Origin of the sequence: Enterovirga sp. CN4-39 (genome assembly GCF_049446235.1) — a bacterium.
GTDB lineage: Bacteria > Pseudomonadota > Alphaproteobacteria > Rhizobiales > Beijerinckiaceae > Enterovirga.
Genome location: NZ_JBMSEF010000013.1, coordinates 113,048 through 156,415, shown reverse-complemented (window position 1 = coordinate 156,415; position 43,368 = coordinate 113,048). Strand labels below are relative to the sequence as shown.

At 69.3% G+C, this 43,368-nt stretch carries 45 protein-coding genes (1 of these 45 running past the window's edge); 18 read left to right on the top strand and 27 right to left on the bottom strand.

Going from position 1 to position 43,368, the window contains the following annotated elements; all coding sequences use genetic code 11:
- The 5 genes from ACO2SS_RS20170 to ACO2SS_RS20150 all read right to left on the bottom strand — a co-directional run.
- Positions 1-1,635 (bottom strand): autotransporter-associated beta strand repeat-containing protein (locus ACO2SS_RS20170; RefSeq protein WP_423279569.1); only part of this gene is annotated, 1,635 nt, incomplete at its 3' end.
- 945 nt (positions 1,636-2,580) lie between these two features.
- Positions 2,581-3,096, bottom strand: a complete 516-nt coding sequence (gene ldtR / locus ACO2SS_RS20165) for a transcriptional regulator LdtR (RefSeq protein WP_423279568.1) — start codon at positions 3,094-3,096, stop codon at positions 2,581-2,583.
- Positions 3,097-3,285: 189 nt separating this feature from the next.
- Positions 3,286-3,732: a DUF6163 family protein gene (locus tag ACO2SS_RS20160; RefSeq protein ID WP_423279567.1), complete on the bottom strand. Its 447-nt coding sequence runs from the start codon at positions 3,730-3,732 to the stop codon at positions 3,286-3,288.
- Positions 3,733-4,782 carry an enoyl-CoA hydratase/isomerase family protein gene (locus ACO2SS_RS20155; RefSeq protein WP_423279566.1) on the bottom strand — a complete coding sequence of 350 codons (1,050 nt, stop codon included), beginning with the start codon at positions 4,780-4,782 and terminating at the stop codon, positions 3,733-3,735.
- Positions 4,783-4,863: 81 nt separating this feature from the next.
- Positions 4,864-5,259 (bottom strand): response regulator, encoded by a 396-nt coding sequence (locus ACO2SS_RS20150; protein WP_423279565.1) that lies wholly within the window; start codon positions 5,257-5,259, stop codon positions 4,864-4,866.
- A 196-nt stretch (positions 5,260-5,455) separates the two neighbouring features.
- Between ACO2SS_RS20150 and ACO2SS_RS20145 the strand changes: the two genes are divergently transcribed.
- From ACO2SS_RS20145 to ACO2SS_RS20135, 3 genes are read left to right on the top strand one after another with little or no spacing between them, the layout of a single operon-like run.
- A complete protein-coding gene (locus ACO2SS_RS20145; RefSeq protein ID WP_423279564.1) occupies positions 5,456-6,778 on the top strand; it encodes an acyclic terpene utilization AtuA family protein in 1,323 nt (440 codons plus the stop codon).
- A gap of 4 nt (positions 6,779-6,782) precedes the next feature.
- The gene (locus ACO2SS_RS20140; protein ID WP_423279563.1) at positions 6,783-7,106 is read left to right on the top strand and encodes an AtuA-related protein; all 324 of its coding nucleotides are present in this window, start codon (positions 6,783-6,785) and stop codon (positions 7,104-7,106) included.
- Positions 7,103-7,852 carry an SDR family oxidoreductase gene (locus tag ACO2SS_RS20135; protein ID WP_423279562.1) on the top strand — a complete coding sequence of 250 codons (750 nt, stop codon included), beginning with the start codon at positions 7,103-7,105 and terminating at the stop codon, positions 7,850-7,852. Before ACO2SS_RS20140 ends, ACO2SS_RS20135 begins: the two co-directional genes overlap by 4 nt.
- 7 nt (positions 7,853-7,859) lie before the next feature.
- Here the strand turns inward: ACO2SS_RS20135 and ACO2SS_RS20130 are convergent, their stop codons facing one another.
- Together ACO2SS_RS20130 and ACO2SS_RS20125 are read right to left on the bottom strand one after the other, a co-directional pair.
- Entirely contained in the window at positions 7,860-8,831 is a 972-nt protein-coding gene (locus ACO2SS_RS20130) for a Bug family tripartite tricarboxylate transporter substrate binding protein (protein WP_423279561.1), read from the bottom strand.
- A 99-nt stretch (positions 8,832-8,930) separates the two neighbouring features.
- Positions 8,931-10,793 (bottom strand): FUSC family protein, encoded by a 1,863-nt coding sequence (locus tag ACO2SS_RS20125; protein ID WP_423279560.1) that lies wholly within the window; start codon positions 10,791-10,793, stop codon positions 8,931-8,933.
- Positions 10,794-11,120: 327 nt separating this feature from the next.
- Between ACO2SS_RS20125 and hemB the strand changes: the two genes are divergently transcribed.
- Positions 11,121-12,179, top strand: coding sequence for a porphobilinogen synthase (hemB, locus tag ACO2SS_RS20120; protein ID WP_423279559.1), 1,059 nt, complete (start codon positions 11,121-11,123; stop codon positions 12,177-12,179).
- On the opposite strand, the gene ACO2SS_RS20115 is transcribed toward hemB, so the two are convergent.
- The 5 genes from ACO2SS_RS20115 to ACO2SS_RS20095 all read right to left on the bottom strand — a co-directional run bounded on the left by ACO2SS_RS20115 (position 12,176) and on the right by ACO2SS_RS20095 (position 17,431).
- On the bottom strand, positions 12,176-13,012 hold the full coding sequence (locus tag ACO2SS_RS20115; protein WP_423279558.1) for an endonuclease/exonuclease/phosphatase family protein: 837 nt from the start codon (positions 13,010-13,012) through the stop codon (positions 12,176-12,178). The two genes, hemB and ACO2SS_RS20115, sit on opposite strands and share 4 nt — an antisense overlap.
- Positions 13,009-13,992 (bottom strand): carbohydrate ABC transporter permease, encoded by a 984-nt coding sequence (locus tag ACO2SS_RS20110; protein WP_423279557.1) that lies wholly within the window; start codon positions 13,990-13,992, stop codon positions 13,009-13,011. Before ACO2SS_RS20110 ends, ACO2SS_RS20115 begins: the two co-directional genes overlap by 4 nt.
- Positions 13,989-14,867 carry a carbohydrate ABC transporter permease gene (locus ACO2SS_RS20105; RefSeq protein ID WP_423279556.1) on the bottom strand — a complete coding sequence of 293 codons (879 nt, stop codon included), beginning with the start codon at positions 14,865-14,867 and terminating at the stop codon, positions 13,989-13,991. Before ACO2SS_RS20105 ends, ACO2SS_RS20110 begins: the two co-directional genes overlap by 4 nt.
- Before the next feature lie 160 nt (positions 14,868-15,027).
- Entirely contained in the window at positions 15,028-16,323 is a 1,296-nt protein-coding gene (locus ACO2SS_RS20100) for an ABC transporter substrate-binding protein (RefSeq protein ID WP_423279555.1), read from the bottom strand.
- 82 nt (positions 16,324-16,405) lie between these two features.
- Positions 16,406-17,431, bottom strand: coding sequence for an ABC transporter ATP-binding protein (locus ACO2SS_RS20095; RefSeq protein ID WP_423279554.1), 1,026 nt, complete (start codon positions 17,429-17,431; stop codon positions 16,406-16,408).
- Between the two features lie 148 nt (positions 17,432-17,579).
- On the opposite strand from ACO2SS_RS20095, the gene ACO2SS_RS20090 reads away from it, so the two are divergent.
- The 3 genes from ACO2SS_RS20090 to ACO2SS_RS20080 are packed head-to-tail and all read left to right on the top strand — an operon-like array spanning position 17,580 to position 19,704.
- Complete coding sequence (locus tag ACO2SS_RS20090) at positions 17,580-18,005, top strand: cupin domain-containing protein (protein WP_423279577.1); 426 nt, start codon at positions 17,580-17,582, stop codon at positions 18,003-18,005.
- A 33-nt stretch (positions 18,006-18,038) separates the two neighbouring features.
- Positions 18,039-19,004 carry a tripartite tricarboxylate transporter substrate binding protein gene (locus ACO2SS_RS20085; RefSeq protein ID WP_423279553.1) on the top strand — a complete coding sequence of 322 codons (966 nt, stop codon included), beginning with the start codon at positions 18,039-18,041 and terminating at the stop codon, positions 19,002-19,004.
- A gap of 40 nt (positions 19,005-19,044) precedes the next feature.
- Positions 19,045-19,704 carry an RraA family protein gene (locus ACO2SS_RS20080; protein ID WP_423279552.1) on the top strand — a complete coding sequence of 220 codons (660 nt, stop codon included), beginning with the start codon at positions 19,045-19,047 and terminating at the stop codon, positions 19,702-19,704.
- Between the two features lie 9 nt (positions 19,705-19,713).
- Here the strand turns inward: ACO2SS_RS20080 and ACO2SS_RS20075 are convergent, their stop codons facing one another.
- Positions 19,714-20,436 carry a metallophosphoesterase family protein gene (locus ACO2SS_RS20075; protein WP_423279551.1) on the bottom strand — a complete coding sequence of 241 codons (723 nt, stop codon included), beginning with the start codon at positions 20,434-20,436 and terminating at the stop codon, positions 19,714-19,716.
- Positions 20,437-20,459: 23 nt separating this feature from the next.
- Positions 20,460-21,257, bottom strand: coding sequence for a nucleotidyltransferase family protein (locus ACO2SS_RS20070; protein ID WP_423279550.1), 798 nt, complete (start codon positions 21,255-21,257; stop codon positions 20,460-20,462).
- Between the two features lie 115 nt (positions 21,258-21,372).
- On the opposite strand from ACO2SS_RS20070, the gene murJ reads away from it, so the two are divergent.
- Positions 21,373-22,893: a murein biosynthesis integral membrane protein MurJ gene (gene murJ / locus ACO2SS_RS20065; protein ID WP_423279549.1), complete on the top strand. Its 1,521-nt coding sequence runs from the start codon at positions 21,373-21,375 to the stop codon at positions 22,891-22,893.
- Positions 22,894-22,896: 3 nt separating this feature from the next.
- Here the strand turns inward: murJ and ACO2SS_RS20060 are convergent, their stop codons facing one another.
- From ACO2SS_RS20060 to ACO2SS_RS20035, 6 genes are all read right to left on the bottom strand, one after another.
- Positions 22,897-23,760 (bottom strand): branched-chain amino acid aminotransferase, encoded by an 864-nt coding sequence (locus tag ACO2SS_RS20060; RefSeq protein ID WP_423279548.1) that lies wholly within the window; start codon positions 23,758-23,760, stop codon positions 22,897-22,899.
- 109 nt (positions 23,761-23,869) lie between these two features.
- Positions 23,870-24,244: a porin gene (locus ACO2SS_RS20055; protein WP_423279547.1), complete on the bottom strand. Its 375-nt coding sequence runs from the start codon at positions 24,242-24,244 to the stop codon at positions 23,870-23,872.
- Positions 24,237-24,572: a porin gene (locus ACO2SS_RS20050; RefSeq protein ID WP_423279546.1), complete on the bottom strand. Its 336-nt coding sequence runs from the start codon at positions 24,570-24,572 to the stop codon at positions 24,237-24,239. The genes ACO2SS_RS20055 and ACO2SS_RS20050 overlap by 8 nt, the downstream gene beginning before the upstream one ends.
- Before the next feature lie 31 nt (positions 24,573-24,603).
- A complete protein-coding gene (locus ACO2SS_RS20045; protein WP_423279545.1) occupies positions 24,604-25,032 on the bottom strand; it encodes an RES family NAD+ phosphorylase in 429 nt (142 codons plus the stop codon).
- 10 nt (positions 25,033-25,042) lie between these two features.
- Complete coding sequence (gene parS / locus ACO2SS_RS20040; protein WP_423279544.1) at positions 25,043-25,465, bottom strand: type II toxin-antitoxin system Xre/ParS family antitoxin; 423 nt, start codon at positions 25,463-25,465, stop codon at positions 25,043-25,045.
- Between the two features lie 60 nt (positions 25,466-25,525).
- The gene (locus tag ACO2SS_RS20035) at positions 25,526-26,902 is read right to left on the bottom strand and encodes a M20/M25/M40 family metallo-hydrolase (protein WP_423279543.1); all 1,377 of its coding nucleotides are present in this window, start codon (positions 26,900-26,902) and stop codon (positions 25,526-25,528) included.
- A gap of 137 nt (positions 26,903-27,039) precedes the next feature.
- Here ACO2SS_RS20035 and tauA point away from each other — a divergent pair, with 137 nt between their 5' ends.
- From tauA to ACO2SS_RS20020, 3 genes are all read left to right on the top strand, one after another.
- On the top strand, positions 27,040-28,053 hold the full coding sequence (gene tauA, locus ACO2SS_RS20030) for a taurine ABC transporter substrate-binding protein (RefSeq protein ID WP_423279542.1): 1,014 nt from the start codon (positions 27,040-27,042) through the stop codon (positions 28,051-28,053).
- Between the two features lie 37 nt (positions 28,054-28,090).
- Positions 28,091-28,879, top strand: coding sequence for a taurine ABC transporter ATP-binding protein (locus ACO2SS_RS20025; protein ID WP_423279541.1), 789 nt, complete (start codon positions 28,091-28,093; stop codon positions 28,877-28,879).
- Positions 28,880-28,948: 69 nt separating this feature from the next.
- Positions 28,949-29,743: an ABC transporter permease subunit gene (locus ACO2SS_RS20020; RefSeq protein WP_423279540.1), complete on the top strand. Its 795-nt coding sequence runs from the start codon at positions 28,949-28,951 to the stop codon at positions 29,741-29,743.
- Positions 29,744-29,829: 86 nt separating this feature from the next.
- Here the strand turns inward: ACO2SS_RS20020 and ACO2SS_RS20015 are convergent, their stop codons facing one another.
- The 3 genes from ACO2SS_RS20015 to ACO2SS_RS20005 are packed head-to-tail and all read right to left on the bottom strand — an operon-like array spanning position 29,830 to position 33,070.
- The gene (locus ACO2SS_RS20015; RefSeq protein ID WP_423279539.1) at positions 29,830-30,216 is read right to left on the bottom strand and encodes a hypothetical protein; all 387 of its coding nucleotides are present in this window, start codon (positions 30,214-30,216) and stop codon (positions 29,830-29,832) included.
- Positions 30,217-30,248: 32 nt separating this feature from the next.
- A complete protein-coding gene (locus ACO2SS_RS20010; protein WP_423279538.1) occupies positions 30,249-32,597 on the bottom strand; it encodes a molybdopterin cofactor-binding domain-containing protein in 2,349 nt (782 codons plus the stop codon).
- Positions 32,594-33,070, bottom strand: a complete 477-nt coding sequence (locus ACO2SS_RS20005) for a (2Fe-2S)-binding protein (RefSeq protein ID WP_423279537.1) — start codon at positions 33,068-33,070, stop codon at positions 32,594-32,596. Before ACO2SS_RS20005 ends, ACO2SS_RS20010 begins: the two co-directional genes overlap by 4 nt.
- Before the next feature lie 302 nt (positions 33,071-33,372).
- Here ACO2SS_RS20005 and ACO2SS_RS20000 point away from each other — a divergent pair, with 302 nt between their 5' ends.
- Positions 33,373-33,855 (top strand): VOC family protein, encoded by a 483-nt coding sequence (locus ACO2SS_RS20000; RefSeq protein WP_423279536.1) that lies wholly within the window; start codon positions 33,373-33,375, stop codon positions 33,853-33,855.
- 73 nt (positions 33,856-33,928) lie between these two features.
- On the opposite strand, the gene ACO2SS_RS19995 is transcribed toward ACO2SS_RS20000, so the two are convergent.
- Positions 33,929-34,507, bottom strand: a complete 579-nt coding sequence (locus ACO2SS_RS19995; RefSeq protein ID WP_423279535.1) for an FMN-dependent NADH-azoreductase — start codon at positions 34,505-34,507, stop codon at positions 33,929-33,931.
- A gap of 89 nt (positions 34,508-34,596) precedes the next feature.
- On the opposite strand from ACO2SS_RS19995, the gene ACO2SS_RS19990 reads away from it, so the two are divergent.
- Positions 34,597-34,977: a winged helix-turn-helix transcriptional regulator gene (locus ACO2SS_RS19990; protein WP_423279534.1), complete on the top strand. Its 381-nt coding sequence runs from the start codon at positions 34,597-34,599 to the stop codon at positions 34,975-34,977.
- A 6-nt stretch (positions 34,978-34,983) separates the two neighbouring features.
- Here ACO2SS_RS19990 and ACO2SS_RS19985 read toward each other — a convergent pair whose 3' ends face one another.
- Complete coding sequence (locus ACO2SS_RS19985) at positions 34,984-36,705, bottom strand: helicase HerA-like domain-containing protein (RefSeq protein ID WP_423279533.1); 1,722 nt, start codon at positions 36,703-36,705, stop codon at positions 34,984-34,986.
- Positions 36,706-36,822: 117 nt separating this feature from the next.
- Here ACO2SS_RS19985 and ACO2SS_RS19980 point away from each other — a divergent pair, with 117 nt between their 5' ends.
- Genes ACO2SS_RS19980 through folK form a run of 4 tightly spaced genes read left to right on the top strand, consistent with a single transcriptional unit; the run spans position 36,823 to position 38,935 of the window.
- Entirely contained in the window at positions 36,823-37,212 is a 390-nt protein-coding gene (locus tag ACO2SS_RS19980) for a DUF2267 domain-containing protein (RefSeq protein WP_423279532.1), read from the top strand.
- A 55-nt stretch (positions 37,213-37,267) separates the two neighbouring features.
- Entirely contained in the window at positions 37,268-38,071 is an 804-nt protein-coding gene (gene folP, locus ACO2SS_RS19975; protein WP_423279576.1) for a dihydropteroate synthase, read from the top strand.
- Positions 38,068-38,445 (top strand): dihydroneopterin aldolase, encoded by a 378-nt coding sequence (folB, locus tag ACO2SS_RS19970; protein ID WP_423279531.1) that lies wholly within the window; start codon positions 38,068-38,070, stop codon positions 38,443-38,445. The genes folP and folB overlap by 4 nt, the downstream gene beginning before the upstream one ends.
- A complete protein-coding gene (folK, locus tag ACO2SS_RS19965; protein WP_423279530.1) occupies positions 38,438-38,935 on the top strand; it encodes a 2-amino-4-hydroxy-6-hydroxymethyldihydropteridine diphosphokinase in 498 nt (165 codons plus the stop codon). The genes folB and folK overlap by 8 nt, the downstream gene beginning before the upstream one ends.
- Here folK and ACO2SS_RS19960 read toward each other — a convergent pair.
- Both ACO2SS_RS19960 and ACO2SS_RS19955 read right to left on the bottom strand, forming a co-directional pair.
- Entirely contained in the window at positions 38,932-39,558 is a 627-nt protein-coding gene (locus tag ACO2SS_RS19960; RefSeq protein WP_423279529.1) for a thioredoxin family protein, read from the bottom strand. The genes folK and ACO2SS_RS19960 overlap by 4 nt on opposite strands.
- Positions 39,559-39,563: 5 nt before the next feature.
- Complete coding sequence (locus ACO2SS_RS19955) at positions 39,564-41,774, bottom strand: protein-disulfide reductase DsbD family protein (RefSeq protein WP_423279528.1); 2,211 nt, start codon at positions 41,772-41,774, stop codon at positions 39,564-39,566.
- A gap of 125 nt (positions 41,775-41,899) precedes the next feature.
- On the opposite strand from ACO2SS_RS19955, the gene ACO2SS_RS19950 reads away from it, so the two are divergent.
- Positions 41,900-43,368 carry the 5' portion of a methylmalonyl-CoA mutase family protein gene (locus tag ACO2SS_RS19950; RefSeq protein WP_423279527.1) on the top strand. Its footprint extends 466 nt past the window's final position, so the window shows 1,469 of its 1,935 coding nt (coding positions 1-1,469); the start codon lies at positions 41,900-41,902; its stop codon lies off the right edge, out of view.

Genomic DNA, 43,368 nt, shown 5'->3' with positions numbered 1-43,368 from the left:
GGCTCCCTGCTTCGCCAGGCTGCCCGCCCCGGAGATCGTGGTGCCGAAGCTCGCATCGCTCGCCTGATCCAGAACGAGCGCCGCGTCGTTCGTGATCGCGCCCGTCCCGAAGCTCGTCACAGAACCCACGAGCGTGCCGGCCGCGACCGTCGTGCCGCCCGCATAAGTGTTCGTGCCGGTCAGGGTCAGCGTGCCCGCTCCCTGCTTCGCCACGCTCCCCGCCCCGGAAATCGTGTTCACCAAAGTCCCGGCGCCCGCCTGGTCCAGAACAAGCGCTGCCTCGTTCGCGATCGCGCCCGTCCCGAAGCTTGTCGCCGAGCCCACGAGCGTGCCGGCCGTGACCGTCGTGCCGCCCGAATAGGTGTTCGTGCCGGTCAGCGTCAGCGTCCCGGCACCCTGCTTGGCCAGGCTGCCCGCCCCGGAGATCGTATTCGCCAGGGTCCCGGCGCTCCCCTGATCCAGAACGAGCGCTGCCGCGTTCGCAATCGCCCCCGTCCCGAAGCTCGTCGCCGAGCCGACCAGCGTGCCGGCCGTGATGGTCGTGCCGCCCGCATAGGTGTTGGCGCCCGAGAGGACCAGCGTGCCTGTTCCGGTCTTGCTGATCGCGCCGCCCGCCGCCGTCCCGGCGCTGTAGGTGCCGCCCGGCAAGCTGGCCGCGCTGTCGTCCGCGATCGTTCCGCTCAAGGTCACCGTGGCGCTCGCGCCGGGCGAGAAGGTCACGGTCGCGCCCGTCTGGAGGAACAGGTCGCTGCCGGCGCCGGCGCCCGCACCAGCCGAGGGGCTGGCGCCGCCCGTTGCGGCACCGCCCGTGAAGGAACTCGTTGCCGTGGACTCGACGATGAACTCCGCCCCGGCGCGCACGAACACGGCACCACCGAACGCGGCGCCCCCGCCGCCGCTGTACGAACCGGTACCGCCTCCCGCGCCGCCCGCGCCCGGGCTGCTTCCGCCGCCAGCGCCGCCGCCGAAGCCACCAGCCCCGCCGGCCGCGTTGCCGCCACCGCCGCCGCCACCGAAACCGCCGGCGCCACCGTTGCCGACGCTCGCACTACCGCCGCCGCCGCCGAAATCGGCTCCGGCCCCGCCGTTTCCGCCGTTAAAGCCCGCTCCGCCGCCACCGCCGCCGATGGCGGAGGCGTCGTTGCCGCCGAGGCCGTAGCCTCCCCCGGCACCCGCGGATCCGGCCGCGAGCCCACCGCCGCCACCGCCTCCGGCGCCACCGCCGGTCTGAGCGGGCCCACCGTCACCGCCACCCAGGCCGCCGCCGCCACCGCCACCGCCACCGCTGCCGGTGCCGGTGCCACCGGCCCCGCCGCCAACGCCCGGCGCACCCGCGGCACCGGGCGCCCCGCCAGTGCCCCCCGCGCCGCCGGGGCCGGCCCCGCCCGCGCCGCCCGGCGTCGAGTTGTAGCCGCCGCCACCGCCACCGCCGCCGCTATAGCCGCCACCACCGCCGCCGCCATCGACCGTGCGGCCGCCACCGCCGCCGAGACCACCGCCGCCGCCGGCCGATCCGCCTGTCGAGCCCCGTGTCGCGTCCCCGCCAGCACCGCCGAGGGCGGCATTGCCCGCGAAGTTGACGTTCGCGACCGTCACCGAGCCGGCGTTGACGAAGATCGCGCCGCCTGCGCCCAACCCGCCGCCGCCACCCGAAGCGCCATCTCCGCCCTGGGCACGCCCGTTCGCGAGCGTCAGGTTCTCGATGCGTGCCGTGCCACCGAGAATGAAGAAGACGCGGTTGGCGTCGTTGCCGCTGATCGTGAGCCCAGCGCCCCTGACCCGTCGATAGTGACGGTTCCGCCCCCCGTCGGGTCGATCGCCGTGAGCGGCCCGCCCGCGCCCCCGGCGACGATGGTCTGGCCTGCGAGTGAAGAGTCGAAGGTGATCGTGCCGCCGCCGGCACTGTTCACCGCTGCTATCGCAGCCCGAAGAGATCCTGCGCCGCTATCGAGGGTGTTCGTGACGACGAAGCTCAGGGCCTGGGCGGGAATCGCCGAGAGCACCAGGAGGCCGATCCCGACCAGAGCGGTCGAGCCCGCGAGGCGGCTTCTCAGCCCGCGCAGCCTCCCCCCGGACCCAAAGATATTTTGCCAAGCCCTTGTAGCATATCCGCCCGATCCTGCGGACCGCGCTTCCGACTCTGTCGCTTTGCCGCTCTTCTTTGTCGAATTCACAACCGGCAGATCAAAACAACCTGAGCGCATCTTGGTCTATCTTCTCACGACAATAGCGGCCCTCGAGCGGACATACGCTCGGAAGGCGATCGGCTTCGGCGATGATTCGGAACGATTCTCGCGGGAGAGGTATGTAGATCAAAATGGCTAGGCAGAGATACTGCCTTGAGCGATTGGCCCGAGGGAGATGTTGGCAGCGGGTCTCGGTGCGCGCGGCCGGCAGCCGTTGCCAATTCCGGGCCCAGGAGGCATGGCCCTGCTCTCACATCGCAGGCTGCAGACGGCGGGCCATAGGGCGGCAGGAGCGAGACAGCGCTCTTCGCCCAGAATCAAAGGAGGCAGGTCCGGTCTCCCGGGCCTGCCTCCTACGCGAACGGATAGGTTAGGTGATTTTGGCGTGCGCCTGTCAGAGGCGGTAGCGGATCTGGTCCGTCCAGAAGCGCTCCAGGCGGACGAGGGCCTGGTTCAGCCGGGTGAAGTCGTCGCCCGAGATGCCGCCGATCGGCTCGATCGTGCGGGCGTGCTTGTCGTAGAGGGCGGAGACGACCTCGTGCACCTGCCGGCCCTTCTCGGTCAGGCTGATGCGGACGGAGCGGCGGTCCACCCGAGAGCGGGCGTGGTGGAGGTAGCCCATCTCGACGAGCTTCTTGACGTTGTAGGAGACGTTCGAGCCCAGGTAGTAGCCGCGGGTGCGCAGCTCGCTGGCGGTCAGCTCCTTGTCGCCGATGTTGTAGAGCAGCAGCGCCTGCACGCTGTTGACGTCGTCCCGGCCGCGCCGCTCGAACTCGTCCTTGATCACGTCGAGGAGGCGGCGGTGAAGCCGCTCCACCAGATGGAGCGCCTCCAGGTAACGCGGCTTCACGCCTTCCTCTGCGGCCGGAGCTTCCGGCTGAGCGACCTTCTTCGCCAGGTTCGTCGTCATCTGATGCCTCATGCCCTGTTTGCCGGCCGGTTTTTCCCGGTCCGTTATGAGGACAATCTAGGTTAGCCCGATGAAGACCACTTTAAGTAAGAGGATGAATCGCCGGTTTACACTTCAGAGTAAATGAAAATTGAAATCAAGGTTTCTTATAGTTTATCAAGCGTTACCAGATCCTACAAAATCGTTATCTCAGCCCTCATCTACGGCCGCGAGCCAGGATATAGTCAAGTACATCATCAGAGCGAGAATGAAGAGTGCGATGGTGAGAGCGCTATCCGACAGGATGCGGGGGAAGAACATCGCAAGAATCAGGTGGCTCATGACAGCGAGAAGCCAGAGCACACCCCCCCAGGTGGAGGTCAGCCAGAGCCCCACCCCGGCCAGCAGATCCATGACGGCGAAGTAGACCGTCGCGGCCTGGTGGCCCGGCGCGCGCAGCTCGAAGGGCGCGCCACTGCCGATGCCCAGCACGGCCCCCCAGGCGAGCAGCCCCTTCGTGATCCAGACCAGCGCCATTGCGCGCATGAACCAGACGAGCACGCGGTTCCAGCGCACATGCCGCGTCGGCGCGGCCGCAAGCAGCCGGTCGTCCTCCTGGGCCATGTCGGCCGGCCCGCGCACGAGACGAACACCCATTCAGGCAGCTCCGAGTTCCTGGGCGCCGAGCCCTTCGAAATGCGCCGAGACCCAGGCGGGATCGACGTTCGCGATTCCCTCGTGGCTCCAGCGTGGCGCGCCGTCCTTGTCGATGATCGCGGCCCGGACGCCCTCGTAGAAATCGGGGTCATGGACGACGCGATTCACGATGCGGAACTCAGTCGCCATCGCCTCCTCGAAGGAGAGGTCGCGCCCGCGCCGCACCTGTTCGAAGGCGATCGCCATGCTGGAGGGCGCCTTCGTGCGCATGTCCGCGGCGGTGGCCTTGGCGAAGTCGGATCCGGCGGCAGCGGCCTCGTCCAGCCGGGCCAGGATGGCCGCGACGCTATCGGCCGAGAAACAGGCATCGATCACCGCCCGCTCGCTGGCGACCGGGCCGGGCAGCGCCGGGCGGGACGCTGCCGCGAGCACGCGCTCGACATCCTCCCTGCCCGCCAGCCTGTCGAGAAGCCCCGGATACGCCTCGGACGGGACGACATGCGTCGCGAGCCCGAACGTTCCCGCATCGTCGGGACCCACGCGCGCGCCGGTCAGCGCGAGGTACATGCCCGTCGCGCCGGGAAGGCGAGGCAGGGCGTAGGTCGCCCCGACATCGGGGAAGAAGCCGATCGCGACCTCCGGCATGGCGAAGCGGTAGCGGTCGCCGGCGACGCGATACCGGCCGTGGAGCGAAACCCCCACGCCGCCGCCCATGACGATACCGTCGATCAGCGAGACATAAGGCTTCGGATAGCGCTTGATCCGGATGTTCAGGTGGTACTCGTCCCGCCAGAAGGCGAGCGCCTCCTCGTGCCGGCCCTCCCTCCCCGCCTCGTAGAGGGCGCGGATGTCGCCGCCGGCGGAGAACGCCTTGCCCCCGGCCCCCTGCAGGACCACGCGGGTGACGTCCGGGTCGCGCTCCCATTCGTCCAGGGCGCGGGCGAGCTCGAGCACCATGTTGTGGGTGATCGCGTTCAGGGCCTGCGGCCGGTTCAGGGTGACGAGGCCGGCAGCACCTCGCCGCTCGCAGATGATCTCTGGGTCGCTCATGGGCCAGCGGCTTAGCGGCGGGGGGGAAGCGGTGCAACGTTGCCGGCCCGGGCCGGCGCTCCAGCGCCTCGGCGGGCGGCTTCAGCCCTCCTGGCGCGCGATGACGGCCGGCAGGCTGCGGACGAGGCTGAGGGGATCGAACGGCTTCTCCCAGACCGTCACGTGGCGGAAGCGGGGCGGCAGCATCGCCTCCTGGTAGCCGGTCGTGAAGATGAACGGCACGCCCGCCCGCGCGAGAACCTCCGCGGCGGGGAAGCAGAGCTCGCCGCCGAGATTGATGTCGAGCACCCCCAGATCGATGCGTCCGCTCTGCTCGTGGATGAGTGCCAGCGCCTCGTCGCAGGTGGCGACGGGGCCCACCACCTCCGCCCCGGCGGAATCCAGCGCAATCCGGATGTCGTCCGCGATGAAGAACTCGTCCTCGACGACCAAGACGCGCCGCGTCTGAAGGCCTTGCCCCGCGGAAGCTTGTGCCATGCCGGCCCCCTGCCTCGCGCGGACCTTACTCCGGCAACGGAACGGCCACAACGACGTCGCCGGCACGCGCCCACCACGCGGAAGGCGAGCCGGAGCAAGCCTCGGCCCGTCGATCCCTGCACCGGCATGACCGACCGATTGCGGTTGGCCCGCGGCGGCTTCCGCAGCTATGACCGGCCAAAAGGATCTCCTTGCGATGAACGAGAAGGCGAGCCGCCCGGTGCGGCGAGTGGGAGGCGGCGCCGGATTTGCGGGCGACCGGATCGATCCTGCGGTGGCGCTCGCCGCCTCCGGCGAGGTCGATGCCGTGGTGCTGGAATGTCTCGCCGAGCGCACCCTCGTGCCCGGGCTCAGGGCGCGGCGGCAGAATCCCGAGGCGGGAGCCGATCCGCGCCTGCGGCGCCGCCTCGCGCCGCTCCTGCCGGCAGCGCGCAAGATGGGCTGCAGGATCATCTCCAATCTCGGGGCCGCCAATCCCGCGGCGGCGGCACGGCAGATCGCGCGGCTCGCCGCCGAGGTCGGGGCCGGCGGGATCAGGGTGGCGGGCGTGGTCGGCGACGATGTCGCGCGGCATCGCGACGCCATCGCCTGGGAGCGCCCGATCGAGGGCACATTGCTGGGAGCCCACGCCTATCTCGGTACCGAGGGGCTGATCGAGGCGATCGAGGGCGGCGCGGACGTGGTGGTGACGGGCCGGGTTGCCGATTCGGCTCTCTTCGCAGCCGAACTCGCCCCGCATCTCGACGGCAGCGAGGATGCCTTCGCGAACGCCACGATGATCGGCCACCTCCTCGAATGCTCCGGGCAGATCACGGGCGGCAATTTCGAGGCGCCCGGCGGGGACTCGCTCGACGGCGCCGGCTTTGCGCGGCTCGGCTATCCGATCGCCCGCGTCGCTCCGGACGGGTCAGCGGAGATCGGCATCCTCGACGGGCTTCCGGGGCGGGTCGACAGGCTCACCTGCACGCTGCAGCTCCTCTACGAGGTCCATGACCCGGCCGCGTACATCACGCCGGACGCGATCGTGGATTTCTCCCAGGTCCTGATCGAGGAGATCGGGCCGAACCGGGTCCGGGTGTCGGGTGCGCGGACGGTCGGGCGTCCGGAGCGCCTGAAGGTGTCCGGCTTCGTCGAACGCCCGGGAACGCTGGCGGATGTCGAGCTCTCCTATGCGGGCACGGGCGCCCTCACCCGGGCACGCCACGCCGCGGATGCGCTGCGCATCCGGCTCGACCATTTCCCCGAAGGCGCCCTCCGCATCGACCTCGTCGGCGTCGATTCCGTGCTCGGCGGCGCATCGAAGCCCGGCAATGCCGCTCCACCGGAGGTGCGGGTCCACGTCTCCGCCGTCTGTGACGACGAGGAGGACGCGCAGGCGATCGAGGACGAGATCTACACGCTGACCATCTGCGGCCCCGCGGGCGGCGGCAGCGTTCGGAGCGAGCGGCGGCCGCGCATCGAGGTGCTCGACGGGTTCATCGACCGGGATCTGATCGAAACCGCGATCGTATGGGGTTGAGGCGATGAGGGTCGGCGACATCGCCTGCGGGCGTTCCGGAGACAAGGCGAGCACGCTCGACCTGACGCTCGTCGCGCGGGACGAGGCGGCCTACCGCCTGCTCGAGCGGACGCTCACGGCCGAACGTGCCCAGGCCGAAATCGCGAAGGCGGTGCCGGGCACCCTGCGCCGCTACGAGCTGCCCAAGCTCCTGGCGCTGAAATACGTGATCGACGGCGCCCTCCCCGGCGGCGTCTACGCGACGCTCCATGCCGGCCTGCACTGGCAGAAGGCGGCGACCTACGTGCTGCTCGACATGGAGATCGAGCCGGAGCAAGCCGGCTCATGAAGAAGGTGCTGCTCGTCACCGGCGGGAGCGGCGGCATCGGCCGCGCGATCGCGTCGCTGGCCGCGCGCGAGGGCTATGCGGTCGCCCTCACCTACCGGTCGAACCCCGAGGGCGCGCGCGAGGTGGTTCGCGAGATCGAGAGCGGCGGCGGCAGGGCCGCGGCCTTCGAGGCGGATCTCGGCCGCGAAGACGAGATCGTCCGCCTGTTCGAAAAGGTCGACTCGGCGCTCGGGCCGCTCTCCGCATTGGTCAACAATGCGGGACAGATCGGCTGGGAAGGCCGGGTCGACGAGGCGCGCGCGGAAGACCTGAACCGGCTCTGGGCGGTGAACGTGACGAGCTACTTCATCTGTGCGCGGGAGGCGGTGCGCCGGATGTCCACGCGCCATGGCGGACGGGGCGGCGCGATCGTCAACGTCTCGTCCCTCTCCGGCCGCAGCGGCGGGCGCGACCGGCGCGTGCACTATGCGGCCAGCAAGGGCGCCATCAACACCTTCACGCTCGGCCTCGCCAAGGAGGTCGCCACCGAAGGCGTGCGCGTGAACGGCGTCGTGCCGGCCTTCACGGCGACCGGCATCCACGACGCGTTCGGCGGCTCCGAGGAGCGCGCCCGGCGGATCGTCGGGACCATCCCGATGGGACGGATCGGCCTGCCCGAGGAGACGGCCGAGGCCGTCTTATGGCTCCTGTCGGACAAGGCCTCCTTCGTCACCGGGACGCTGCTGGACGTCGCCGGCGGGAGCTGACCTCGCCCTATTGCGGCTCGATGCCGGCGCTCTTCACGATCGCGGCCCATTTCGTGATCTCGGCCGCAACCTGATCGCGGAGTTCCGCCGGCGTCGAATGCGAGGGCTGGATGCCCACCGAGGTCAGCTTCGCCTGCGTCGCAGGATCCCGCACGGCGCCCGCCAGCGCGGCGGTCAGCCGCTCGGCGACCGGGGCCGGAATCTTGGCCGGCGCGAAACCGGCGAAATAGGCCACGATATCGTAATCGGGCACCCCGGCCTCCACCATGGTCGGCAGGTTCGGCGCAAGGCCGATGCGGAAGGTCCCGGAGACGGCGAGGCCGCGCACCTTGCCGGCCTCGATCTGCGGCACGCCGCTCTGCGGATCCGCGAAGGTGAAGGAGATCTGGCCGCCGATCACGTCCGTCACCGCCGGCGGAATGCTGCGGTACGGAACATGGGTCGCGTCGAGGCCCGTCCGCATCTTCAGGAGCTCCCCGCAGACCCGGGACGAGCTCGACCCGGACCCGAAGGTGAGCTTGCCGGGATTTGCCTTTCCGTAAGCGACGAGCTCGGCGACGCTCTTCGCCGGGATCGCGGGATTCACGATGAGGATCAGCGGGTTGTAGCCGAGCCGCGAGAGCGGCGTGAAATCGCCGAGTGCATCGTAGGGGACGCGCTTCAGCAGGCTCTGGTTGGCGCCGTGGGTGGTGTTGGTGGTGATCAGCACCGTGTAGCCGTCCGGCTCGGCCCGGGCGACCGCCTGGGCGGCGAGGACGCCGCTCGCGCCGGCGACGTTCTCGACGATCACGGGCTGCTTCAGGTCCGTCGAGACCCACTCGCCGACGATCCGGGCCACCGCATCCGTCGCGCTTCCCGCCGCGAAGGGCACGACGAACTTGATCTGCCTCGTCGGGAAGCTGTCGGCCAGGGCCATCCCGCCGCGACTTGCGGCAGCGGCGCCAATCATGCCCGCACCGAACGTCCTCCTCGAAATCATACGCGTTCTCCCTACCGCCTCCTCGGGCGTTCGAAGGGCTATAGCGAACGGGATGCGCCGGGCGAAGCACGTAGACAAGGCTTCGCGGCTATCGGCCGCTCACGACGCGGCCTGCGCCCCTTCGGACTTGGTGTCGAGCTGGCCGAGGGTGAGCATCAGGCGCTGCAGATCCCGGTCGACCTCGGTGAAATCGGCGCTGCCGGGGAGTGCACTGGGTGGCCGGTAGGGAGCCGCGGCCAGGATATTCACGTTCTCGTCCTGGAGGGCACCGATCTCGCGGCGGATGTCGGAGATGCGTGCGACCTGGTCGGGCGTGGGGCCGTGAGATGCGAAGGCGCGGGCCAATGCCTCCATCGAGTGCCGCAAGGCATCGACCCTCATCACGGCCTCGCGCGGGCCGGAGGAGCGCGGCCCGATCTTCCATGCGCTCTGCAGGGGCGCGAGGGTGGTCTGGCAATCGGCATGGGCCGCTTCGATGGCCCGCAATTGCCGCGTTATGGCGACCTCGTCATGGGCGGGATCGCAGAACAGGGCCAGGAGAGCGTCGATGGCCCGGAGGAAGGACCTGAACACGGTCGCAAGACGATCCTGGGTGCGCGTCGGGAAGGCCAGCAGCGAGACAAGAATTCCCGCCGCCGCCCCGACGCCGGTCTCCTCGAGCCGTATGACCAGCAGGTGCGGGGTGAATGCGCCGACGAGCCCGTAGACCAGGGAGATGGCGATGGTCAGGAAGACGCAGAACACCGTGTAGGATTCCGCCATCAGGAAATAGGCGATCATGATCGACAATGCGGTCAGGACGATCGTCGGCAGGAACGCTCCGTCCAGGAAGGTGGCAAGCGCGATGCCGGCAACGATGCCGATCGCCGTGCCCAAGGTCCGGTTCAAGGCGCGGACCAGTGTCTCGCCGGTGGAATGCGTGTTGGTGAAGACCAGAAACGCCGTCATGACGGCCCAGAACCACCTCTCGTGCGACAGAATGAGGCCCAGCGGCAGGGCGATCGCGGAGGCGAGGGTCACCTGGACGGCCTGACGGAACTGGGGATCCTCCATGAGCGTCCCCGCGCGCTTCGGAGCGGCCTTCGCCCGCGGGGCCGTGAAGATGCTGTCGGGGATGGCCGAGACGCTCTGCATGATCTCGAGCCGGATCCGCTCCAGAACGGCAAGCCGGGGCTGGAGGTCGGACGGAGCAGCTGGCACGCCTCTCACGGCCGCCATGCAGCCGTCGATCGCCAGACGGAGGTCGAAGAGCCGGCCCGCGAGAGCGGCCGCCTCCGGGCTGGCGTCGAGGGGCAGGTATTCCTCTGCGTGCCCGAGCGCGTTCCTCGCCTTCCGGCGCATCCAGGCGAGCTTCCGCAGCTCGCGGGCCGGGTGCTTGGAGACGGCGAGGTGCCTCCCCTGACCTTCGAACTCCCGCACGAGCGTGCTCACCGCCCGCACAGCCCGGCGGAAATCGTCGGCCGGTCGCTCGGGCAGGATGTAGTTCCGCACGAGATGCGAAATCACGGTGCTCACGACCAGCGACACCGCGATACCCGTCAGCTCGCCGTCGACGGGCTTCAGGAACCCCGAGAGGATGCAGCAGAAGAATGCGAAGAGCCCCACCGCCTTCCAACGGTCGCCGAAATGGGGCGCGTAGACGGCCAGCGCGATCACGCAGAGCATGACGGCATTCACGGCGAGGAGCCGGTGCTCCAGGAACGTGATCACGCAGATGACGCCGAAGCCTGCGACTGCCGAGTAGGCGCGCGTCACCGCGCGCGCCCATGGCGTTTCGTCTCGGACGGCCACCGTCCCCTGCAGCGTGGTAACAAGGCCGATTGCGGCAGCGGAGTGCGATAGCGGCAGGAATAGGTTGACGACGACGAGCGCAAGGCTGACGCAGACCAGGGACAGTAGAACACGGCAGCCAAGGCGGAATTGGATCAGGGTCGGATCGATCTCGAGCAGCCAATTTTCCACTTGCCGCAGAAACGGGGGCGATGGCCGTGCCCTGTCGCTTTCAACCACGAGAGCTTTCCGTCAGGATCTACATATGGAACGCCATGCGATACTGTTCGTCCGATCCCCAGCTTGCCTCGGTGACTGAACAGCGCCGGCAGCAAGTGGTTCCGGCTTGGCCGGGCTGACAGGCATCAGGCCCAGACGCATGTTCGATGGCGCACCGGCGCGCCGCATCCGGGCAAAAGCGGCAGTGCGGCGTTACGTATTCTCCCAGATCTGTTTTGGACCATTTCAAATGTGCTAGGGACAGGCACCGCTCGCGAGAAGCCGCCCGAGGCCGCCCCGATGTCCAATGTCCGTTCGATCTCCCGCCCCGCGATCCGGGAGGTCGTGCGCGAGACATTGAGCCCCGAGGCGCCGCCCCTCGCGCTCAGGAACCGCCCTCGCCGGAACCGCAAGTCGACCTGGAGCCGCGCCCTGGTGCGCGAGAACGTGCTCACGGTCGGCGACCTGATCTGGCCGATCTTCCTCGTGGATGGCGAGAACAGGCGCGTGCCGGTCAACGCCATGCCGGGCGTGGAGCGCTTCTCCGTGGACGAGGCGGTTCGCGAGGCGGAGCGCGCTGCGAAGCTCGGCATCCCGGCGATCGGCGTGTTCCCCTACACGGACCCGGCGCTCCGCGACGAGCGCGGTTCGGAGGCCTTGAACGCGAAGAACCTCGTCTGCCGGGCCGTGCGGGCCATCAAGGACGCGGTGCCGAATGTCGGCCTCATCACCGACGTCGCGCTCGACCCCTATACGAGCCACGGCCATGACGGCCTCCTCGACGGCGACCGCATCCTCAACGACGAGACCGTGGCGGTGCTGGTCGAGCAGTCGCTGATTCAGGCGGCCGCGGGCGCCGACATCATCGCGCCCTCCGACATGATGGACGGGCGGGTCGCGGCGATCCGCGAGGCGCTGGACCGCGCGGGCTTCCTCGACGTCCAGATCATGGCCTATGCAGCGAAATATGCCTCGGCCTTCTACGGCCCGTTCCGCGACGCGCTCGGCACCAAGCTGAAGGGCGACAAGCTCACCTATCAGATGGACCCGGCGAACTCGTCCGAGGCGCTGCGCGAGGTCGCGCTCGACCTCGAGGAGGGCGCCGACATGGTGATGGTGAAGCCCGGGATGCCCTATCTCGACGTGATCCGCCGGGTGCGTGACACGTTCGACGTGCCGACCTTCGCCTACCAGGTGTCCGGCGAGTACGCGATGATCCAGGCGGCGGCGCAGAACGGCTGGCTCGACGGCGAGCGCGCCATGATGGAGAGCCTGATCGCCTTCAAACGCGCCGGCGCCGACGGGATCCTCACCTACTACGCGCCGCTCGTTGCGGACCGGCTCCGCCAAGGCGCCTAGCGAAGCTCGAGCACCACGGGCTGGTGGTCGGACAGCCGCGTTTCGGTGTCGTAGCGGATGTCGGTCACGCGCGGCGCGAGGTCGGCCGTGACCAGGATGTAGTCCGCGCAATGCGGCTCGCCGTAGCGCCCGTCGGCGATGCAGAAGGAATGCGGATGAGGCACCTCGCCGTTCCGCACCGTCCAGGCATCCACGAAGGGTAGCGTTCCGTCGTCGAAGGGCTCGAGCAGGCGCAGCCGCGTCGGGTCCGCCGGCCGCATGTTGAAGTCGCCCGTCAGGATCGCCGAGCGTGAGCCGGGCTGGACGAGGTACGGCCCCGAGCCGGCATCGCGCGGCGTCATCTCCCGGCTCGATGCCTGTGCATGGGCGGCGCGGATCGCGTCGACGCCGAGGGCGCGCAGCTCGGCCGAGAAATACTCCAGATGGGTCGTCAGGACCCGCACCGGCCCGAAGGGCGCCACGATGCTCGTCTCGACGAGCATGCGCGGCATGTTCAGACCGGCAACACCCGGCCACGGCAGCTGGTGCCGCAGCACCTGCCGCAACGGCAGGCGCGAGAGGACCATGTTGCCGAAGCGGCGGCGCCCGCCGGCCTCGTCGAAGATCTCGACGCCCGTCCCGGTCACGGCCTGGTAGCCGGGCAGCAGGCGCGCGATCGCGGCGAACCCGTCCGCCCCGTCGCTGCCGGCAAGATCCGGCATGTTGTCCGCCACTTCCTGCAGGCAGATAACGTCCGGATCGGCAAGCTCCCGCGCATGCGAGACGATGCGGGCGAGATCCACCCGGCCGTCCATGCCGAGCCCCCACTGGATGTTCCAGGTGAGAAGCCTCACCGGATGCCGGCTCGGATGAAGCTTTGCACGAACTGGCGCTGGAAGAGCAGGAAGCCGATCAGCAACGGCGCGGAGGTCATCAGCGTTGCCGCGCAGATGATCGACCAGTCGACGCCCTGGTCGCCCGAGGAGAAGATCTGGAGGCCGACCGTCAACGGGCGGGCCTCCACCGAGTTCGTGACGATCAGCGGCCAGAGGAAGTTGTTCCAGTGGAAGCTGACCGAGACGAGCCCGTAGGCGACGTAGATGGGCTTGGCGAGCGGCACATAGACCTTGAGCAGCGTCTGCAGCGCGGATGCGCCTTCGACGCGCGCCGCGTCGTCCAGCTCGCGCGGGATGGTCCGGAAGGTCTGGCGCAGGAGGAAGATGCCGAAGGCCGACGCCACATAGGGCAGCGCGATGCCGGGGATCGTGTCGACGAGGCCGAGGAAGCTCATCGTCCGGTAGTTCTCGACGATGAGCACGTCCGGCATCACCATCAGCTGCGCGAGGACCAGCGCGAAGGCGATCTCCCGGCCGACGAAGGCGAAGCGCGCGAACGCGTAGGCGGCCAGCGTGCCTAGCACGAGCTGGCAGGCGAGGATCAGGGTCACCAGGATGAAGGTGTTCAGGAAGTAGCGCGCGAACGGCGCCGCCTCCCAGGCGCGCACGAAGTTTTCCAGCGTCCAGGGCGCCGTGAGCGAGAAGCGCGTCGTGTCCTCGATGGCGTGGAACGCCGCCCAGACGGCGAAGAGCAGCGGCAGGATCCACAGCACCGCAAGCAGGATCGCACCTGCGGATTCGAGGAAGGCGGAGACGCCCTTCGGGTCGTAGGGGCTCGTGGGGGTGGCAGGGCGTGGCCGCGCGATCCTCCCTCGAAGGGGGAGGTGGCGGGCGCGCAGCGCACGACGGAGGGGGCCAGCCCAGCCTTCGCCCCACCCCGGTCGGCTCCGCCGACTCGCCCTCCCCTGCAGGGGAGGGACCAGCGGCTCGCTGCTCATCGGTAATGCACCCGCCGCTCGAGGATTCCGTACTGGATCGCGGCGACGAGACCCAGGATCGCGAGGAGCACCACGGTCAGGGCCGCCGCATAGGCCGTGTCCCAGAACGAGAAGCCGGTCTGGTAGATGTAGAAGAGGACGAGCGTCGTCGCGTTGTCCGGCCCGCCCCGGGTCATGACGATGATCTGGTCGATCATCCGGAAGGCGTTGATGACGGCGTTGATCAGCACGAACAGCGTCGTCGGCATGAGGAGCGGGAACTGCACGCGCCGGAAATAGGTCCAGCGCGAGGCGCCTTCGAGGTTCGCGGCCTCCGCCAGGACCGGCGGGATCGATTGCAGCGCCGCCAGGTAGAAGATCATGAAGAACCCGGCCTCTTTCCAGATCGCCACGATCGTCACCGCCATGAGCGCGGTGTCGGGCGAGCCGAGCCAGTTGCGCGAGGGCAACCCCATCGCGCCGGTCACCTGCTCCAGGAGGCCGTATTGAGGCGTGAAGAAGAACAGCCAGATGTTGGCCACCGCGATCATCGGCAGCACGGTCGGCGTGAAATAGGCCACGCGCGCGAAGGTGCGGCCCGGGATGCGGTCGTTCACCCAGACGGCCATCAGCATGGCGAGCCCGATCGAGAGCGGGATCGTGGCGGCGGCGTAGATCAGGTTGTTGGTGAAGGCCTGCCAGAAAACCGGGTCGGCAAGGATCTGCTCGTAATTCGCCATCCCGACGAACCGGGACGGGCGGCGCGGACGCGCGGTCGAGTAGAAGCTCTCGATCAGGCTCGCCAGCGCCGGCCAATGCGTGAAGGCGACGAGGAGCACCATGGCGGGGGCGAGCAGGCCCCAGCCGATCAGGGTTTCGCGGGTTCGGGTGGTCATGCTGCCGCTTGTCCCTTCTCCCCGTGGTCACGGGGAGAAGTCGAGTCGCGCGTCAGCGCGACCGGATGAGGGGCGAGGATCGAGGCGCAGCCCCTCGCCCGGCCGGCGCCTCCGGCGCCGCTCGACCTCTCCCCGCAAGCGGGGAGAGGATGCGCGTGCATCACCGATATGCCTTCAGGATGCGCTCGGCCTCGGCCTGGGCGTCCTTCAGGGCGCGCTCCGGCGTCTTTGTGGCGTTGAGGGCGGCCTGGATGTTGTCCTCGAGCGCCTTGGTGACGCGCTGGTTCTCGTGCGTCGAGAGCTCGGCCAGCGCGTATTGCAGCTGGTCCCGCGCCACGGCCGCGGGCGGGAAGGCGGCCACGTACTCCTTCATGACGGGCGTCTCGTAGGCGGCGGGGCTCACGGCCACGTAGCCCGTGTCGACGCTCCACTTGGCGGCCCGCTCGGGCTGGGTCATCCAGCGCACGAACTTCACCGCCGCTTCCTGTTGCGCCGGGTTCGCCTTCTTCGACAGGTAGAAGTTGCCGCCGCCCGTCGGCGAGCCGCGCCGCTTGTTGGCGGGCAGCATCGCGACGCCGAAGGGAAATTTCGCGTTGTTGCGGACGTTGGTCAGGTTGCCCGTTGTCGTCCACATCATCGCGGTCTTCCGCTCGAAGAAGTCGCGCGGCGTCGTTCCCCAGTCGATCACGCCCGGCGCCATGACCTTGTGCTTGCGCGACAGGTCGACGAGGTAGTTCAGGGCCTCCAGCGTGCCGGCATCGTCGAAGGACGTCTTGTTGCCGTCCTGGTTCGCGAGCACCGTCCCCGACTGGATCGCGAGAGACTGGAGAAGCCAGTAGGCGAAGCCGGTCGTCGGGATCTGCGTGCCCCATTGCTGGGTGTTGCCCGAGCCGTCACGCTTCGTCAGCTTCTCGGCGAAGGCGAGATGCTCGGCCCAGTTGGCCGGCGCCTTCTCGGGATCGAGCCCGGCCTCCTTGAAGGCCTCCTTGTTCCAGTAGAGCACGATCGTCGAGCGCTGGAACGGGATGCCCCAGGTCTTTCCCTCGGCCTGGCTGTTCAGCATGAAGGCCGGGTAGAAGCTCTTCACCCAGGCCTGGTCCTCGGCGGACTTGAGGAAGCCGTCGAACGGCACGGCGGCGTCCTCGTCGATCATGGTGAACATGTCGGTGGACAGCAGCACCGACAGGGTCGGCGGCGTGCCGCTCTTATGGGCGGTGAGAACCTTGACGATCGTCTCCTGGTAGGTGCCGGCATAGGTCGGCGTCACCTTGATAGACGGGTTCTCCTTGGCGAAATCGGCCGCGTAGCCGTCGATGATCTTGGTGATCGGCCCGCCGACCGCCACGGGGAAGAAGAACGAGACCTCCGTCGTTCCCTGCGCCAGGGCCGGCTTCGCCAAGCCCGCTGCCCCGAGCGCGGCCGCGCCCGTCCCCACCACAAACTGTCGCCTGTCCATAGTTCCTCCAACGGCCCGCCATCGCGTGCGGGCTTCTCGCTTATCGTCAGCTTTGTATCGATGACGTGACAGCGTCGCGCATTCAAGCCACGCGGCGGCCGTCCGTCGCATCGAACCAATGGGCTTCCTCGGGCGCCCAGCCGAGGCGGACCGCCTCGCCCGGCCGTGCCTCGAAGCGTCCGCCATGGCGCACGACGAAGGGCGCCCCGCCGATCCGCGTCTCGACGAGCGTGTCGGCTCCCAGATACTCCACCGCGACGACCTCGGCCGGCACGCCCTGCTCTGGATCGACGCGGACCGCCTCCGCCCGCACGCCGCAGCTGAGCTGCGCGGGATCGCCGGGCAGCGCCAGCCAGGGCCGGTCGGCGACGCTCGCCCCGGGAACGACGTTCATGGGCGGATTGCCGATGAACCGTGCCGCGAAGGCGGTGGCCGGCCGCTCATAGAGCTCGGCCGGCGTGCCGTTCTGCTCGATATGCCCGGCCCGCATGAGGATGATGCGGTCCGCCATCGTCATGGCCTCAGCCTGGTCGTGCGTGACATAGACCATGGTCATGCCGAGCCGCTGCTGCAGGGCGCGGATCTCCCGGCGCATCTCCAGCCGAAGCTGCGCGTCGAGATTCGAGAGCGGCTCGTCCATGAGGCACACGGCGGCCTCGGCCACGATGGCGCGGGCGAGCGCCACGCGCTGCTGCTGCCCCCCGGACAGCTGCGACGGCTTACGGCCGAGCAGCGCGGAGAGGCCCAGCATGTCGGCGGCACGCTTGAGCCGGTCGTCCCGTTCGGCTGCGCCGACCTTCCGGACGCGAAGGCCGAAGATGATGTTCTCGGCCACGGTCAGGTGCGGAAACAGTGCGTAGCTCTGGAACACCATCGCGATGCCGCGCTGCGCGGGCGGCAGATCCGTGACGTCCCGGCCGCCGATGACGATGCGCCCCGTGCTGGGCGTATCGAGGCCGGCGATCAGGCGCAGAGTCGTCGATTTCCCGCAGCCGGACGGGCCGAGAAGGGCGACAAAGTCGCCAGCCGCGACCTCGAAGTCGATCCTGTGAAGAGCCGTGGCGCTGTCCCAGGACTTGGAAACGCCACTTACCGCGATGTCCGACAACGCCTTCCCTCGGCCAAGCTGCCGGGCGCTTCTGGCATGGGTGGATGACGGGGGGAAGGCAAGCGAGCGCCCGGATACCCACCAAAGCGGGCCGAGCCCGCGCGATATCGCTTTATCTCCGGCCAGCAATCCCGGATGATCACGGAAACTGCCGACCAGTCATGCGGTAGATCAGGGAGTAGAACGCAATGGCGGACGGCCAGCCTCGCAGAGGAGCGAGTTCCATAATCTCGACGATGCTTCGGACGGTCTGTTCCGCGAACTCGCGCCGGGGCTGACCACGCGCATCTTCGCCGGCGAGCAGGCGATGCTGTCGGTCGTGACGATCGCGCCCAATTCCGAGGGAACGCTTCACCATCACCCCGAGGAGCAATGGGGCGTCCTGCTCGAAGGCTCGGCGATCCGGGTCCAGGGCGGCGAGGAGATCCCGGTCGCGAAGGGCGATTTCTGGCGAACGCCGGGGGACGTGCCGCACACGATGCGGGCAGGGCCGGAGGGGGCGAAGGTGCTCGACATCTTCAGCCCGCCGCGGCCCGAATACCGAAAGCCGGGACGCGGCTTCGGGCAATCATAAGCGGACAAACGATCCGCACGGGAGGAACCAAGGATGAGCTTTCTGACCAGACGGCATGCCCTCGCCGCGGGGGCTGCCTCCCTTCTCTGTGCGCCCGCACTGGCGCAGGGCGCACGCACGATGCGCATCGTCGTGCCCTTTCCGCCGGGCGGCTCGACGGACGCTCTTGCCCGCATGCTGCAGGCGCGGCTGCAGACGATGTCCGGCCAGACTACGATCGTGGAGAACATGCCGGGCGCCGCGAGCGCGCTCGGTGCATCGCACGTAGCGAAGAGCGCCCCGGACGGGCTGACGCTGCTCGTGACCTTCGATTCCCACACCGTCATTCCGGCCATGGTCGAGAACCCGCCGCTCGATATCGAGAAGGACCTCGTCCCCGTCAGCCTGGTCGGTACCGCGCCCTATGTGCTCGCGACGCACAAGGACAAGCCGTTCAAGAGCTTCAAGGACGTGGTCGAGGCAGCCAAGGCGCGGCCGAGATCCGTCACCTACGCTTCGGTCGGCATCGGGACGATCGGCCACCTCGCCATGACGCTCCTCGCCAAGCGGGCCGGTGTGGAGATCATCCACGTCCCCTATCGCGGCGGCGGCCCGGCCATGAACGACCTGCTTGGAGGCCATGTCGACCTCCTCTGCGGGTCGATCGCGCTCGTCGCGCCGCAACTCGGCGGCCCGGTGGTGCGGCCCGTGATGCAGATGGGCGCCCAGCGGCTTCCATTGATCAAGGAGACGCCGACGGCGATCGAATCGGGGTTCGACGGCTTCGAGGCCTTGGCCTGGTGGGGCGTGTTCGCACCGGCAGCAACCCCGTCCGACACGCTGAACAAGCTGGCAGCCTCCGTGAAGGAAGCGCTCTCGGAGCCGGAGATCGCCAAGAAGCTGCAGGAATCGCAGCAGATGACGCTGGTCTTCGGCGATCCGGCCGCCGCGAAGCCCTTCTTCAGCAGGCAGACCAAGGTCTGGGGCGACGTCGTCCGCGAGAACAACATCAAGGCATGACGCGCGAGTACGCGCCCCCAACCCCGAGAGCCCGACCCGCATGCAGCTTCCAGGTCACCGTTCGAACCCCTGCGCGCCGCAGGTGCCCGCCGGCATCATCGCGGCATTCCGGGACGTCGCCGTCGCGGTCGTGTCGGACAACATGAACCGTCTGCATGGGACGCGCAGCCTTCGCCCGATCCACGGGTCCGGGCGGCTGCTCGGCACCGCCGTCACGGTGAAGACGCGGCCCGGCGACAACTACGCCCTACACAAGTCCTACGATCTGCTGCGGGAAGGGGACGTCCTGGTCGCCGATGGCGGCGGCGACCTCAACCAGGCACTCGTCGGTGAGATCATGCTGCGGCGGGCGAAGATGCAGGGCATAGCGGGTTTCGTCGTGGACGGGGCCGTGCGCGATGTTGGCGCCTTCGTAAGCGCCGGGTTCCCATGCTTCGCCCGCGGCGTGACGCATCGCGGGCCGTACAAGTTCGGCCCCGGGGAGATCAACGTCCCGGTCGCGATCGACGGCATGGTGGTCATGCCGGGCGACATGATCATCGGCGACGAGGACGGCGTGATCGCCTTCCCGCCGGAAGCCGCTGAGGAGCTTCTCTCCCGCGTCCAGGCACAGGAGGAACGCGAGGCGAAAGCCCTGGCGGCGATCGCCGAGAACCGCTTCGACAACTCCTATATCGGCATCGCGTCCGAGAAGCCCTGAGCCTTCCGCTCAGAGGGTCAGCAGCGCATAGGGGCAGCCGTTCGGCTTCGGGATCTGCTGCGCGACGTTGTAGACCGGGATGCCGCCGGGCGTCTTGCCCTCGTAGGCGCCGCGATGGGCGTGGCCGTGCACGACCGCCTTCACGGGGAAGCGGTCGATCGTCTCCGCGAGTCGCGAGGACCCGAGAAAAGGGAAGATCTCGAGCGGCTCTCCGGCGATCGTCTCCACGATCGGCGCGTAATGCAGCACAACCATCGCGCGCTCGGTCTTCACCTGCCGCATGGCGTTCTCGAGCCGCATCGCTTCGCTGACGCTCTCGGCCACCATCGCCTTGATGGCCGGCTCGCCGAAGGAGCCGAGCATGGCGCGGCCGAACCCGCCGGCAAACCCCTTCACGCCGACGAACCCGACGCCGCCGACTTCCGTCCATTGCCCGTCGAGGAGCCGGACGCCCGCCTGCTGCAGGATGCGGCTGACCTCCTCGACGCACCCACATTCGTAGTCGTGGTTGCCGAGGACGGCGACGACCGGGATCGTGCAGGCCCGCAGGTCCTCCGCCAGGAGTTCCGCCTCGGCGGGCTTGCCGAGGTCGGTCAGGTCGCCCGCGATGACGAGGACGTCGGCCTCGCGCGAGATCTCGCCGAAGATCGCCTTGTAGCTGGCCGTGCCGTCCGTCTTGACGTGGAGGTCGCCGATCGCCGCGACCTTCAAGGGTTGCGCGTCCTCAGCCATTGCGCGCCCCCGCCGGACCAGCGTCAGTCATTGCGCCACTCCCCCTCCCCGCCGACATCGGCATAGCCCCATTCCTTCACGTCGATCTCGTAATCGATGCGCGAATACATCCGGCCGCGGCAGACCTTCATCTGGGGTGTGGGCAGCTGGCGCTGCTTATCGAGGCGCTCGAGCAGTTCGTCCATGAGCCAGGCCGGGATGCGGTCCCGCTCGGCCGGGTAGATCCAGCGGAAATTGAGCAGGTGGACGAGCAGGACTTCCCAGTGAAGCTCCATGTAGCCGAGGAGCCTCTGCCAATCGATCTGGTCGTGCGCACGCAGGATCACATGGGCGATGTCGGCGCCGTCGTAGCGGTGGCGGAGCTGGATGAAGCATTTCGACCAGATGAGCTCGGTCGGGCCGATGATGCGTACCTGCGAGCCGAAGATCTCGATCGTGCGGGCATGTTCCAGCCACGCGTCGCCGACCGGCATGGTCCCGTTGGACGAGGCGAAGATCACGTCGAAGAAGTGGCGGCCCTTGAAGACCTTGCCGAGCCAGCGCTCGTCCTCGATCTCGACCGCGTAGCCCAGGTCCTTGAAGTGCGCGAGGATGCGCGGGTAGTCGCCTGCCTTGCAGAAGACGTCGAGGTCCTTCGTCTCGCGCGTGATGCCCGTATAGGCGCTGACCGCGTAGGTCCCGGCGAGCAGGTAGGGGATGCCGAGATCGGCCAGCTCCCGGATCGCCTCCACGTAGAAGGCCTCGGCCTCCGGGTTCTTCAGGGTCGGCGAGGCTTTCGGTTCGAAAGCGGGCTCCGCCGAGACAGCGTCCTGAGCAATCAAGGGAGATCCCACATCTGCATAGCCTGCTTCAAACAGGGAGCCTGTAGGCTGGTTCCCCGAAAGACCGGCTCCCGTCCCGCTTGACAGCGGGGCGCGGCTCACCCACCGCGGCCCGATGCTGAAGAAGATCCTGTCGGTCGGCGGCTGGACGCTGGTCTCCCGCGCCACCGGCTTCGTCCGCGACGTGGTCATGGCCGCCATCATGGGCGCCGGCCCGATCGCGGACGCCTTCGTGGTCGCCTTCAAGCTGCCCAACCACTTCCGGGCGATCTTCGGCGAGGGCGCCTTCAACGCCGCCTTCGTGCCGACCTACGGGCGGGTCTACGAGACCGAGGGCGCGAGCCGGGCGGCGGCCTTCGCCAGCCGCATCTTCACGCTGATGCTCATCGTCCAGGCGGTGCTGCTGGTCGCGGCGCTGCTCGCGATGCCGGCCTTCGTGTCGGTGCTCGCCCCGGGCCTGAAGCCGGACGTGTTCCAGCTGGCCGTGGAGCTGACGCGGATCACGTTCCCCTACCTGCTGCTCATCACGCTCGTGACCGTGATCTCGGCCGTGCTGAACGCCCGCGACCGCTTCTGGGCAGCGGCTGCCGCGCCGATCCTGCTCAACCTGTCGATGATCGCGACGCTCGCGGCTGCCTATCTGTTCCCGACGGCCGCGCACGCAGCAGCAGCGGGCGTTCTCATCTCGGGCGTCCTCCAGCTTGGCCTCGTCTGGTGGAACGCCAGCCGGGCCGGCATCGCGCCGCGGCTGACGAGGAAGCTGCGCGACCCCGAGATGGGCGGCTTCTTCAAGCGGCTCGGCCCGGCCGTCATCGGCTCGGCCGGGATCCAGATCGCGATGTTCGCCGACACCATCATCGGCTCGTTCCTGCCGACCGGCGCGCTGTCGTCGCTGTATTATGCCGACCGCCTCTACCAGCTGCCGCTCGGCGTCGTCGGGATCGCGGCCGGGACAGTGCTGCTGCCGACCATGAGTCGCCTGATCGCGGCCGGCAACACCTCCGGCGCGCACGCCGCGCAAAACCGCGCGGTCGGCTTCACGCTGGCGCTCGCCGCCCCCTGCGCCGTCGCGTTCCTGGTCCTGCCCGACCTCATCATGACGGCCCTGTTCCAGCGCGGCGCCTTCGATGCGGCCGCGGCCGCGCGGGCGGGCGACGTGCTCGCCGCCTATGCGGTCGGGCTGCCGGCGGCCGTCATCGTCCGCTCCGCCACGGCGAGCTTCTATTCGCGCGGGGACACCATGACGCCGCTCTGGGCCTCGCTCGCGGGCTACGGCGTCAACATCGCGCTCAAGTTCGTCCTGATCGGCCCGTTCGGTGTTGCGGGCCTCGCGCTCGCGACCTCCGTCGGGGCCTGGATCAATGTCGGCCTGCTCTGGTTCCTCGCCGTCCGCCGGGACCTCGCGGCCCCCTCGCCCGCCCTCATGAAGACGCTCGCCGCGATCACGGTCGGCTGCGTCGCCCTGGCCGCGCTCGCGATCTTCGGCCGGGCGCCGCTCGCGGCTGAGCTCGCGGCGCTCGGCTGGCTGCGCGATCTCGCAACCCTCGCGGGGCTGGGCCTCGCCGGCCTCGTCCTCTACGGGGCCGTCCTGGCCCTCTGCCTCAGGCTCCTCGGCGTGCGGCTGCGGCGCGCCTGAGGCTCAGGCCGATGCGCCGTCGTGGGCGAAGGCCCAGTAGAGCTCGCGCGCCTTGCGGGCGACCGGCCCGGGCTGCAGGTCCCGGTCGTCGATCCGGATGACGGGCGTCGTCTTGGCGAAGTTCCCGCTCGTGAAGATCTCGTCGGCAGCCTGGAAGTCCTCGTAGCGGAGCGTGGTCTCGACCACCTCCATCCCGGCCTGCCGCAGGAGCTTGATCATGCGCTGGCGCGTGATGCCGTTCAGGAAGGTTCCGTTCGTCATCGGGGTCATCACCACCCCGTCCTTGACCATGAAGACGTTGGAGGTGGTCGTCTCGGCCACGTTGCCGAGCATGTCGCGCACGAGCGCGTTGTCGAAGCCGCGGCTCTTCGCGTCCCGCAACGCCCGCGCATTGTTCGGGTAGAGGCAGCCGGCCTTCGAATCCGTCGGCATCGTCTCGAGGGTCGGGCGGCGGAACGGCGAGAGGGTGACGCTCATCCCGGCACGCGCGGGCGGCAGCGGCTCCACATAGAGGCAGAGGCAGAAGCGCGTCGTCTCGGGGTCGGGCAGGATCGCGCCGGGGCCGTCGCCCTCGGCCCAGTACATCGGCCGTACATAGAGCTGCGGATCGGCGCCGAACTTCTTGGCGCCCTCGCGCGTCAGCGCGACCACCTCGTCCGGCGCCACGAAGGGCTTGAGCCCGAGCGCCACCGCCGAGCGGTTCAGCCGCTCCGCATGGAGCTTCATGTCGGGCATGACGCCCTCGAAGAAGCGCGCGCCATCGAAGACCGAGGAGCCGAGCCAGAAGGCGTGCGAACGCGGGCCCGTCAGGCCGGGATTGCCGTCGACCCAGCGTCCGTCGACGAAGGTCCAGGTCTCGGAAGTCATGGTGGAGGTGCTCCGCTGTTTTGGCCCCCTACCAGCGCCCGGCACCCTCCCCCGTCAATGCCGGGAGGATGAAACTTCGTGATGCGTCCCCGGCGATCGACGGAATGGGTCAGCGGCCCGAGATGCGGCTCCGGCCCGCATCCATGCGGTAGATCAGGTGGAGAGGCCCGATATCGGTCTCGGTCCGGGATTCGACCGTGACCCGGGCACCGGTCCCGAATTCCCTTGGCAGATCGCCCCGACGCTCGGGCGTGTTCTTCGCGCCCACCGTATAGTCCGTGACGACGCGCCCGCTGATGCGGACGCAGGTCCGGCTGCCCGGCACCTCGACGTAACCGGGCCCGTAATGAGGGCACGTCCGGGCGACCTCCGGGACCACCCAGGGCTCGAAGGCATCGGCCGATTCCGCCGTGAAGAGCAGGGCTGCGGCGAGCACCGCCCCGCCGGCCCGGAGGAGCGTTGAACGATCGCGACGGTCAGTCACGCCGCCCCGCCCCGCTGCCGACCCTCACGCTCATATAGGCCCGAGCCGGTCCATAGGCTGTGTCCGTCCGCGCATCGATGGAAACGCGGGCGCTCGTCCCGAAGCCGGATATCTGCTCGCGCGAGACGCGCCGCGGCGCACCGACCGTCGTCTCCGCCCTCACGCGTCCGCCGAGCCTGACGCAGGTCGTTGTTCCCGGCAATTGGACGAAGCCGGGCCCATGCTGCGGGCAAGCCCGCGCCACTTCGGGCACGGCCCAGGGCTCGCCGGCGAGGCCTGGAGCGGCGCACGACGCGGCAAAGAGGAGCGAAGTGATCGCGAGGCGCATTGAGGCAGGCTAGCCTAGACAGCGCCTGTCGTCACGCTCGCCAGAGGCGCGTGTCGAAGCCGAAGGGCCGGCGCGAAACGATCCGGGCGCGCCCCGCCTCGGGATGGGCCGGGTTCAGGAGGAGGTTCCGGCATTCCGGAATGATGGCGGACGGTACGTCCAGGACGGCCGTGCGCCCCTCGGTGATCCACGCCGTCCCGAAGGCGGCAGGCTCGGCGGGAAAGTCCGCGGCGCGCTCGGCCGGGATGTCTCCCAGGTCGATCTCCAGGAGAACGTAGTCCTCGGGCAGGAGGTCGGGCGGCAGGTCCAGATGCACCCTGACCTCGAGCGCGGCCAGGGCTGCGTTGTCGGCCGTGTAGACGAGCGCGCGGCCAGGCCGGTTCCAGCGCCCCCCGTTGAGCCGCGCGCCCTCTCCGCCGAGGTCGGCGAAAGGCTCGCGGCAGATCCGCCACGATCTCATCGAGCTGAAACTAGGCGGCGAGGCCGTGGTCGATCCGGCTGAGGAGGCGCTCGACCTCCCGCGTGCCCTCGCTGGTGTCGAGAAGCGCGAGCGGGGTCTCGCCGGCGAGCGCCTCGGTCGGGCGGCGTAGCCAGCGCGCGGCCTTGGCTTCCGTGCCGAAGGTCTCCTCCGCGGCCGCGATGACGCGCATCACCCGTGCGAGGCGGTCGGATTGCTCGGCCGTCAACGTGCCGATCTTGCGCCGATGGCTCAGCGTCTTTCGGGGGATGATGGTCTGGTCGATCTCGGCGGCCGTGAGCCGCCCCGTCTGGACCAGCCGGTCCACGGTCTGGACCGGAAACCCGCGGCGCGTCGCCTCGACGACACCGCGCCAGTCATTCGCCCGGTCGCTCGGGAAATCCTCGATGAGAGCGTAGAGGGCCGCTCGCGCCATGACCTGCTCCGGCGATATGCACGAAAGATAGGTGCATATCGCCAAAGGTTCAAGCGCGGGTCAGGAGGCGAGCGCCCCGAGGATGCGGGCCCAGCTGCGCGCGCCCTTGTGGAAGCTCGACAGGTCGTACTTCTCGTTCGGCGAATGCACGCGGTCGTCGTCGAGGCCGAAGCCGACCAGGAGCGTGTCGAGTCCAAGCGTCCGCTTGAAGTCGCCGACGATCGGGATCGAGCCGCCGGACCCGATCGCGACGGGCTCCTTGCCCCACTCGGCCGCGAGCGCAGCCTTCGCCTTGATGAGCGCGGGCATGTCGTAGGGCAGCTGGATGGCCTTGGCGGCCGAATGGTCGAGGATCTCGACGCTGCAATCGGCCGGGATGCGCTCGCGCACGAAGGCCTCGAAGGCAGCGGCGATCTTCTGCGGGTCCTGCTCGCCGACGAGCCGGAAGGAAATCTTGGCGCTCGCCTGCGCGGCGATGACGGTCTTCGAGCCCTCGCCCGTATAGCCGCCGACGATGCCGTTCGCGTCGCAGGTCGGCCGCGACTGGATCTGCTCGATCACCATGCGGCCCTTCTCGCCGGCCGGGACCGACAGCCCGACCTGGCCGAGGAAGGTTTCCGCCGTGAGGCCGAGCCCCTCCCACTGCTTGAGAAGCTCCGGCGGGGTCTCCGGCACGCCGTCATAGAAGCCCGGCAGCGTCACCCGTCCATCCGCGTCGTGCAGGTCGGCGACGATCTTCGACACGACATGGATCGGGTTGCGGGCCGCGCCGCCGAACATGCCCGAATGCAGGTCGCGGTCGGCCGCCTTCACGATGATCTCGCGATAGACGAGGCCGCGCAGGGCCGTGGTGATCGACGGCGTGTCGCGGTCCCACATGCCGGTATCGCAGACGAGGGCGAAATCGGCCTTGAGCTCGTCCTTGTTGGCCGCCAGCCACTCGGGAAGGCCCTTCGAGCCGTTCTCCTCGGCGCCCTCGATCAGCACGGTCACGCCGACGGGCAGTTCCCCATCGGTCGCGATCCAGGCGCGGCAGGCCTCGATGAAGGTCATCACCTGGCCCTTGTCGTCGCAGGCCCCGCGCGCCCGGATGACCTTTCGGCCGGGCTCCAGCTCGGCGAGCTGCGGCTCGAAGGGCGGCGTCTCCCAGAGCTCCAGGGGGTCGACGGGCTGAACGTCGTAGTGGCCGTAGAAGAGGACGTGCGGCGCGCCCGGCTTCGGCTTGTGCCCCACGACCACGGGATGGAGCGAGGTCTCGCTCAGATGCGCCTTGAAGCCGAGCGCCTCGAGCTCGCCGCGCACCCACTCGGCCGCCTTGCGGCACTCGCCCTTGTAGGCGGGATCGGTCGAGATCGACTGGATCTTCAGCCAGTCGAAGAGCCGGCTCAGCGCATTGTCGAGGTCGGTGTCGATGTCCCCGAGAACCCGGTCGATCATGTGAGCTCCATCACGGTCGCCTTGGGCTAGACCCGATCGGCGCGGCTGCCAAGCCCGTCCCGGCGCCGGCCTGCGGCACGATCTGCGCACGAGAATTGCAACGGCCACCGGCGTAGCCCGTCAGGGAGGATCCGGTCTTGGCATTTCGCAATATTGGGAAAGCATTTCGGTTCGCGGCTGCAGCCCTCGGCGTCGCGGTCGCCCTCCCCGGTGTGGCCCGGGCGGCCGACAAGGAGGTGACCTTCGCGCACCAGGACATGGTCGTGCCCTTCCGGGCGCTGATCGATTCCGGGGAGCTGGAGAAGAAGACCGGCTACAAGATCAACTGGCGCAAGTTCGGGGGCGGCGGCGATGTCGTCCGGGCGATGGCCTCGGGGAACGTCCAGATCGGCGAGGCGGGATCGAGCCCGATCGCGACGGCCGCCACGCAGGGGCTCGACGTCGTTCTGTTCTGGATCCTCGACGACATCGCCGATGCGGAGCAGTTGGTCGCCCGCAACGGCAGCGGCGCCGAGAAGGTCGCCGATCTGAAGGGCAAGACGGTCGCGGTCCCCTTCGTCTCCACGGCCCATTACCAGCTGATGTTCGCCCTGTCCGAGGCCGGGCTCGGCGCGAAGGACCTGAAAATCCTCAACATGCGTCCGCCGGAGATCGCGGCCGCCTGGGAGCGCGGCGACGTCGACGCGACCTTCATCTGGGACCCCGTCCTCACCAAGGTAAAGGCGAACGGCAAGGTCCTGACCTCGGCGGGCGAGATCTCGAAGAAGGGCAAGGCGACCTTCGACGGCATCATCGTCGACCGCAAATGGGCGGAGGCGAACAAGCCCTTCATGGTCGAGCTCGTGCGCATGATCGCGGCCAAGGATGCCGAGTACAAGGCGAAGAAGGACGCCTGGTTGGGGACCTCACCCGAGGTGAAGGCCGTCGCCAAGATCAGCGGCTCGGCGCCGGAAGACGTGCCGGCGAGCCTTGCCGCCTATGCCTTCCCGACCCTCGAGGAGCAGGCTTCCGCGGCCTGGCTCGGCGGCGGCGCGGCCAAGGCGCTCGCCTCGACCGCCGAGTTCCTGAAGGAGCAGGGCCGCGTCCAGTCCGTCCCTTCGGACTTCACGAAGTTCGTCACGAAGGAATACGTCGAGGCCGCCCTGAAATGATGCACCAGGCGCGCCCTCCGGCGCTCGGTATGGGCTGATGCTCGAGATCAGGGACGTCAGCGTTCATTTCGGCGGCGGCGAGAGCGGCATCGTGGCGCTCTCGCGGGTGAATCTGACGATCAGGCCGGGAGAGTTCATCGTCGCCCTCGGCGAGTCCGGCTGCGGCAAGACCACGCTCCTGTCCGCCATCGCCGGCTTCCTCGAGCCGACCGAGGGCGAGATCCTGCTCGACGGGCACCCGATCGTGGGGCCGGGCGCCGATCGCGGCGTCGTCTTCCAGCGGCATGCCCTGATGCCGTGGCTGGACGTCGCCGAGAACGTTGCCTTCGCGCTGAAGATGCGCGGGGTGCCGCGGGCCGAGCGCCGCCGTGTCGCGACCGAGATGCTGGGCCTCGTCGGGCTGTCCGACTTCGCCGGCAAGAAGATCTACGAATTGTCCGGCGGGATGCAGCAGCGCGTCGGCATCGCGCGGGCGCTTGCGAGCGATCCGCGCGCCCTCCTCATGGACGAGCCGTTCGGGGCGCTCGACGCCTTCACCCGGGAGCAGGTCCAGGAGCTCGTGCTCGAGGTCTGGCAGCGCACCGGCAAGATGGCCTTCTTCATCACGCACGACGTGGAGGAAGCGGTGTTCCTCGCCACCAAGCTGGTCGTGATGAGCCCCCGGCCCGGCCCCATCGTGGAGACGATCGACCTGCCCTTCTCGCGCGCCTTCCTGGAGGGCCGGGATGCGCGGCGGGTGAAGTCCGATCCGGCCTTCATCGCCATGCGCGAACGCGTCCTCGCGCTCGTGCATCGGCGGAGACCCGCCGGCCAGGAGGCCTCGTAGATGGACGCTTCTCCGGCCGCCGCGGCGCGGCCTTCCCCGCCGGCCCGCCCGGCCGAAGGGCGGGCCAGGATGTCGAGGCCAAGGCCGGCCGCGCGGCATGGCGGCTCGACAATCGTCGTGAGCGCCGCGACGGTGCTCGCCCTGTTCCTCGCCTGGACGCTCGCGACGCATCTCGGCGCGGTCAAGCCGCTCTTCCTGCCGCGGCCGGAGGCGATCGTCGCTGCCTTCCGGCAGGCCTGGGGCGGCGAGCTCGACGGGGCGCCCCTCACCGTCCACATGGCCGACAGCCTGATGCGGGTGATCGGGGCCTTCGCCCTCGCGGCGCTGCTCGGCATCCCGGCCGGGCTCGCGATGGGCATGAGCCGGATCGCGCGGGGCGTCCTCGACCCCATCATCGAGTTCTACCGGCCGCTGCCGCCGCTCGCCTACCTGCCACTGATGATCATCTGGTTCGGGATCGGCGAGACCTCGAAGATCCTGCTGATCTTCCTCGCCTGCTTCGCGCCCGTCGCGCTCGCGACCCGGTCCGGCGTGCTCTCCGCCTCTAAGGACCAGGTCAATGCGGCCCTCTCCATGGGCGCGAGCCGCTGGCAGGTGGTGCGCTACGTGGTGCTGCCGGCCGCGCTCCCCGAAATCCTGATCGGGCTGCGCATCGGCATGGGGGTGGGCTGGACGACGCTCGTCGCGGCCGAGATGGTCGCGGCGACGGCAGGCCTCGGTCAGCTCGTCCTCAACGCCTCCAACTTCCTGCGCACCGACCTCGTGATCATGGGCATCCTCCTGATCGGCACCTTCGCGGCCATGTTCGAGCTCGGCATGCGGGTGCTCGAGCGGGTACTGGTGCCCTGGAAGGGCAAGGTCTGAGGATCCGCCCGCCCAGCGGGACAGGCGAGCGCGCCCATAGCGGAGCTTTTGGCAGCCCGAGACCCGCTCTTCCGTAACCAGGTGGGCTACGGTGCTCCGTCCAGCAATCGGCGGGCGCGAGCGAGCGCGGCGTCGCAGCCCTTGGCGTCGCCCTTGCCGTCCGCCGTCCTCGCCTCGTCGAGCGCAACCTGCGCCTGTTGCGCACGATCCCCGCCCTCGCCCGCCTGGGCGGCCTGGGCGGGCGTCGACTCGCGACGGTCGGGTGACGGGGCCACGCCCGCCTCGCCCTCCCCCTCGCGACGGGCAGCCACGATCTTGCTCCCCGTCGAGGCGGCGATCGACTCGCGTGCCTCGGTCCGGACCTTTCCGGCCAGCTCCGCGATCGCGTCCGAGCAGGGCGATCCGAGCGCAGGCAGACCGGTGAGCGCCACTGCGAGGACGGCCGACGGCACGGCCCAGACGTCACGTCTCATGCACCACCTCCCGTGGGCTCGATGGGCGCCTCTCAGGCGCCCAGCCGCCCTCGGATTGGCAACTGCCGGACACGCCGCCCGGTTGCAGCGAAGACCGCGTTGGCGATCGCCGGCGCGACCGGCGGCACCCCAGGCTCGCCTACCCCGCCGAGCGGACCGTCATAGGCGCCGGACGGGAGAAGGTGCACGCGCACGACCTTCGGGGCCGCGTCGATCCTGGTGATCTCGTAGGAATCGAAGTTGCCCTGCTGCACGCGGCCGTTCTGGAACGTGATCTCGGAGGTGAGCGCGAGGCCCATCCCCATCACGACCGCGCCCTCCATCTGCGAACGGATGCGTTCCGGATTGACCTGCGGCCCGCAATCGACGGCGATGTCGACCGCGCGGACCTTCACCTCGTTCTCGGGGCTGACCTCCACCTCGCAGGCAACGGCCGTGTAGGTCACGAAGCTGTAATGGCCGGCGACGCCGAGCCCGCGCCGCGCCTCCAGCTTGCGGCCCCAGCCTGCGCCGGAGGCCGCCGCCTCGATCACCCGGCGCAGCCGGCCGGTATCGATCGGATAGAGGCTGGGATCCTCGCCGTGGTTCCACACGTCACCCAGCGTCGTCGGATCGATCCGGCGGGCCGGACCGATCAGCTCGAGGAGGTAGTCCTTCGGATCACGCCCGGCCGCATGCGCGAGTTCGGCCACGAAGGACTGGATCGCGAAGGCATGCGGGATGTTGGACACCGAGCGGAACCAGCCGATCCGCGTGTGGGCCGGAGCCTCCGGGTTCTCCAGCCGGACGTTCGGCACCGCGAAGGGCATGTTGACGAAGCCCATCCCGAGCTCGAAGGGCAGCTCGTGCTTCGGGTCCGGCGCGAAAATCGAGCCGATCGTCGGCGCCGCGCTGCGGTGGAGCCAGGCGACCGGCATGCCCTTCTCGTCGAGCCCGGCCTCGAGCCGCTCCACCGAGATCGTGTGGTAGTAGCTGTGCCGGAGGTCGTCCTCCCGCGTCCAGAGCAGCCGGACGGGAGCGCCGCCGGCCTCCTGGCTGCACAGGGCAGCCTCGACCACGTAATCGGGCTTCGACTTGCGCCCGAACCCGCCGCCGAGGAGCGTGACGTTCACGCGGACCTTGTCCGAGGCAAGCCCGAGCCGCTTCGCCAGGCGATCATGCGTCGCCTGCGGGGCCTGCGTGCAGGTCCAGGCCTCGCAGAACCCGTCCTTCACCTGCACGACGGCCGAGGGCGTCTCCATCGGCGCCTGGGTCAGGTGCGGGACGAAGTACTCGGCCGTGACCTTCGTCTTGGCCTTGGCCATCGCGGCGTCGACATCGCCCTGGTTGCGGACGACCTTGCCTGGTGCGCGCACCGCCTTTTCCAGCTCGGCCCGGTAGGCGCCCGTGTCGTAGCTGGCGTTCGGGCCGTCGTCCCAGGTGACCTTGAGCGCGTCCCGCGCCTTCATGGCCGCCCAGGTGTTCCGCGCGACGACGGCGACGCCGCCGAGCGGCATGAACTCGGACGGGATCGGGGTCGGGTCGATCGTGAAGATCTTGACCACGCCGGGCACCTTCCGGGCCTCGGCATCGTCGAGGCTCGCGACCTTGCCGCCGTAGACGGGCGGCCGCGCGACGACCGCGTAGAGCATGCCGTCGAGCTTGTGATCGAGCCCGTAGATCGCCTTGCCGGTCGTGATGTCGCGGTTGTCGATCAGGCCGATCTCGCCCTTGCCGATGTAGCGGAAGGCCTCCGGCTTCTTCAGCACCACGCTCTCGCGCGCCGGAACCGGCAGCGCGGCCGCCGCCGCCGCGAGTTCGCCATAGCCGGCCGAGCGGCCGGACCGCAGATGCGTCACGCGGTGGTTCTCGGCCACGAGCTCGCTCGCGGGCACGTCCCACTGCTTCGCGGCCGCCTGCACGAGCATGGCCCGGGCGGCCGCCCCGACGTGGCGGAAGTGCTGGAAGAAGTGGCGCAGCGAGCGCGAGCCGTCGGTATCCTGGTTGCCGTAGCGGGCCTCGTCGCCCGGGGCCTGCGCGACCCGGACGCGTGCCCAGTCCGCGTCGAGCTCGTCCGCTACCACGAGGGCGACCGAGGTCCGCACGCCTTGCCCCATCTCCGAGCGATGGTTGGTGACCGTCACCGTGCCGTCGGGCGCGATGGCGACGAAGATCGTGGGATCGTCGCGCCAGCCGTTCGGCATGCCGTCCGCCCCGAACTTCTGCGGGTCGGCCGCCTGGGCCGGGTTGCGCAGCGAGAGCGCGAGGATGAGCGCGCCCGCGCCGCCGAGGAGCGCCCGGCGACTGACATCGGGGGCGAGCGTCCCGGCGGGCAGCTCGAGATCGGTGTCAATAGGACGGGCAGAGGCCGCTTCGGCCTGGAGTTGCGCAGGATGGATCACAGCCGACCTCCCTCCTTCGAGGAATCTTGCCCGGCCGCGCGATGGATCGCGGCCCGGATGCGCGGATAGGTGCCGCAGCGGCAAAGATTGCCGCTCATCACCTCGTCGATCTGGGCGTCCGTCGGCTTAGGCGTGTCCTTCAGGAGCGAGGCAGCCTGCATGATCTGTCCGGTCTGGCAGAAGCCGCATTGCGCGACGTTCAGGTCGCGCCAGGCGACCTGGACCGGGTGGTTCCCGTCCGGCGAGAGCGCCTCGATGGTCACCACCTCCTGGTCCTCGACGGCGGCCATCGGCGTGATGCACGCGCGCACGGCCGTCCCGCCGAGATGCACCGTGCAGGCCCCGCAAAGGGCGGCCCCGCAGCCGAACTTCGTGCCCGTGAGGCCGAGCTCGTCCCGGACATACCAGAGCAACGGCATGTCGGGATCGCCGTCGAAGCTGCGCTGCTCCCCATTCACAGTCAGTCGGATCATGGACGGAGCCTCCACTCGCATGCTCCCGCACCCTGCGGGACCTGCCGCGCTGATCTCGTCCGATCTGGTCCGGGCGGCGCGGCTGAGCCCAGCCGGCGCTCGATCCTTTGATCGGACCAATGAAAAACTACGCCCCGGAATCCGGCCCTGACAAGCTGAGCGTTGCGCAGGGCTGCACGGCGCGCGTTGCGGTTGCGCTGGCAGCTCTCGCCGCCAGGACTGGACGCGCCGGCGCCGGGCCGTTCTTGACCTCACGAATATGTTGATATCAACTATACACGGCAGAACATAGGAAACGCCCGATGACAGACGCCCTTCCCAACGACGCAGCCCAGGCCATGACGCCCCTCAAGGGCGGCATCGTGCCCTATCTCATGCTGGAGAATGCGGCGGGTGCCATCGACTTCTACAAGCGCGCCTTCGGGGCGCAGGAGGTCGGCCAACGAGCGAACATGGAAGACGGCCGGATCATGAACGCGCGCGTGGACCTGAACGGCGCCTCCCTCATGCTCATGGATCCCATGCCGGAGCACGGCTACCCGGCCGTGCCGCCGCAGGCCTTCAACCTGCACCTGCATGTCGACAGCGCCGACCGGGTCTTCGACCAGGCGGTCGCGGCCGGCTGCACCGTGCTGATGCCGGTCAGCCTGCAATTCTGGGGCGACCGCTATGGGATGGTGAAGGATCCGTTCGGCGTCTCCTGGGGCATCGGTTCCACGCCGACGCCGGAGGAGAGGGCCACCATGACGGTCAACATGACAGGCTGCGGGGGCGCTCCGGCCTGACCTGGCGTCCCTGGGCGGGAGACCGAGGCTATACGGCATTCGGTCTCCACGCCTCCCCCGGCGAGAGCGGCAATCAGGCGGCGAGCCGTTGCGGGACGACCGTCCGGACCAGTTCGAGAGCCCCATCGATTCCGGCACGCCGCGCCTCGTCTCCGAGGGCGAGCCCTTCCGCGATCACGAATTCCGGATCCGTGATCCCCACGAAGGCGAGTATCCCGCGCAGATACGTCTCCGCATGTTCGAGAGACGCCGCCGGGCCGCCATCGCTGTAGATGCCGCCGCGGGCGAGCGCGACAATGACGCGCTTGCCGCCAGCCAGGCCTTCGGCCCCCTGCGCCGTGTAGCGGAACGTCCTGCCCGCCACGAGGATGCGGTCGATCCAGGCCTTGAGCTGGCTCGGGATGGTGAAATTGTACATGGCGGCGCCTATCACGACGACATCGGCGCGCAGGAACTCCTCGAGCACCGCCTGGGCCTGCCCGCTGGCGAATGCATCCAGCGTGAGGTGTGGCAGCGGCTCGGCCGCAAGATCGCGATAGGTGGTCTGGATTCCGCCGCCGGAGGCCTGCAGCCGGCTCACGATCGCCGCCGAAAGGGTCCGGCTCGCGGAGGCGTCGCCCTGGATGCTCGAATCGATATGAAGAAGGTTCAAGGTCATATCCCAGTCTGGATTTGTGACCTGCACCAGCTATGAGACCTGGATCGCGCCGCCAAGAACGCATTTTTCTAGGACCAGGTCACATGAATCTGCCTGCCAACCCGGCCCTGCACGGCGATTGCCGCAGGGTCAGCGAAATCCTGAGCCGCGTCGGCGACAAGTGGACGGTGCTCATCGTGATGGTGCTGCGCGAGGGACCGCGACGCTTCAACGACATCAAGCGCACTGTCGGGGGCATCTCGCAGCAGATGCTGACCCGGACGCTGAAGAGCCTCGAGCGGGACGGGATGGTGCTCCGCACCGTCCACCCGACCGTCCCGCCGCAGGTGGAATACGAGCTGACGGCGCTCGGCCATTCCCTGTCGGAGCCGGTGATCGCTCTCGGAGCATGGGCCCATCGCCACATCGCCGAAATCGACGGGCACCGCGCCCGATACGATGGCGCCGGCAAGAAGCGGGCGTAGCGCCCGCTACCGCTTCTTGTCCCCTCCCCCGAGGAGGTCGGACATCTCGCCCGCGAAGTCGGAGGAGCCGGTGCGGGGCACGCCGGAGGAGCCCACCGCGCGGGTCCGCCGGCCGCGGCTGCTGCCGCTATTCGAGATCGCGTCGCCGATCGCGCCCCCGATGATGCCGCCGAGGGAGTTGCGGAGGATCTTCGCGCCCTCGCGGGCGATCTGGGTGGATGCCGAGCGGGCGAAGCTCTGGGCGGCCGAGCGGATGACGAGTTCGGTGAGCGACATCGACTGGCGCCCGCCGCCTTTGGCCTTGCCGCCGGTCGGGGCCGCGCCTCCCCCGCTCCGCCCAACCGGGATACCCGAGGAACTGAGCGTCTCCGTCAGCCTGTCGAGGATGCCGCCGAGCCCGCCGGATTCGGTCGTCGCCTCTGCGGTCCCCTCCGGCATGTCCCGGCGCTTGACCAGCATCTCGTAGGCGCTCTCGCGGTCCAGCGGCTGGTCGTACTTGCCCCTAAGCGGGCTCGCCGCGATCACGGCGGCGCGCTCCTCCGGCGTCAGCGGCCCGACGCGGGCCGCCGGCGGCGCGATCAGCGCCCGGTCGACCATCCCCGGCACGCCGCCTTCCTCGAGCAGCGAGACCAGGGCCTCCCCGACTGCGAGTTCCATGATGGCCTTGCCCGTGTCGAGCCCGGGGCGCTGCCGGAAGGTCTCGGCCGCCGCGCGCACCGCCTTCTGGTCCCGCGGCGTGAACGCGCGCAGCGCGTGCTGCACCTTGTTGCCGAGCTGGCCCAGCACCTCCTCCGGCACGTCGAGCGGGTTCTGCGTGACGAAATAGACGCCCACCCCCTTCGACCGGATGAGCCGGACGACCTGCTGCACCGCGTCCAGCAGGGGCTTCGGCGCGTCGTTGAAGAGAAGGTGCGCCTCGTCGAAGAAGAAGACGAGCTTGGGCTTGGGCTGGTCGCCCACCTCGGGCAGGCTCTCGAACAGCTCCGACAGCATCCACACGAGGAAGGTCGCGTAGAGCCGCGGCTTGGCCATCAGCTTGTCGGCCGCAAGGATATTCACGATCCCGCGCCCGTCCCGATCGGTGCGGATGAAGTCGTGCAGGTCGAGTGCGGGCTCGCCCAGGAACTGGTCGGCGCCCTGGTTCTCCAGCATCAGGAGCTGGCGCTGGATCGCGGCGAGCGAGGTCTTGGCGACGTTGCCGTATTTGGCGCCGATCTCGGCGGCATTGTCCCCGACGAACTGGAGCAGCGCGCGCAGATCCTTCATGTCGAGGATCGGCCACCCGTTGTCGTCCGCCACCTTGAAGGCGACGTTGAGCACGCCTTCCTGCGTGTCGTTCAGCTCCAGGAGCCGCGCCAGGAGGAGCGGACCCATCTCGCTGACGGTTGCCCGGATCGGGTGGCCCTGTTCGCCGAACACGTCCCAGAACACGACCGGAAAGCGGTCCGGCTGGTAGGGGATCCCGATCTCGGCCGCGCGCTTGACGAAGGCCTCCTTGCCCTGTCCGGGCGCCGCGATTCCCGAGAGGTCGCCCTTGATGTCGGCGGCGAAGACCGACACGCCCGCATTGGACAATCCCTCCGCGAGAACCTGGAGGGTCACCGTCTTGCCCGTGCCGGTCGCGCCCGCGACCAGCCCATGCCGATTGGCGAGCCTCAGCAGCAGGTATTCGAGGTGATCGCTCTTGCCGACCAGGATGCGGTCCGTCGGCGACGCTGTCTCGGCCATGTGGGGTCTCGAAGGTTGCGGCGATGCCCGGGCTGTCATACGCAATCCGGCATCCGCCCGCTACAGACGGGGCTGCCCGGCCGGGCGCGTCCCTTTCGACATCATGAGGAGCTGTCCATGGAAGCGCTGATCGCCCGTATCACGGAGGCGACCGGCCTCGGAGCCGACGTGGTCGAGAAGGCCGTCGGCCTGATCCTGGCGTTCCTGGAGAAGGAGGGGCCGCAGGACGAGGTGAACAAGCTGTTCGACGCCCTCCCCGGCTCGCGCGAGGCGGTGGCGACGGCAGGCGATGGCGGCCCCGGCGGGATGATGGGCGGCCTGATGGGCATGATGCCCGGCGGCGGCGGCGTGATGGCGCTCGGCACCAAGCTGATGGCCGCCGGCGTCCCGATGGCGCAGATGCAGCCCTTCGCGCGCGAACTCTTCGCCTATGGCCGCGAGAATGCCGGCGAGGACACGATGGGGGCGATCGTCGGCGCCATTCCCGGTCTGTCGCAGTTTCTCTGACCACCAGGATAATTCCGTGAGCGTTGCCCGGCAGCTCGTCCACAGGACGGGCACGATGGCGCTCGGCCAACGCGTCCTCGTGATGGGCATCGTGAACGTCACGCCGGATTCGTTCTCGGACGGGGGCGTGCACCTCGCGGCGGCGGATGCGGTCGAGGCGGCGCACAGGATGGCCACGGAGGGCGCCGATATCCTCGACATCGGGGGCGAATCCACCCGTCCCGGTCATTCAGTCATCTCGGTGGACGAGGAATGGGCCCGGCTGGCGCCCGTCTTCGACCAGTTGGAGCGGACCGACTCGAACCTGCCGCCGGTCTCGATCGATACCTGGAAGGCCGAAGTCGCACGACGGGCGCTCACACGCGGCGCGGTCATCGTCAACGACGTCTGGGGCTTTCAGCGCGACCCTGGGATCGCGGCCGTCACGGCCGAGAGCGGCGCGGCCGCGATCCTCATGCACAACCGCGACGCGATCGACACGAGCATCGACATCGTGGACGACATTCTGCGCTTCCTGGAGCGCTCGCTCGACATCGCGCGCCGCGCCGGGGTGACCGACGACCGCATCGTCCTCGATCCCGGCATCGGCTTCGGGAAAAGCTTCTCGCAATCCTTCCAGACGCTCGCCGCTCTGCCCCGGCTGAAGGCGCTCGGTTTCCCGGTTCTCCTCGGCCTCTCGCGCAAGGGCTTCATCGGCAGCCTCGCCGACCCCGCGACGCCGGCCGCCGAGCGACTCGGCGGCACCGTCGCGGGCAACGTCTATGGCGCGCTCGCCGGAGCCGATATCATCCGCGTCCATGACGTGGCCCCGCATGTGCAGGCCCTGCGCATGCTGGCCAGGATCGAGGCCGCCGCGTGACCGACCGCATCCTCGTCAGGGACCTCCAGGTCGTCGCGCGCCACGGCGTGCTGCGCGAGGAGGCGACGCTCGGCCAGCGCTTCGTGCTGGACATCACGGCCGAGCTGGACCTCCGGCGCGCCGGGCGGACGGACGACGTAGCGGATACGATCTCCTATGCCGACCTGATCCGAGTCGCCGTCGCGACGCTGACCGAGCGGCGGTTCTACCTCCTCGAGGCGGCAGCCGAAGCCGTGGCGGACGACCTGCTGAGCACGTTCCCGAAGCTCGACAGCGTGGCGCTGGAGCTGCGCAAGCCGGGCGCGCCGATCGACGCCATCTTCGGACATGTCGCGGTCGCGATCCATCGCAGCCGGCGGCCCGACGATGGCTGAGATCCTGCTGGCCTTCGGCGGCAATCTTGGCGACCCGGCGGCGACCATCCGCCGGGCTCTCGCCCGCCTCGGCCAGGAGGGCGTCCGGATCCGGCAGGTTTCCAGCCTCTACCGCACCCCGCCCTGGGGGCCCGTGGAGCAACCCGACTTCGTGAATGCCTGCGCGACCGCCGAGACGGACCTGAAGCCCGCCGAACTCCTCGGCGTCACGCAATCGCTCGAGCGGGAGTTGGGCCGCGTCCCGGGCGAGCGCTGGGGCCCTCGGGCGCTCGACATCGACATCCTGGACTATGCCGGGAAGCAGATCGAGGAGCCCGGCCTGACATTGCCGCATCCGCGGCTGACCGAGCGTGCCTTCGTGCTGGTGCCCCTGGCCGAGATCGCGGCCCACCGTGCAGTCGCCGGGCGCACCATCCGAGAGTGGGCGGCCGGGATAGACCCGGCCGGGATCGTGAGGCTCGATCCCGACGCGCGCTCATTCCCTCGTTAGGACGTATACTTCACCGTGCAGCCATAGGGCCGTGAGGTGGTGACGGAGACCGGCTTCCCTTCCGAGACCTCGGTCAGGGCCGCGTCGACGAAGTTCTTGGCGGTCTTGAGATCCTCGATCTTCGCGGAGGGCTTGTCGTCGATGCCGCCCATATAGGCGAGCGTGCCGTCGCCCTTCACGACATACATGTGCGGCGTGACCTGCGCGCCGAAGATGCGGCCGAGATCGCCCTTGGGGTCGAGCAGCACGGCCGTGGGCACGGCGCCGCGTTCAGCCGTGAGCTTGTTGGCGGTCGGCCCGTCGGCATAGCCCTGCTCGCCGGGCGGCGAGGAGATGACCGACAGCCAGACCACGCCCTTGTCGGTCCATTTCTTCTGCAGGGCCTGCATGGCCTGCCCGCCATAATGCTTCTTCACGAAGGGGCAGCCGTCGTTCGTCCATTCGAGCACGACCGTCTTGCCCTTGAAGTCGCCAAGCGACACGGGCTTGCCGTTGGAATCCGTGGCCGTGAAGTTCGGCGCGGGCGCCCCGACCTTCGGCCCGGACTGGGCATTGGCGCCGGACGAGAGCGCGCCCGCGGCAAAGAGGGCGGCCGCGAACACGGCCCGTCTTGTGGTCGTCATATGGCTCACTCCTTCGTGGTTGGATTTTGAACATCCGCGCGCTTGGACGGCGCCGAAGCGCCGAGGCTCTCGATCACGGTCGCCTGCGTGAGGATCTGCGGGAGCACGACCGGTTCTCCGGCCGGCGGGTAGAAGACGTAGAGCGGCACGCCGCTCCGGCCATGCGCCTCGAGAAGGCGCGTGATCTCCGGATTCCGGTTCGTCCAGTCACCCTTCAGGTACACGACCTGCCGCGACCGGAACGCGTCCTGCACGGCCTCGGTCGAGAGCGCCGTACGCTCGTTGACCAGGCAGGTGATGCACCAGGCGGCCGTCATGTTGACGAAGACCGGTCGCCCCTCCGCGCGAAGCTGGTCCAGCCTCGCCTGGGTGAAGGGCTGCCAAGCCTCGCCGGCTGCTGCCGTCGATGCGGTCGCGGCGACCGCCTCGCCCACCCGGTCGCGATCGATCGCGACGCCGAGCCCGACCAGGATGAGGATCGCGGCCAACGCCCCGCCCTGCCACGCCCGACGGCTCCAGCCCTCCCGCAGCGAGCCGAGCCGCAGGGCCCAGGCCGCAAATCCGACCGCCACGAGCCCGATCAGGGCGGCGAACAGCCCGGTCGGCCCGACCTCCTGCGAGAGCACGAAGAGGAGCCAGGCGACCGTGGCGTAGATCGGAAACGCCAGAAACTGCTTCAGCGTCTCCATCCAGCGGCCGGGCCGTGGCAGGTGCCGGGCGAGCCCCGGCCAGAACGTGAGGAGCAGGAACGGCAGGGCGAGGCCGAGCCCGAGCGCGGCGAAGACTGCCAGGGCAACCGGCGCCGGCGCCGTCATGGCGAAGCCGATCGCCGTGCCCATGAAGGGCGCCGTGCAGGGTGTCGCGACGATCGTCGCGAGGATTCCCGTCAGGAACGAGCCCGGGAGGCCGGTGCGATTGTCGAGCCGCTGCCCGAAGCCGGCGAGCGAGGTGCCGAGTTCGACCACGCCCGAGAGGCTGAGCCCCATCGCGAAGAGCAGGAAGGCGAGCGCCGTCACGACCGCGGGCGATTGCAGCTGGAAGCCCCAGCCGACCTCGGCGCCGCCGGCCCTGACCGCGAGCAGGATCCCGGCGAGCAGGAGGAAGCTCGCCACCACCCCGGCCGTGTAGGCGAGCCCGTTCAGGCGAACCAGGGTCGGACCGTAGCCCGAATGCTTCACGAGGCTCAGCACCTTGATGGAGAGCACCGGGAAGACGCAGGGCATCAGGTTGAGGATGATGCCGCCCAGAAAGGCGAGCAGCGCCGCCTGGGCGATTCCGGCGAGCGAGATGTCGGCGGGTTGCCGCGTCCCGCCGCCCGGCCCTGCGGCCGTCGAGGGCGCGACCGCAGCCGCGCCGGGAGCAGGCGCCTTCGCCGGCGCCCCGATCTCGACCGCATGGCGGGTAACGCCGGTCTCCAAGGCCTCCTCGACGACGAGCACGCCCCCGAGCGGAGCGGGCTCGCCCTGCGATAGGCTGCTGCGCTTGATCTCGAGCGTGAAGCCATCGGCCTTGGCGGCAAGGACCTGCGGGGCCGCATGCTCGACCGAGGTCTCGTCGAAGGGGAAGAGATAGGCCGAGCGGATGCTGTCCGGCTTCAAGCCCGGCACATCCACGACGAAGCGGAACGTGTCGCCCCCGGCCTCCGTCTTCGCCGTCCAGGGCGACGGCGTCGGAAGCTTTGCGCGCGCCGCATCGAACAGGGCCTTGTCGGCCGGTTCCGGCTTGCCGTCCTCGCTTGCGCTGGCGACGGGCAGGAGGATGGACAGGCTCGCCTCGCCCGGAATGCATTCCCGCTCGCAGACGAGGTAGCTCACGTCCGCCTTGAGGGTGATCGGTCCGCCCGGCGACAGGTTCGCCGGAGGCGTGATCTCGGTCAGGAGGACCGTTTCGCCCTCGTATCCGTAATTCACCAGATGGCTGACCGGGATGCGGTCCGGCACCGGCCATTGGATCGGGCCGGCCGTGGCGCCGTCCGGCAGGGTCCACTTGATTTCGGTCGCAAGGCCCGAATCACCGGGATTGCGCCAGTAGGTGTGCCAATGCGGCGCCATCGTCAGCTTGACGCCGACCGTGAAGGGCTCGCCCGGCTTGACGGCCGATGGCTCGGCAAGGAGCTCCGCCTTGACCAGGTCCTCGCCGCGCGGAGCCGCCTGCGCCGCCCCCACGGCAGCCCCGAGGGAGAGCACCAGGAAGGCGGCGCTCAACAATCGTCTCATCGTTGCTCGCTCAAGATCCGATGAAGCCCGCTGGCAGATGAACATGCTGGAATCGTGACGTCGAGGACATGTGACGCTACGGAGATGGGTGCTATTCCGCCCATACTCTGCTTAAGCGCATTCGCATGACCGATCTCGCCCTTGCATCCGAGTTCCCGGCCCCAACGCGTGAGGCGTGGTCCACGCTCGTCGAGAAGGTGCTGAAGGGCGCCGATTTCGAGAAGAAGCTCGTCTCCCGCACCTATGACGGGATCCGGATCCAGCCGCTCTACCCGAAGGCGGAGCCGAGTGCGCCGGTTCGCCGCGCAGAGCACGCGCCCTGGCGCGTCGCCCAGAAGGTCGATCATCCGGATCCGACGGAGGCCAACGCGCTCGCCCTCGCTGATCTGGAGGGCGGCGCGGATGCTCTCGTGCTTACCCTGGCGGGAGCGCGGACCGGACGCGGCTTCGGCCTCAAGGCGGGAAGTGTGGCGGAGCTCGATCGGGCACTCTCCGGCGTGATGCTGGACCTGATCTCGTTGTCGGTGGAGACGGCTCCCTACGGCGGCAAGATCGCCGCTCAGCTCATTGCCGACCTGGTCGCCCATAGAGGGCACACGCCCGGCGACCTCAACGTGGATTTCGGCCTCGATCCTGCGGGCGACATCGCCCGGATCGGTAGTTCTCCACTGCCCTGGCCGGAGCTGTCGAAGAAGTTCGCGGACACCGCTCGCGGCGTGATCGAGGCGGGCTTCACGGGCAGCGTCGGCAGGACCGACACGCGCGCCTACCATGAGGCCGGAGCGAGCGAAGCGCAGGAACTCGCGGCCGCGCTCGCGACGGGCGTCCTGTATCTGCGCCTCTTCGAGGCGGGCGGCATCTCGCTGGAGAAGGCGCGGGGCGCCCTGTCCTTCCTGCTCGTCGCAGATGCGGACGAGTTCCTGACCGTCGCCAAGTTCCGGGCGCTCCGCCGCCTCTGGGCGCAGGTCGAGAGCGCCTGCGGGCTCGCACCAAAGCCCTCGCGGCTCCATGCCGAGACGGCCTGGCGGATGACGACGCGCCGGGACCCCTGGGTGAACCTCCTGCGCGGCACCATGGCGGCGTTTTCGGCCGGGATCGGCGGCGCCGACAGCATCACCGTACTCCCCTTCACGGCGGCGCTCGGCCTGCCGGACGGCTTCGCACGGCGCCTCGCCCGGAACACGCAGACGATCCTGCTCGAGGAAACGAATCTTTGGCGCGTGGCCGACCCGGTGGCGGGATCCGGCGCTTTCGAGGAGCTGACCAGCCAACTCGCCGACGAAGCCTGGGCCCGCTTCCAGGAAATCGAGCGCGAGGGCGGCATCGTGGCGTCCCTCTCCTCGGGAGCCATCCAGCGGCGCATTGCGGAAACACGCAGCCGGCGCGAGGCGGCGCTCGCATCCCGCCGCGACCCGCTGACTGGAACGAGCGAGTTCCCGGACATCCACGAGGCGCCGGTTAGCGTGCTGATCCCTTATCCGCCTGCCAGCGGGGAAAGGGCGAGCGATGCGCAGGTGCGGTCGGATGGGGGGCAATCTCCCTCGGCGGAGGGCGTAGCCGCGCCATCGGATCTCGCCCTGCGAGCCGGACGGGC

What these genes read in the sequence shown, in the direction of transcription:
- ACO2SS_RS20035 (WP_423279543.1), bottom strand. Translation starts at nt 26,902, where the DNA reads ATGATCGACCGGGTTCTCGGGGACATCGACACCGACCTCGACAATGCG.
- ACO2SS_RS20135 (WP_423279562.1), top strand. Translation starts at nt 7,103, where the DNA reads ATGAAGAAGGTGCTGCTCGTCACCGGCGGGAGCGGCGGCATCGGCCGC.
- ACO2SS_RS20100 (WP_423279555.1), bottom strand. Translation starts at nt 16,323, where the DNA reads ATGGACAGGCGACAGTTTGTGGTGGGGACGGGCGCGGCCGCGCTCGGG.
- ACO2SS_RS20150 (WP_423279565.1), bottom strand. Translation starts at nt 5,259, where the DNA reads ATGGCACAAGCTTCCGCGGGGCAAGGCCTTCAGACGCGGCGCGTCTTG.
- ACO2SS_RS20080 (WP_423279552.1), top strand. Translation starts at nt 19,045, where the DNA reads ATGCAGCTTCCAGGTCACCGTTCGAACCCCTGCGCGCCGCAGGTGCCC.
- ldtR (WP_423279568.1), bottom strand. Translation starts at nt 3,096, where the DNA reads ATGACGACGAACCTGGCGAAGAAGGTCGCTCAGCCGGAAGCTCCGGCC.
- ACO2SS_RS20110 (WP_423279557.1), bottom strand. Translation starts at nt 13,992, where the DNA reads ATGAGCAGCGAGCCGCTGGTCCCTCCCCTGCAGGGGAGGGCGAGTCGG.
- ACO2SS_RS20000 (WP_423279536.1), top strand. Translation starts at nt 33,373, where the DNA reads ATGACAGACGCCCTTCCCAACGACGCAGCCCAGGCCATGACGCCCCTC.
- ACO2SS_RS20160 (WP_423279567.1), bottom strand. Translation starts at nt 3,732, where the DNA reads ATGGGTGTTCGTCTCGTGCGCGGGCCGGCCGACATGGCCCAGGAGGAC.
- ACO2SS_RS20015 (WP_423279539.1), bottom strand. Translation starts at nt 30,216, where the DNA reads ATGAGACGTGACGTCTGGGCCGTGCCGTCGGCCGTCCTCGCAGTGGCG.
- ACO2SS_RS20140 (WP_423279563.1), top strand. Translation starts at nt 6,783, where the DNA reads ATGAGGGTCGGCGACATCGCCTGCGGGCGTTCCGGAGACAAGGCGAGC.
- ACO2SS_RS20085 (WP_423279553.1), top strand. Translation starts at nt 18,039, where the DNA reads ATGAGCTTTCTGACCAGACGGCATGCCCTCGCCGCGGGGGCTGCCTCC.
- parS (WP_423279544.1), bottom strand. Translation starts at nt 25,465, where the DNA reads ATGGCGCGAGCGGCCCTCTACGCTCTCATCGAGGATTTCCCGAGCGAC.
- murJ (WP_423279549.1), top strand. Translation starts at nt 21,373, where the DNA reads ATGCTGAAGAAGATCCTGTCGGTCGGCGGCTGGACGCTGGTCTCCCGC.
- ACO2SS_RS20130 (WP_423279561.1), bottom strand. Translation starts at nt 8,831, where the DNA reads ATGATTTCGAGGAGGACGTTCGGTGCGGGCATGATTGGCGCCGCTGCC.
- ACO2SS_RS19990 (WP_423279534.1), top strand. Translation starts at nt 34,597, where the DNA reads ATGAATCTGCCTGCCAACCCGGCCCTGCACGGCGATTGCCGCAGGGTC.
- ACO2SS_RS20155 (WP_423279566.1), bottom strand. Translation starts at nt 4,782, where the DNA reads ATGAGCGACCCAGAGATCATCTGCGAGCGGCGAGGTGCTGCCGGCCTC.
- ACO2SS_RS20025 (WP_423279541.1), top strand. Translation starts at nt 28,091, where the DNA reads ATGCTCGAGATCAGGGACGTCAGCGTTCATTTCGGCGGCGGCGAGAGC.
- ACO2SS_RS19960 (WP_423279529.1), bottom strand. Translation starts at nt 39,558, where the DNA reads ATGACGACCACAAGACGGGCCGTGTTCGCGGCCGCCCTCTTTGCCGCG.
- hemB (WP_423279559.1), top strand. Translation starts at nt 11,121, where the DNA reads ATGTCCAATGTCCGTTCGATCTCCCGCCCCGCGATCCGGGAGGTCGTG.
- folK (WP_423279530.1), top strand. Translation starts at nt 38,438, where the DNA reads ATGGCTGAGATCCTGCTGGCCTTCGGCGGCAATCTTGGCGACCCGGCG.
- ACO2SS_RS20145 (WP_423279564.1), top strand. Translation starts at nt 5,456, where the DNA reads ATGAACGAGAAGGCGAGCCGCCCGGTGCGGCGAGTGGGAGGCGGCGCC.
- ACO2SS_RS20050 (WP_423279546.1), bottom strand. Translation starts at nt 24,572, where the DNA reads ATGCGCCTCGCGATCACTTCGCTCCTCTTTGCCGCGTCGTGCGCCGCT.
- ACO2SS_RS20075 (WP_423279551.1), bottom strand. Translation starts at nt 20,436, where the DNA reads ATGGCTGAGGACGCGCAACCCTTGAAGGTCGCGGCGATCGGCGACCTC.
- ACO2SS_RS20045 (WP_423279545.1), bottom strand. Translation starts at nt 25,032, where the DNA reads ATGAGATCGTGGCGGATCTGCCGCGAGCCTTTCGCCGACCTCGGCGGA.
- ACO2SS_RS19980 (WP_423279532.1), top strand. Translation starts at nt 36,823, where the DNA reads ATGGAAGCGCTGATCGCCCGTATCACGGAGGCGACCGGCCTCGGAGCC.
- ACO2SS_RS19985 (WP_423279533.1), bottom strand. Translation starts at nt 36,705, where the DNA reads ATGGCCGAGACAGCGTCGCCGACGGACCGCATCCTGGTCGGCAAGAGC.
- ACO2SS_RS20020 (WP_423279540.1), top strand. Translation starts at nt 28,949, where the DNA reads ATGTCGAGGCCAAGGCCGGCCGCGCGGCATGGCGGCTCGACAATCGTC.
- ACO2SS_RS20060 (WP_423279548.1), bottom strand. Translation starts at nt 23,760, where the DNA reads ATGACTTCCGAGACCTGGACCTTCGTCGACGGACGCTGGGTCGACGGC.
- ACO2SS_RS20005 (WP_423279537.1), bottom strand. Translation starts at nt 33,070, where the DNA reads ATGATCCGACTGACTGTGAATGGGGAGCAGCGCAGCTTCGACGGCGAT.
- ACO2SS_RS19955 (WP_423279528.1), bottom strand. Translation starts at nt 41,774, where the DNA reads ATGAGACGATTGTTGAGCGCCGCCTTCCTGGTGCTCTCCCTCGGGGCT.
- ACO2SS_RS20105 (WP_423279556.1), bottom strand. Translation starts at nt 14,867, where the DNA reads ATGACCACCCGAACCCGCGAAACCCTGATCGGCTGGGGCCTGCTCGCC.
- folP (WP_423279576.1), top strand. Translation starts at nt 37,268, where the DNA reads ATGGCGCTCGGCCAACGCGTCCTCGTGATGGGCATCGTGAACGTCACG.